Annotated in this window: 56 protein-coding genes (2 of these 56 running past the window's edge); 25 read left to right on the top strand and 31 right to left on the bottom strand. The window is 67.6% G+C overall.

Going from position 1 to position 54,645, the window contains the following annotated elements; all coding sequences use genetic code 11:
- The 5 genes in view from gcvT to gcvPB are tightly spaced (each overlapping or abutting the next) and all read left to right on the top strand, a layout consistent with a single transcriptional unit that may run on beyond the window.
- Window positions 1-226, top strand: partial view of a glycine cleavage system aminomethyltransferase GcvT gene (gene gcvT / locus HNP52_RS17850; RefSeq protein ID WP_184168960.1) — the final stretch only. The gene continues 938 nt to the left of window position 1, outside the view; 226 of the gene's 1,164 nt are visible here — the last part of the coding sequence; the start codon falls outside the window, past its left edge; the stop codon is at window positions 224-226.
- On the top strand, window positions 226-597 hold the full coding sequence (gene gcvH, locus HNP52_RS17845; RefSeq protein ID WP_184168959.1) for a glycine cleavage system protein GcvH: 372 nt from the start codon (window positions 226-228) through the stop codon (window positions 595-597). Before gcvT ends, gcvH begins: the two co-directional genes overlap by 1 nt.
- Window positions 594-1,031, top strand: coding sequence for a hypothetical protein (locus HNP52_RS17840; RefSeq protein ID WP_184168958.1), 438 nt, complete (start codon window positions 594-596; stop codon window positions 1,029-1,031). Before gcvH ends, HNP52_RS17840 begins: the two co-directional genes overlap by 4 nt.
- The gene (gcvPA, locus tag HNP52_RS17835; protein WP_184168957.1) at window positions 1,031-2,389 is read left to right on the top strand and encodes an aminomethyl-transferring glycine dehydrogenase subunit GcvPA; all 1,359 of its coding nucleotides are present in this window, start codon (window positions 1,031-1,033) and stop codon (window positions 2,387-2,389) included. The genes HNP52_RS17840 and gcvPA overlap by 1 nt, the downstream gene beginning before the upstream one ends.
- Complete coding sequence (gcvPB, locus tag HNP52_RS17830; protein WP_184168956.1) at window positions 2,386-3,960, top strand: aminomethyl-transferring glycine dehydrogenase subunit GcvPB; 1,575 nt, start codon at window positions 2,386-2,388, stop codon at window positions 3,958-3,960. Before gcvPA ends, gcvPB begins: the two co-directional genes overlap by 4 nt.
- 138 nt (window positions 3,961-4,098) lie before the next feature.
- Here gcvPB and HNP52_RS17825 read toward each other — a convergent pair whose 3' ends face one another.
- Window positions 4,099-5,010: an oxygenase MpaB family protein gene (locus HNP52_RS17825; RefSeq protein ID WP_184168955.1), complete on the bottom strand. Its 912-nt coding sequence runs from the start codon at window positions 5,008-5,010 to the stop codon at window positions 4,099-4,101.
- 126 nt (window positions 5,011-5,136) lie between these two features.
- Here HNP52_RS17825 and HNP52_RS17820 point away from each other — a divergent pair, with 126 nt between their 5' ends.
- Window positions 5,137-5,463 (top strand): phage tail protein, encoded by a 327-nt coding sequence (locus tag HNP52_RS17820; RefSeq protein ID WP_184168954.1) that lies wholly within the window; start codon window positions 5,137-5,139, stop codon window positions 5,461-5,463.
- A gap of 25 nt (window positions 5,464-5,488) precedes the next feature.
- On the opposite strand, the gene HNP52_RS17815 is transcribed toward HNP52_RS17820, so the two are convergent.
- Entirely contained in the window at window positions 5,489-5,962 is a 474-nt protein-coding gene (locus HNP52_RS17815) for an isoprenylcysteine carboxylmethyltransferase family protein (protein WP_184168953.1), read from the bottom strand.
- 129 nt (window positions 5,963-6,091) lie between these two features.
- On the opposite strand from HNP52_RS17815, the gene HNP52_RS17810 reads away from it, so the two are divergent.
- Together HNP52_RS17810 and HNP52_RS17805 are read left to right on the top strand one after the other, a co-directional pair.
- Window positions 6,092-6,601 carry a CcdC protein domain-containing protein gene (locus HNP52_RS17810; protein WP_184168952.1) on the top strand — a complete coding sequence of 170 codons (510 nt, stop codon included), beginning with the start codon at window positions 6,092-6,094 and terminating at the stop codon, window positions 6,599-6,601.
- On the top strand, window positions 6,598-7,179 hold the full coding sequence (locus HNP52_RS17805; RefSeq protein ID WP_184168951.1) for a DUF938 domain-containing protein: 582 nt from the start codon (window positions 6,598-6,600) through the stop codon (window positions 7,177-7,179). Before HNP52_RS17810 ends, HNP52_RS17805 begins: the two co-directional genes overlap by 4 nt.
- A 42-nt stretch (window positions 7,180-7,221) precedes the next feature.
- Here HNP52_RS17805 and HNP52_RS17800 read toward each other — a convergent pair whose 3' ends face one another.
- Both HNP52_RS17800 and HNP52_RS17795 read right to left on the bottom strand, forming a co-directional pair.
- Window positions 7,222-8,127: a DMT family transporter gene (locus tag HNP52_RS17800; RefSeq protein WP_184168950.1), complete on the bottom strand. Its 906-nt coding sequence runs from the start codon at window positions 8,125-8,127 to the stop codon at window positions 7,222-7,224.
- Between the two features lie 50 nt (window positions 8,128-8,177).
- On the bottom strand, window positions 8,178-8,975 hold the full coding sequence (locus tag HNP52_RS17795) for a hypothetical protein (protein ID WP_184168949.1): 798 nt from the start codon (window positions 8,973-8,975) through the stop codon (window positions 8,178-8,180).
- Window positions 8,976-9,204: 229 nt separating this feature from the next.
- On the opposite strand from HNP52_RS17795, the gene HNP52_RS17790 reads away from it, so the two are divergent.
- Genes HNP52_RS17790 through HNP52_RS17780 form a run of 3 tightly spaced genes read left to right on the top strand, consistent with a single transcriptional unit; the run spans window position 9,205 to window position 12,346 of the window.
- Window positions 9,205-10,740 (top strand): aminoacyl--tRNA ligase-related protein, encoded by a 1,536-nt coding sequence (locus tag HNP52_RS17790; protein ID WP_184168948.1) that lies wholly within the window; start codon window positions 9,205-9,207, stop codon window positions 10,738-10,740.
- A complete protein-coding gene (locus HNP52_RS17785; RefSeq protein ID WP_184168947.1) occupies window positions 10,740-11,342 on the top strand; it encodes a TIGR02466 family protein in 603 nt (200 codons plus the stop codon). The genes HNP52_RS17790 and HNP52_RS17785 overlap by 1 nt, the downstream gene beginning before the upstream one ends.
- Window positions 11,339-12,346: a pectinesterase family protein gene (locus HNP52_RS17780; RefSeq protein ID WP_184168946.1), complete on the top strand. Its 1,008-nt coding sequence runs from the start codon at window positions 11,339-11,341 to the stop codon at window positions 12,344-12,346. The genes HNP52_RS17785 and HNP52_RS17780 overlap by 4 nt, the downstream gene beginning before the upstream one ends.
- A gap of 4 nt (window positions 12,347-12,350) precedes the next feature.
- On the opposite strand, the gene HNP52_RS17775 is transcribed toward HNP52_RS17780, so the two are convergent.
- The 5 genes from HNP52_RS17775 to glpD form a co-directional block, all read right to left on the bottom strand.
- Window positions 12,351-12,764 (bottom strand): TadE/TadG family type IV pilus assembly protein, encoded by a 414-nt coding sequence (locus tag HNP52_RS17775; RefSeq protein WP_184168945.1) that lies wholly within the window; start codon window positions 12,762-12,764, stop codon window positions 12,351-12,353.
- Window positions 12,761-13,261: a TadE/TadG family type IV pilus assembly protein gene (locus tag HNP52_RS17770; protein ID WP_184168944.1), complete on the bottom strand. Its 501-nt coding sequence runs from the start codon at window positions 13,259-13,261 to the stop codon at window positions 12,761-12,763. The genes HNP52_RS17775 and HNP52_RS17770 overlap by 4 nt, the downstream gene beginning before the upstream one ends.
- Complete coding sequence (locus HNP52_RS17765; RefSeq protein ID WP_311768510.1) at window positions 13,258-15,267, bottom strand: pilus assembly protein TadG-related protein; 2,010 nt, start codon at window positions 15,265-15,267, stop codon at window positions 13,258-13,260. The genes HNP52_RS17770 and HNP52_RS17765 overlap by 4 nt, the downstream gene beginning before the upstream one ends.
- A gap of 318 nt (window positions 15,268-15,585) precedes the next feature.
- Window positions 15,586-15,918 carry a PilZ domain-containing protein gene (locus tag HNP52_RS17760; RefSeq protein ID WP_184168943.1) on the bottom strand — a complete coding sequence of 111 codons (333 nt, stop codon included), beginning with the start codon at window positions 15,916-15,918 and terminating at the stop codon, window positions 15,586-15,588.
- 49 nt (window positions 15,919-15,967) lie between these two features.
- On the bottom strand, window positions 15,968-17,416 hold the full coding sequence (glpD, locus tag HNP52_RS17755; protein WP_184168942.1) for a glycerol-3-phosphate dehydrogenase: 1,449 nt from the start codon (window positions 17,414-17,416) through the stop codon (window positions 15,968-15,970).
- A gap of 54 nt (window positions 17,417-17,470) precedes the next feature.
- Between glpD and rnr the strand changes: the two genes are divergently transcribed.
- From rnr to HNP52_RS17740, 3 genes are all read left to right on the top strand, one after another.
- A complete protein-coding gene (gene rnr / locus HNP52_RS17750; RefSeq protein ID WP_184168941.1) occupies window positions 17,471-19,711 on the top strand; it encodes a ribonuclease R in 2,241 nt (746 codons plus the stop codon).
- A gap of 69 nt (window positions 19,712-19,780) precedes the next feature.
- The gene (locus tag HNP52_RS17745; RefSeq protein WP_184168940.1) at window positions 19,781-20,194 is read left to right on the top strand and encodes a hypothetical protein; all 414 of its coding nucleotides are present in this window, start codon (window positions 19,781-19,783) and stop codon (window positions 20,192-20,194) included.
- A 113-nt stretch (window positions 20,195-20,307) separates the two neighbouring features.
- On the top strand, window positions 20,308-20,505 hold the full coding sequence (locus HNP52_RS17740) for a hypothetical protein (RefSeq protein WP_184168939.1): 198 nt from the start codon (window positions 20,308-20,310) through the stop codon (window positions 20,503-20,505).
- On the opposite strand, the gene HNP52_RS17735 is transcribed toward HNP52_RS17740, so the two are convergent.
- On the bottom strand, window positions 20,494-21,663 hold the full coding sequence (locus HNP52_RS17735) for a trans-acting enoyl reductase family protein (protein ID WP_184168938.1): 1,170 nt from the start codon (window positions 21,661-21,663) through the stop codon (window positions 20,494-20,496). The genes HNP52_RS17740 and HNP52_RS17735 overlap by 12 nt on opposite strands.
- A gap of 323 nt (window positions 21,664-21,986) precedes the next feature.
- The gene (locus HNP52_RS17730) at window positions 21,987-22,424 is read right to left on the bottom strand and encodes a MarR family winged helix-turn-helix transcriptional regulator (RefSeq protein WP_184168937.1); all 438 of its coding nucleotides are present in this window, start codon (window positions 22,422-22,424) and stop codon (window positions 21,987-21,989) included.
- A gap of 138 nt (window positions 22,425-22,562) precedes the next feature.
- Between HNP52_RS17730 and HNP52_RS17725 the strand changes: the two genes are divergently transcribed.
- A complete protein-coding gene (locus HNP52_RS17725) occupies window positions 22,563-22,988 on the top strand; it encodes an organic hydroperoxide resistance protein (protein ID WP_184168936.1) in 426 nt (141 codons plus the stop codon).
- Window positions 22,989-23,155: 167 nt separating this feature from the next.
- Entirely contained in the window at window positions 23,156-25,108 is a 1,953-nt protein-coding gene (locus tag HNP52_RS17720; protein ID WP_184168935.1) for an ATP-binding protein, read from the top strand.
- Between the two features lie 7 nt (window positions 25,109-25,115).
- Here HNP52_RS17720 and HNP52_RS17715 read toward each other — a convergent pair whose 3' ends face one another.
- Window positions 25,116-26,897: an ABC transporter transmembrane domain-containing protein gene (locus HNP52_RS17715; protein ID WP_184168934.1), complete on the bottom strand. Its 1,782-nt coding sequence runs from the start codon at window positions 26,895-26,897 to the stop codon at window positions 25,116-25,118.
- 273 nt (window positions 26,898-27,170) lie between these two features.
- On the opposite strand from HNP52_RS17715, the gene HNP52_RS17710 reads away from it, so the two are divergent.
- On the top strand, window positions 27,171-28,403 hold the full coding sequence (locus tag HNP52_RS17710) for a polyhydroxyalkanoate depolymerase (RefSeq protein ID WP_184168933.1): 1,233 nt from the start codon (window positions 27,171-27,173) through the stop codon (window positions 28,401-28,403).
- A 180-nt stretch (window positions 28,404-28,583) separates the two neighbouring features.
- Here the strand turns inward: HNP52_RS17710 and HNP52_RS17705 are convergent, their stop codons facing one another.
- From HNP52_RS17705 to HNP52_RS17675, 7 genes are all read right to left on the bottom strand, one after another.
- Window positions 28,584-28,958: a YkvA family protein gene (locus HNP52_RS17705; RefSeq protein ID WP_184168932.1), complete on the bottom strand. Its 375-nt coding sequence runs from the start codon at window positions 28,956-28,958 to the stop codon at window positions 28,584-28,586.
- Window positions 28,959-28,996: 38 nt separating this feature from the next.
- On the bottom strand, window positions 28,997-29,476 hold the full coding sequence (locus tag HNP52_RS17700) for a pyridoxamine 5'-phosphate oxidase family protein (protein WP_184168931.1): 480 nt from the start codon (window positions 29,474-29,476) through the stop codon (window positions 28,997-28,999).
- Between the two features lie 47 nt (window positions 29,477-29,523).
- A complete protein-coding gene (locus HNP52_RS17695) occupies window positions 29,524-30,474 on the bottom strand; it encodes an ROK family protein (RefSeq protein ID WP_184168930.1) in 951 nt (316 codons plus the stop codon).
- A 537-nt stretch (window positions 30,475-31,011) separates the two neighbouring features.
- A complete protein-coding gene (locus HNP52_RS17690; RefSeq protein WP_184168929.1) occupies window positions 31,012-32,190 on the bottom strand; it encodes an acetyl-CoA C-acyltransferase in 1,179 nt (392 codons plus the stop codon).
- Window positions 32,191-32,211: 21 nt separating this feature from the next.
- Entirely contained in the window at window positions 32,212-32,643 is a 432-nt protein-coding gene (locus HNP52_RS17685; RefSeq protein ID WP_184169284.1) for a MaoC family dehydratase, read from the bottom strand.
- A gap of 204 nt (window positions 32,644-32,847) precedes the next feature.
- Entirely contained in the window at window positions 32,848-34,008 is a 1,161-nt protein-coding gene (locus HNP52_RS17680; protein ID WP_184168928.1) for a mechanosensitive ion channel family protein, read from the bottom strand.
- Entirely contained in the window at window positions 34,005-35,033 is a 1,029-nt protein-coding gene (locus HNP52_RS17675; protein WP_184168927.1) for a DNA topoisomerase IB, read from the bottom strand. The genes HNP52_RS17680 and HNP52_RS17675 overlap by 4 nt, the downstream gene beginning before the upstream one ends.
- 102 nt (window positions 35,034-35,135) lie before the next feature.
- Between HNP52_RS17675 and HNP52_RS17670 the strand changes: the two genes are divergently transcribed.
- The gene (locus HNP52_RS17670; protein ID WP_184168926.1) at window positions 35,136-35,687 is read left to right on the top strand and encodes a type 1 glutamine amidotransferase domain-containing protein; all 552 of its coding nucleotides are present in this window, start codon (window positions 35,136-35,138) and stop codon (window positions 35,685-35,687) included.
- On the opposite strand, the gene HNP52_RS17665 is transcribed toward HNP52_RS17670, so the two are convergent.
- From HNP52_RS17665 to HNP52_RS17655, 3 genes are read right to left on the bottom strand one after another with little or no spacing between them, the layout of a single operon-like run.
- On the bottom strand, window positions 35,638-36,726 hold the full coding sequence (locus HNP52_RS17665) for an acyltransferase (RefSeq protein WP_184168925.1): 1,089 nt from the start codon (window positions 36,724-36,726) through the stop codon (window positions 35,638-35,640). The genes HNP52_RS17670 and HNP52_RS17665 overlap by 50 nt on opposite strands.
- Window positions 36,723-38,075 carry a putative O-glycosylation ligase, exosortase A system-associated gene (locus tag HNP52_RS17660; protein WP_184168924.1) on the bottom strand — a complete coding sequence of 451 codons (1,353 nt, stop codon included), beginning with the start codon at window positions 38,073-38,075 and terminating at the stop codon, window positions 36,723-36,725. Before HNP52_RS17660 ends, HNP52_RS17665 begins: the two co-directional genes overlap by 4 nt.
- Window positions 38,068-38,220, bottom strand: coding sequence for a hypothetical protein (locus HNP52_RS17655; RefSeq protein WP_184168923.1), 153 nt, complete (start codon window positions 38,218-38,220; stop codon window positions 38,068-38,070). Before HNP52_RS17655 ends, HNP52_RS17660 begins: the two co-directional genes overlap by 8 nt.
- A gap of 87 nt (window positions 38,221-38,307) precedes the next feature.
- Here HNP52_RS17655 and HNP52_RS17650 point away from each other — a divergent pair, with 87 nt between their 5' ends.
- Both HNP52_RS17650 and HNP52_RS17645 read left to right on the top strand, forming a co-directional pair.
- Window positions 38,308-39,552 carry a TIGR04063 family PEP-CTERM/XrtA system glycosyltransferase gene (locus HNP52_RS17650; protein ID WP_184168922.1) on the top strand — a complete coding sequence of 415 codons (1,245 nt, stop codon included), beginning with the start codon at window positions 38,308-38,310 and terminating at the stop codon, window positions 39,550-39,552.
- Window positions 39,549-40,568 carry a hypothetical protein gene (locus tag HNP52_RS17645; RefSeq protein WP_184168921.1) on the top strand — a complete coding sequence of 340 codons (1,020 nt, stop codon included), beginning with the start codon at window positions 39,549-39,551 and terminating at the stop codon, window positions 40,566-40,568. The genes HNP52_RS17650 and HNP52_RS17645 overlap by 4 nt, the downstream gene beginning before the upstream one ends.
- Before the next feature lie 110 nt (window positions 40,569-40,678).
- Here HNP52_RS17645 and HNP52_RS17640 read toward each other — a convergent pair whose 3' ends face one another.
- Both HNP52_RS17640 and HNP52_RS17635 read right to left on the bottom strand, forming a co-directional pair.
- Window positions 40,679-40,996, bottom strand: coding sequence for a hypothetical protein (locus HNP52_RS17640; RefSeq protein WP_184168920.1), 318 nt, complete (start codon window positions 40,994-40,996; stop codon window positions 40,679-40,681).
- A complete protein-coding gene (locus tag HNP52_RS17635; protein WP_184168919.1) occupies window positions 40,993-41,193 on the bottom strand; it encodes a hypothetical protein in 201 nt (66 codons plus the stop codon). The genes HNP52_RS17640 and HNP52_RS17635 overlap by 4 nt, the downstream gene beginning before the upstream one ends.
- A 79-nt stretch (window positions 41,194-41,272) precedes the next feature.
- On the opposite strand from HNP52_RS17635, the gene HNP52_RS17630 reads away from it, so the two are divergent.
- Entirely contained in the window at window positions 41,273-41,908 is a 636-nt protein-coding gene (locus tag HNP52_RS17630; protein WP_409372647.1) for a helix-turn-helix transcriptional regulator, read from the top strand.
- A 139-nt stretch (window positions 41,909-42,047) separates the two neighbouring features.
- Here the strand turns inward: HNP52_RS17630 and HNP52_RS17625 are convergent, their stop codons facing one another.
- The gene (locus tag HNP52_RS17625; protein ID WP_184168918.1) at window positions 42,048-42,233 is read right to left on the bottom strand and encodes a hypothetical protein; all 186 of its coding nucleotides are present in this window, start codon (window positions 42,231-42,233) and stop codon (window positions 42,048-42,050) included.
- 159 nt (window positions 42,234-42,392) lie between these two features.
- Between HNP52_RS17625 and HNP52_RS17620 the strand changes: the two genes are divergently transcribed.
- The 3 genes from HNP52_RS17620 to HNP52_RS17610 all read left to right on the top strand — a co-directional run bounded on the left by HNP52_RS17620 (window position 42,393) and on the right by HNP52_RS17610 (window position 45,452).
- A complete protein-coding gene (locus tag HNP52_RS17620) occupies window positions 42,393-42,605 on the top strand; it encodes a hypothetical protein (protein ID WP_184168917.1) in 213 nt (70 codons plus the stop codon).
- 67 nt (window positions 42,606-42,672) lie between these two features.
- On the top strand, window positions 42,673-44,463 hold the full coding sequence (locus HNP52_RS17615; RefSeq protein ID WP_311768509.1) for an SLC13 family permease: 1,791 nt from the start codon (window positions 42,673-42,675) through the stop codon (window positions 44,461-44,463).
- A gap of 14 nt (window positions 44,464-44,477) precedes the next feature.
- A complete protein-coding gene (locus HNP52_RS17610) occupies window positions 44,478-45,452 on the top strand; it encodes a quinone oxidoreductase (protein WP_184168916.1) in 975 nt (324 codons plus the stop codon).
- A gap of 31 nt (window positions 45,453-45,483) precedes the next feature.
- Here the strand turns inward: HNP52_RS17610 and HNP52_RS17605 are convergent, their stop codons facing one another.
- From HNP52_RS17605 to HNP52_RS17590, 4 genes are all read right to left on the bottom strand, one after another.
- Window positions 45,484-46,308 carry a hypothetical protein gene (locus HNP52_RS17605; protein WP_184168915.1) on the bottom strand — a complete coding sequence of 275 codons (825 nt, stop codon included), beginning with the start codon at window positions 46,306-46,308 and terminating at the stop codon, window positions 45,484-45,486.
- Window positions 46,308-47,732 carry an aldehyde dehydrogenase family protein gene (locus HNP52_RS17600; RefSeq protein ID WP_184168914.1) on the bottom strand — a complete coding sequence of 475 codons (1,425 nt, stop codon included), beginning with the start codon at window positions 47,730-47,732 and terminating at the stop codon, window positions 46,308-46,310. Before HNP52_RS17600 ends, HNP52_RS17605 begins: the two co-directional genes overlap by 1 nt.
- 86 nt (window positions 47,733-47,818) lie before the next feature.
- On the bottom strand, window positions 47,819-49,630 hold the full coding sequence (locus tag HNP52_RS17595) for a VWA domain-containing protein (protein ID WP_184168913.1): 1,812 nt from the start codon (window positions 49,628-49,630) through the stop codon (window positions 47,819-47,821).
- Between the two features lie 36 nt (window positions 49,631-49,666).
- Window positions 49,667-51,190, bottom strand: a complete 1,524-nt coding sequence (locus HNP52_RS17590; RefSeq protein ID WP_184168912.1) for a sorbosone dehydrogenase family protein — start codon at window positions 51,188-51,190, stop codon at window positions 49,667-49,669.
- A 190-nt stretch (window positions 51,191-51,380) separates the two neighbouring features.
- On the opposite strand from HNP52_RS17590, the gene HNP52_RS17585 reads away from it, so the two are divergent.
- Window positions 51,381-53,930: a TonB-dependent receptor gene (locus tag HNP52_RS17585; protein ID WP_184168911.1), complete on the top strand. Its 2,550-nt coding sequence runs from the start codon at window positions 51,381-51,383 to the stop codon at window positions 53,928-53,930.
- 46 nt (window positions 53,931-53,976) lie between these two features.
- Here the strand turns inward: HNP52_RS17585 and HNP52_RS17580 are convergent, their stop codons facing one another.
- Both HNP52_RS17580 and HNP52_RS17575 read right to left on the bottom strand, forming a co-directional pair.
- Window positions 53,977-54,189, bottom strand: coding sequence for a hypothetical protein (locus HNP52_RS17580; protein WP_184168910.1), 213 nt, complete (start codon window positions 54,187-54,189; stop codon window positions 53,977-53,979).
- Between the two features lie 28 nt (window positions 54,190-54,217).
- Window positions 54,218-54,645, bottom strand: partial view of a hypothetical protein gene (locus tag HNP52_RS17575; protein WP_184168909.1) — the 3' portion only. Its footprint extends 595 nt past the window's final position; only the last 428 of its 1,023 coding nucleotides appear in the window; its start codon lies off the right edge, out of view; the stop codon is at window positions 54,218-54,220.

Here is a 54,645-nt window from a genome sequence, read left to right as displayed (position 1 = left end):
CCGCGAGGGTGGCCTCGTCCTCGATGCCGATGGCAACGAAGTCGGCAAGGTCACGAGCGGCGGCTTCGCGCCGACCCTCCAGAAGCCGATCGCCATGGCCTATGTGCCCGCCGCATCGGCCGAGCCCGGCACCAAGATCACCCTTGCCCAGCGTGGCAAGATCCATTCGGCGGAGGTCGTGAAGATGCCCTTCGTCGCCCACAAGTACGTCAGAAAGGGAGCCTGATGAGCCGCTATTTCACCGAAGACCATGAGTGGATCGACGTCGACGGCGACACCGCCACGGTCGGCATCACCGAATACGCCCAGAGCCAGCTCGGCGACATCGTGTTCGTCGAAGTGCCGGAAGAGGGCAAGGAAGTCGCCAAGGGCGACGACGCTGCCGTGGTCGAGTCGGTCAAGGCTGCGTCGGACGTCTATGCGCCGGTCTCGGGCACCGTCATCGAGGGCAATGAAGCGCTCGCCGACAACCCCGCGCTGGTGAACGAAGATCCCGAAGGCGAAGGCTGGTTCTTCAAGCTGACCCTCGCCGACACCAGCGAGCTCGACAGCCTGATGAACGACAGCGCCTATCAGGACTACGTCTCGAAGCTGTGAAGGGCGCGATCGCCCTGGCCGGGATCTGGGTCGCTGGGTGCAGCGCCGCCGAGCAACCGCTCGCGCTTACCCAGTTCCTGAGCCAGTGCGATGCGTTCAAGGGCAAGACGGTGCAGGTGGCAGGCTATCTGGGCGAGTGCGCCGGATATGCGTGCCATCTGCTCACCGGCAAGCCGGGGACGGACCGGTTTGTTGCCGTGGAGAGTGGCGGCGTCCTGCGGTCCGAGATCGGCATTGGCGGCGGCAATGACATGTTCGACCGCAAGGCCGCTTCTCTGCAGAACAGCTATGTGGTCGTCACTGGCCGCATCGATGACCATAGTTGCGACGGCAAGGGCGGCACGGATCGTTCGGCCGGCCTTTATCCCACCGATATTCGCGCTTCGACCATGGCCGAGGCGGCACCCGCAAAACTCGTAGTGAGACATAATTGATGCGCTACCTTCCCCTTACCCAGCCCGATCGCGAGGCGATGCTCGGCGTCATCGGCGCCAAGTCGATCGACGATCTCTTTGTCGACGTTCCCGCCAGCGCCGTGCTCGACGGCCCGATCCCCGGCCTGCCGATGCATGCCAGCGAGCTCGCGGTCGAACGCCACATGACCAAGCTGGCGTCGAAGAACCTCGCCGCGGGGGCAGCGCCCTTCTTCCTCGGTGCGGGCGCCTATCGCCACCATGTGCCGGCCTCGGTCGATCACATCATCCAGCGCGGCGAGTTCCTCACCGCCTACACGCCCTATCAACCGGAAATCGCGCAGGGCACGCTGCAGATGATGTTCGAGTTCCAGTCGCAGATCGCGCGGCTGCTCGGCTGCGACGTTGCCAACGCCTCGATGTACGATGGCTCGACCGCGTGCTGGGAAGCCATCACCATGGCCCGCCGCGTCACCAAGCGCGGCAAGGCGATCCTCTCGGGCGGCCTGCACCCGCATTATGTCTCGGTTGCCGAGACCATGGCCAAGTTCACCGGCGACCAGCTGGTCACGGCGCTCCCCACGCTGAGCCCGACCCCGGACACCGATGACCTGATCGCGCAGATCGACGACGACACCTCGTGCGTCGTGGTCCAGTATCCCGACATCCTCGGCCGTATCGCCGACCTCTCGAAGCTTGCCGAAGCCGCGCACGCCAAGAAGGCGCTGCTCGTCGCCGTCGTCACCGAGCCGGTGGCGCTGGGCGCGATCAAGGCGCCGGGCGAGATGGGCGCGGACATCGTGGTGGGCGAGGGCCAGTCGCTCGGCGTCGGCCTGCAGTTCGGCGGCCCCTATGTCGGCCTGTTCGCCTGCTCGGAAAAGCTGGTCCGCCAGATGCCGGGTCGCCTCTGCGGCGAGACCGTCGATGCCGAGGGCAAGCGCGGCTATGTGCTGACGCTCAGCACCCGCGAACAGCATATCCGCCGTGAGAAGGCGACCTCGAACATCTGCACCAGCTCGGTGCTGTGTGCGCTCGCCATGTCGGTCCACATGACCCTGCTCGGCGAGAAGGGCCTGCGCCAGCTCGCCGCGATCAACCACGCCACGGCCTCGGCCGCGGCCGATCGCCTGGCCCAGGTGCCGGGCGTCGAGCTGGTCACCCCGACCTTCTTCAACGAGTTCACGCTGAAGCTCTCGAAGGAAGCACGTCCGGTCGTCCGCACGCTCGCCGACCAGGGCATCCTGGCCGGCGTGTCGCTCGGCCGCCTCTATCCGGGTGCGGATGATCTCGCCAACGGCCTGATCGTCGCGGTCACCGAAACCACCACATCGGAGGACGTCGAGACGCTTGCCTCCGCGCTCCAGGAGGTGCTGGCATGAGCACGATCAACCAGTCCGGCTGGCGCCCCACCACTCCGCAGGCGGGCGAGGCCAGCGATATCTCGACCTTCACCGGCAATCGCGCGCTGATGCTCGAGGAAGCGCTGATCTTCGAGATCGGCTCGTCCGAGACCACCGGCGTCGACTTCGGCGACGTCCCCGCGGCGCCCTCGCGCCTCGGCGGGCTCGAGCGTAGCGCCGAGATCGGCCTGCCCGGCCTGTCCGAGCCCGAGACGGTGCGCCACTACACCCGCCTGTCGCGCCAGAACTACGCGATCGACCTGGGCCTGTTCCCGCTCGGCTCGTGCACGATGAAACACAATCCGCGCCTCAACGAGCGCATGGCGCGCCTGCCGGGCTTCGCCGACATCCACCCGCTCGCGCCCGTCGACACCGTGCAGGGCGCGCTCGAGGTCATCGACCAGCTCGCGCACTGGCTGATCACGCTCACCGGCATGCAGGCCGTGGCGATGAGCCCCAAGGCCGGCGCGCATGGCGAGCTTTGCGGCATCCTCGCGATCCGCTCGGCGCTTGATGCGCAGGGCCAGCAGGACCGCAAGATCCTGCTCGTGCCGACCAGTGCGCACGGCACCAACCCGGCGACGGCGGCGTTCGCCGGCTTCTCGGTCGAGGACATTCCCGCCACCGAGGACGGCCGCGTCGATCTCGAGGCGCTCAAGGCGCGCCTCGGCCCGGACATCGCCGGCGTGATGATCACCAACCCCAATACCTGCGGCCTGTTCGAGCGCGACATGAAGGCGATCTCGGACGCGGTGCATGCGGCGGGCGGCTATGTCTATTGCGACGGCGCCAACTTCAACGCGATCGTCGGCCGGGTCCGCCCGGGCGATCTCGGCGTCGATGCGATGCACATCAACCTGCACAAGACCTTCTCGACCCCGCATGGCGGCGGCGGTCCGGGCTCGGGCCCGGTCGTGCTGTCGGCGGCGCTGGCACCCTATGCGCCGCTGCCCTTCGTCGAGAAGGACGGCGACAAGTTCCACCTCGTCGAGGAGGAAACCGCGGGCGAGCATCATGCCGGCACCTTCGGCCGCATGACCGCGTTCAACGGCCAGATGGGCATGTTCACGCGCGCGCTGACCTATATCCTCAGCCACGGCGCCGACGGCCTGCGCCAGGTCGCCGAGGATTCGGTGCTCAACGCCAACTACATCCTGCGCTCGATGACCGACGTGCTCGACGCGCCCTTCGCCAAGTACGGCCCGTGCATGCACGAGGCGATCTTCAGCGATAAGGGCCTGCCCGAGGGCCTGTCGACGATCGACATCGCCAAGGGCCTGATCGACGAGGGCTATCACCCGATGACGGTGTATTTCCCGCTCGTCGTCCACGGCGCGATGCTGGTGGAGCCGACCGAGACCGAGTCGAAGGCGACGCTCGACCAGTTCATCGGCGCGTTCCGCAGCGTGGCTGCCCGCGCCAAGAATGGCGACCCGACGATCAAGACCGCCCCGCACTTCGCCCCGCGCCGTCGCCTCGACGAGACGCTCGCGGCGCGCAAGCCCGTGCTTGCGTGGAAGGCTCCGGCCCAGGCCGAGGCCGCGGAGTAAGAACCTTCTGGTCCCCCTCCCTGAGAGGGAGGGGCTAGGGGTGGGTCGATGTACGCGATACGGCAATCGAGCGGGCGCTCGGCTGCAGTATCGCCAAGCCTCCACCCACCCCCGACCCCTCCCTTCCAGGAAGGGGAGCTATCGCTTCCACAACCAGTCGGCCGGCAGGCCCAACCGCTCGCTTGCCTTGGCCGGCGGGGAGTCCAGCAGCGGCACCCGCTCGGCCATCCGCGCCACCGCGCGGACCAGCTTCCGCTCGAACCCGCGCAGCCGCCGGTCCTCCAGCCCCAGCCGGTCGATCAGCGGATCGGGCAGCAGCGAGACCGCGGCGCGCAACAGCATCTTCTGGAACGGCCGCGCCACCCAGGGCAGCGCTGGCACCTTGGCCATGATCTCGAGGAACTCGTGGATGATCGGCGACGGCACCAGCCGTGCGTCCATCTTCGCGAACAATGCCGCCATCCGGGCCTCGCTCCTGGGCGCGCCGACCGCGCCATAGAGCCGCGCCACCGCCGCGCCCTCCGCCAGCGCGCTGTCGCGTTCGCGGTAGCTCAGCGGTTCGGCATAGAAATGATAGGCGCGGATGAAGCCATAGGAGGCGGTCGCCTGCACCCAGTCGAGCAGCACCGGATCATTGGCGCGGTAGCTATCGCCCTCGCTGGTGATCCCGGCCACCCGGTCATGCGCGCGCACCACCCCGGCGATCATCGCCTCGGCCCGGCTGCGCGGACCATAGACCGTCATCATCGCCGCAAGGCCCGTGCGGCGCAGCCGGGTGAGCGCATCGGTGCGGAAGCTCGAATGCTGCCACACCCCGTCGCGCACCCCTGGCTCGGCCAGCTCGAGCAGCACCGCCGCGACGCCGCCGATGAACAGGGTGACCGGGTTCTTGAATACCCGCCACGACACCGATTCCGCTGGCACCAGCGCGGGCTCGCCCGCCGGCGCCGAGAAATCGAAGTCCATGCCGGGCGCCGAGCCCATCATCTCGCTCGCCGCCGCGCCGATCCGGCGGAGCAGGGGCTCGGGCAGGGCGAGAGCGTCGATCATATCCCCTCAACGTGCCGGCAGGCGCTTTCGTTCAGGGCGGCACTGCCCCGGAACCGATCAAATGCCGATTGCACCGCGCGCGGGCGCTGAGGCAGGCTGCACGGGAGCTTTTAAGGGGGGAATGCCATGAAGATCGTGCTGCTTGCGTCCGCCATCGCCGCCATCGGTTTCGCCGCGCCTGCCCATGCCCAGCGCGACGCGATAGTGGGCGAGGTGCGGCTGATCGGCTTCGATTTCTGCCCGGACGGCTGGCTCGAGGCCGATGGCCGGCTGCTGCCGATCCAGGGCAATCAGGCGCTGTTTGCGCTGTTCAGCACCAGCTATGGTGGCAACGGCTCGACGACCTTCGCGCTGCCCGACCTGCGCAAAGCGCTCCCGGTGCCGGTGACCGACAAGGAAAAGCGGCTGCGCTACTGTGTCGCGATCCGCGGCGACTTCCCGCGGCGGCCCTAGGGGCTGAAACCGGCCGCCTAGCTGCCTAGATCCAGCGGCGGACGGCGGACTTGTACGCCAGATACCGCTCGCCGAACTTCGCCGATAGGTACAGCTCCTCGCGCTCGATCACTTCGCGCTGGATCACCAGCAGCAGCGGGATCAGCAGCAGCAGCGTGACGAGGCTGTCCAGCCAGATCGCCACGCCGGCATAGGCCAGCGCCATCCCGAAATACATCGGGTTGCGCGACCAGCGATAGACGCCGTCGGTGATCAGCGCGGTGGTGCGCTTCCACGGCTTGGGATCGGTGCCGGCGGCACGGAACAGCCCGACGGCGGAGAGCATGATGCCCACGCCGAGCAGCGTCGCCAATGAGCCGAGCCCGCGCTCGCTTGCGTGGTTGAGCGGCAGGTCGGGGCTGCCCAGCAGCTTGCCGAGCGCCAGCCCCACCACCAATGTCCCGATGAAAGCGGCCGCCGGCGCGAATTTCACGCCAGCGCTATCCTGTTCGACGTCCATGAACCCTCCGGACGCCCTGATGGACTGGCGATCCCGCATGCGCAATCCTCTTGCCTTTGCACCGCAACTCGGCTGGCATAGGAACTGTATTACTTATATAAGTCACGTGCAAGTTTCCGGGGGCAAACCATGCAAGGCCAGCACAATCCGCTGTTCAACCTGATTCCGATCGCCATCGTGCTGCTCGTCCTGGCGCTGCGCATGCGGCGGCTCACCCGCGAGCGCCCGCTCAAGATCGAATGGCTGTGGGTGGTGCCCGCGCTCTACATCGTCATCGCGGGCGTGACCTTCTGGAACCTGCCACCCTCGCCGATGACCTGGGTCGCCGCCTTTGCCGCGCTGCTCGCCGGCGCCGCGCTCGGCTGGCAGCGCGGGCGGATGATGCACATCGCGGTGAACCCGGAGACGCACGAGATCTCGCAAAAGGGCTCGCTCGCCGCGATGGCCTTCATCCTCGTCCTCGTGCTGATCCGCACCGGCGCGCGCAACGCGGAGTCGCTCGGCATTCCCGGCGTCCATTTCGACGTGATGGCGATGACCGACGTGCTGATCGCCTTCGCGCTGGGCATGCTGACCATGCAGCGCGTCGAGATGTTCCTGCGCGCCCGTCGTCTGCTCGAGCAAGCGCGCGCGGCATGAGGCGGCACGCGCCCGCCACCGAGCGCAACCGCGATCCGATCGCCGCGGTGCTCGCCGAGGAACTGCCGGCCAGCGGCATTGTGCTGGAGATCGCCAGCGGGACCGGCGAGCATTGCGCCGTCTTCGCCGAGCGCTTCCCCGGCCTGACCTGGCAGCCGAGCGATCCCGATGCCGACGCGCTGGCCTCGATCGCCGACTGGTGCGCCGAGCTGCACAATGTCGAGCCGCCGCTGGAGATCGATGCGGCGTCCGGCGACTTCCCGTCGGCGGACGCACTGCTCTGCGTCAACATGGTCCATATCAGCCCGTGGCAAGCAACGCTCGGCCTGCTCGCCGGCGCGGGCAGGGTGCTGGCGCAGGGCGCGCCGCTGATCCTCTATGGACCCTATCGTCGCGAGGGCGTGGAGACCGCGCCGTCGAACGAGGCGTTCGAGCTGTGGCTCAAGGACAAGGACCCGCGCTTCGGGCTGCGCTTCGTCGAGGCGGTTAGTGCGGCGGCCGCGGTGGAGGGGCTGGCGCTGGCCCGGCTGGTCGAGATGCCGGCGAACAACCTGATGCTGGTGTATCGGAAGGGATGAGGCGAACAATCCTCCCCCCCCGGGGGAGGATTTAGAGAAACCCTAAACCGGCTCCATCTCCGCACTCGTCACCGCCGGGCCCACCCCGCGCTTGCGCTCGCGCCAGACGATGTACAGCCCGCTGGCGATGATCACCGGGGCGCCGAGCCAGGTCCAGCCGCTCGGCCACATGCCGAAGATAGCCCAGCCATAGAGCGTGCCCCAGATCAGGCTCGAATAGTCCATCGGCACCACCGCGCTGACCGGGGCATGCTTCACCGATCCGGTGAGCGCCAACTGGCCGACGCCGCCGATCAGCCCGATGCCCACCAGGATCGCCCAGGTCATCGGGTCGTGCGGCTTGACCTGGAAGGCATAGGGGATCGCCAGCACCGGCACCGACAGGACCGAGAACCAGAACACCGTCGTCCCCGTCGGCTCGGTCTTGCCGATCTGGCGCAGCAGGATCGCGACGATCGCCACGAACAGCGCGGCGAGCAGGCCGACGGTCGCGCCGAACAGCGGCACATGCGCGCTCCACGGCTGGGTGACGATCAGCACGCCGAGGAAGCCGACCACGACCGCGCCCCAGCGGTGCCAGCCGGTCGGCTCCTTGAGTAGCACCGCGCCCAGGATCGTTGCGAAGATCGGCACGGTGAACTGGAAGGTCACCGCCTCGGCCAGCGGCAGCAGCAGCACCGCGCCGAAGGTGAAGATCATGCCGGTAAGCCCCACCGCGGTGCGCGAGACATGCGCGCCGAAGCGCTCGGTGCGGATCGATGCCAGGCCGGGTCCGGTGGCGATCCAGGCGGTCACCAGCGGCACCGCCCAGAGCTGGCGGTGGAACATCGTCTCGACCAGCCCGGCGCCGCGCGCCTCGGCCAGCTTGATCAGCGCGGACATGGTGGCGAGACAGGCGACCGCGAACAATCGCAGCAGGATGCCCTTGAGGATGTGATCGCCCGCCATTCCCCGGCGCTAGGGAAAGTCGCGCGCGGGGGCAATGTCGGCGGGCGCGTTCAGGGCAGTTTCTGCGAGGCGAGCCAGCCGGTCACCCGGTCGGCCGGGGCGTGGGGCATCTCGACGATGCCTTTCAGCAGGTACAGGCCGATCGCGCATTGCTGCTCCGGCCGCGCCCGCGCCATCCGCGCGGGATCGGTCCAGACCTCCAGGTCGGTCTGGCTCATCCCCGCGTGCCGCATGTTCGTCACCAGCGCGACGGCATCCGCTTCGGAGATGTCGCCCTTCGGGATCTTGCGATCGGCGGGATGGTCGCGCCCGCCGGCGGAGGCGGTGATCCAGGACGCGGCGACTTCGATCAGCCGCTCGGCGGTCTGGGGCGGGTAGCGCGTGCCGGGGCGCAGCGTCCCCATCGCATATTGGCCGCACAGCCGCACATCCTCCTGCTGCATCGTCTCGACCAGCTGGATTTCCATCTGGCGATAGAGGTTGAGGTCGCCGTGCGGCGCCTGCACGAACTCGTCGAGATGGCGCTGGGTGGTCGCCTGCATCCAGATGAAGCTCTCGGCCCGGATCTGCTCGCGCGTCGCGCCTTCGCGCACGCGGCGGGAAAGCAGCGCGGTATAGTCGGCGAATTCCTTGGGATAATTGTCCCGCAGCGCCTCGAAGAAAGGCGCGCCCTTGCGATCCTTCAGGATCGACTCGGCGATGCCCTCGGGCGATTGCGCCTGTTGTTGCAGCTTCGCGCCGAACCATAAGGCGCCGCCGAGGCCCACCGCCGCAACCAGCAGCACGATGATCCCGACGACAAGCCCCGAGCGCGAGAATTCGCGCCCCGCCACATCCCGCTGTTCCATGCCCCGATTCCCCCTGGCGCGCAGTAGAGCGAGCCGGGCCGGTGGAATCAAGCCGGGTGCCGGTGCCGATGGCGCTGGCAATGTAGGATTTGATTTGTCACCACGATGTTGGTCCCGACGGTGCCACGCGCACGTACGGGTGATTCAAGAGATTCAATGAATCTCGCAATCAACGCCGCGAATATCGGCTCGCTTGCGGCGGGCCGGGCAGGGAATTACAGGCACCGCCATGATCAAGCATGCGCTCAACGTCACCCGCGAAGCCAATTTCGCCGAATGGTATCAGACCGTCATCACCGAGGCCGACATGGCCGAGGAGAGCGGCGTGCGCGGGTGCATGGTCATCCGGCCATGGGGCTATGGCGTCTGGGAGCGGATCCAGCGCCTGCTTGACGACCGCATCAAGGGCGCCGGCTATGACAACACCTATTTCCCGGTGTTCATCCCGCTCTCCTATTTCGAGAAGGAAGCCGATCACGTCGAGGGCTTCGCCAAGGAAATGGCGGTGGTCACCCACCACCGGCTGATCGCCGACGGCAAGGGCGGGCTGATGCCCGATCCCACGGCGAAGCTTGAGGAACCGCTGATCGTGCGCCCGACTTCGGAGACGGTGATCGGCGCCGCGTTCAGCCGCTGGGTCCAGTCGTGGCGCGACCTGCCGGTGCAGATCAACCAGTGGGCCAACGTCGTCCGCTGGGAGATGCGCACCCGCATGTTCCTGCGCACCAGCGAGTTCCTCTGGCAGGAAGCGCACGCCGCCTATGCCACTGCCGAGCAGGCGCGGGCGGAAACGCTCAAGGGCCTCGAAATCTACCGCAGCTTCGCCGAGGAGTGCGCGGCGATGCCGGTGATCGCCGGCGAGAAGCCCGAGAATGAGCGCTTCCCGGGCGCCGTCTCGACCTACAGCATCGAAGCGATGATGCAGGACGGCAAGGCGCTGCAGGCCGGCACCAGCCACTTCCTCGGCACCACCTTCTCCTCCGCGCAGGACATCAAGTTCCAGAATTCGGAAGGCCAGCAGGAGCTGGCCCAGACGATCAGCTGGGGCATGTCGACCCGGATGATCGGCGGCATGATCATGACGCACGGCGATGACGACGGCATGCGCGTGCCGCCGCGCCTGGCGCCGTGGCAGGTCGTGATCGTGCCGATGCTGCGCGACAATGACGAAGACGCCGCGCTGATCGAATATTGCCAGGGCGTGCAGCAGGAGCTTGGGAAGCTTCAGGCATTCGGCGAGCCGGTGCGCGCGCTGCTCGACCTCAAGGCGATCAAGGCCGTCACCAAGCGCTGGGGCTGGATCAAGAAGGGCGCGCCGATCGTCGTCGAAGTCGGCGGGCGCGACATGGCCGGGGGCAATGTCTCGGTCACCGTGCGCACCGACCTCTACAAGGAAGACGGCAAGCTCAACTCGCAGATCGTCGCCCGCGATGCGTTCCTGGGTGATGTGGTCGGCACGCTGGAGGGTATACAGAAGACCCTGTTCGATCAGGCCAAGGCGCGTACCGACGCCAATATCGTCCGCGACGTGACCGACTTCGCTGGCCTCGAAAGCTATTTCGAGAATGCCGGCAAGTTCCCGGGCTGGGTCGAGGTCGAATGGTCGAAGCCGACCGGCGCCGAGCTCGACAAGGTGGTCGAGCGGATCAAGGCGCTCAAGCTGACCTTCCGCAACGTGTCGAACGACGCGGCACCGGCCACCGGCACCTGCATCTTCACCGGCGCGCCGGCGGTGGAGCGGATCCTGGTGGCGCGTGCGTACTGATGCGCACGCTGTTCGCTTCGTTGCTCTACCAGGAGCCGCTGGGTGACGACGATCTCCTCGACGCGCTGGAGGATTCCTGCCTTCAGCTCGCCGAGGACGACGGCGCCGGCCGCCGCTGGTGCCGCGAGAACCATTATCGCGGCTATACCAGCTACGCCTCGCTCGACGACCTGCCGATCCGCGACCCCAATTTCGCGGACCTGAAGCGCCTGCTCGACAAGCATGTCGCCAAATTCGCCAAGGCCTGCGCCTTCGATCTCGGCGGCAAGAAGCTCAAGCTCGACAGCCTCTGGGTCAATGTGCTCGACGGCAAGGGCGGGCATGGCGCGCACATCCATCCGCACAGCGTCGTCTCGGGCACGCTCTACGTCTCGCTTCCCAAGGGTTCGCGCGGCCTCAAGCTCGAGGATCCGCGGCTGGCGATGATGATGGCCGCCCCGCCACGGCTCGAGGACGCGCCGGAGGAACTGCAGAGCTTCGTCGAGATCCTTCCCGAGCCCGGCACCGTGCTGCTCTGGGAAAGCTGGCTGCGCCACGAAGTCCCGCCCGGCTCGGGCAAGGAAGTGCGGATCAGCATCAGCTTCAACTATCGCTGGGGATGACCGGCCGGCGCGCCTTTCTCGCCGGCGCGCTGTCGCTGCCGATTGCGGCGCAGGCGCGCGGCGCGGAACAATGGGACGCGGTGGTCGATCCCGCCACCGGCACGCTGGGCGCCGCGCTGGCCGAGGCGGAAAAGGCAGGGCGGCCCTGGCGCATCCTGCTCAAGCCCGGCCTGTTCACCGAGAAGCTGACGGTGCGGGTGCCCGGCCTCACCCTCCAGGGTTCGCCCGGCACGGTAATCGAATATGGCACCGCGTCGGGCACGCCCAAGCCGGGCGGCGGCACCTGGGGCACCGGCGGCTCGGCAACGCTGACCATTGCCGCGCCGGGGGTGGCGCTGCGCGAGCTCATCGTCATCAACAGCTTCGACTATATCGGTGCCCGGCGGGACGGTTCCGGCAACGGAGCCCAGGCAGTGGCGCTGGCCATCGGCCGCGAGGCGGACCGCACCACCGTCGATCGCTGCACGCTGCTCGGCTATCAGGACACTTTCTACGTCCAGGCCCGCAGCCTGGTCACCGGCACGCGGATAACCGGCGGGGTGGACTTCATCTTCGGTGGCGGCGCGGCGTGGTTCGAGCGCTGCGAGATCGTCACCCGCTATGTGCCGGATACCGACAGCTTCGGCTATGTCGCTGCGCCGAGCACCCCGGCGGCGCAGGAATTCGGCCTTGTCTTCTCGGATTGCAGCCTGCTGCGCGAGAACGGCGTGCCCGAGCATTCGACCTGGCTCGGCCGCCCCTGGCGTGCCGGCGGCAACATGGCGCTGACCGGCGAGGCGGTGTTCCTGCGCTGCTTCATGGACGGCCATATCCGCCGCGAGGGCTGGACCTGGATGGGCTACAAGGGACCGGACGGCGAGCCGCGTCGCCTGACCCCGCCCGAAGCGCGGCTCTGGGAATTCGGGACCCGGGGTCCCGGTGCGGCGCCGGCCGGCACGGACCGCAGGTTGCTGACGGTGGCGGAGGCGAAGCGCTTCACCCGGGCGAAGGTGATCGGCTTCTGAGGGTTCAGCCGAGCTTGGGGAAGCAGGCCTTGGCGGTGATCTCGGCGGGGATCGCGGAAATCAGCCCGGCAATGGGCGAGCGGAAGGGAGCGGTGATCGAGACCTGGTTGGACGCGGCATTGCCCTCGCAGGTTACATTGGCCTGGATGGTGAGATTGGTGGCGGTGACGGCGACGCCATATTGCGAGGCCCGGGTGACGGCGTAGCTCTGCTGCTGCTGGAGCGTGGCGCAGGTGCTGCTGACCGACATGCAGCGCACCGTGCTGAAGGCGACCTCGTCCAGCGTCTGCCGGAGCCACAGCATGCGGCTGCCCTCGATGATGCCGAACAACAGGGTGAGGAACACCGGGGCAAGCAGCGCGAACTCGACGGCGCTGGCGCCCCTGGTGGCACGGAGGAGGCGACGGACGGGGTTCATTGCAGCCGCACCGTGGCGGATTCGGAAATGCTGGAGGCGGTCAGCAATCCGCGGGGCAGCACCAGCGGCTGGTAGGCATAGGAGGCGGAGATCTTGAGATAATAGCCGGAGGTGGCACCGGCAGCCATGCCCGAACCCGAGCAGGGCACGCCGCAGCTCGCGGCGGGCACATAGGTCGCGGTGCGGCTCAGGCAGGCACAGCTGCGCGCGCTGTTGGTGCAGACCGCGCTGCCGTTGCAGGTGGTGGTGACCAGCGCCGTGGCGGGGGCGCGGGCGGCGCGGCGGACATAGTCGGGGATCGCCGCATAGCTCACCGTTTCGCGCTGGGCGAAGCTCGATGTCGCCGCGGCGGAGACGGCCTGGCGGAGCGCGCTGCGCTGGATGAGATAGGTGCCGATATCGAGCGCGACGAGCATCACGCCGAGGAAGAAGACGGTGAGCAGCGCGAATTCGATGGTCGCGGCGCCGCGGCGGTTCCTGAGCAGGTGGCGGATCATTGGACCAGCCCGATCGAGCCGGTGCCGTTGCCCGAGCTGCCGCCGCCGGTGATGCTGGTGCAGGCCGATCCCGTCGCCGCGCCGCCGGTCGCCGCGATGCGGTTGGCGATCAGCATGAAGCACTGGCCGGCGGACAAGGTGGTGCTGCCGCCGCTCATCGTCACATCGGAATTGGGCAGGTGGACCGCGCCGACGAACACATTCTGCGCGCCGGCGCCCCAGCTGGTCGCGCTGCTGGTCAGGCTGTCGATCAGCAGGTCGGCGATCGCGCCGCCGTTGGTGCCGGTGGTCGCCGCGATCAGCTTGGTCTTGGCGCCGCCGCCGAGATTGAGCGTGCCGGAGAGGATGAAGGACACATTGATCCCGGCCATGTCGTAGCCCGAGACGCTCACGCCCTCGAGCGTGTTGCCATAGGTGAGGCCGGTCACCGACGAGGTATAAGGCCAGGTGCTGCCGCCGGTGCCATTGGTGAAGTTGCCGGCGATCGTATAGCGGCTGGTGCCGAACAGCACCGAGCCGGCGATGATCATGTTGCCGTTGATCAGGTGGTTGGTGGTCTTGCCGAACACCAGCCGGCTGCCGCCCGAGGTGGTGATGTTGCCATTGGCGCTGAAGGCGCCGTCGCCCATCAGCATCACCGCGCTGCCGGACAGGTTGACCGCGTCGCCCGAGCTGGCCTTGCCCAGTCGGTAGTCGCCCTTGCCGGCGGCGAGCGTCGATCCGCCGCCTACGGTGATACCGGCGCCGACGTCCAGGTCGCCATCGCCCAGCTTCATCCAGCCGCCGCCGCTCAGCGCCACGCTCTGGAAGGCATGGTTGCCGGTGCCCATGCTGAGCGAGGAGCCACCGCCAAGGTTCACCGTGCCGTTGATCGCCACCGCGCCGTTGCCGATCGCATTGGTGCCGTTGAAGCTGATCGAGCCGCTGCCGATCTCGATCGTGCCATTGCCCAGGGTGACGCCGCTCGATCCGCTGGCGAAGCCGCCATTCACCTTCAGGTTTACGTCGCCGAACACGATAGTGGAGCCGCCGCCGATCGAGACGCCGTTGGCCACGGTGATGTTCGATCCGCTGGCGAAGCGGACGTTGAGGCCGCCATCGATGGTCAGCTTGCCGATCGTGTAGTTGCCCGCAGGGATCGTGTAGTTTGCGCTGGTGCCGCTGCGATAGGCCGCGACATTGGCCGAGGGCGTCCAGCCGATCGTCCAGTCGGTGCCGGACGGCGTCACCGGATTGGCCAGGCTGCGCGGCGCGATGAAGCTGCCGATCAGCGCCCGGGCATTGGCCAGGTCGACATTGTCGGCCAGCGGATCGGTGATGTCGGTCGTGTCCTTGATGATCTTGTCGGACGAGGGGACGTTGGTGTTCCACGAGGGATTGGTGAAGCTGTTGCCGTAGCGGATCAGGTCGGCTGACAGCGTGCCGTAATTGTTGATGACCGATCCGGTGCCGGCGATGATGTTCTTCGCGGTGATGCCGGTGCCGCCATTCTCGACCGTGGACACGGCCGCGACCACGCAATCGGGCGTGTTGATCGTGGCACCGCCGCTGGTCGAGATTCCGGTACCGCTCGAGGCGAGCGAGAGGATGCAGGGGGTGCCGATCTGCGCGGCCGAACTGAGGGAGGCATAGGCGGTCGCGCCGACATCATAGGCACCGCGAAGGCCCAGCGCGGTGCCCAGGGCGAAGGGCATCCGGGTGGTGACGGTGACTTTCACGGCCTTGGTGCCGGCGGTCGGCACATCGTTGACCAATGTCGCGGTGACGGTGGCGTCGGCGATGCCGTTGACCAGCACCACGTCCTGCGCGGTGGGGGCGAGAACCGTTTCGCTGTTTGCTGCCTTGTAGGCCAGTGCGGCGGCGAGTGCGCCCATGTCCGCTGCGCGCTGATTGGCAATGCGCTGGTCGTAGCCTCGGTTGAGATCCACCGCGAACGCCGCACTGCCGATCACCGCTACCAGCGAAAGCGCGCCGATCACCGCGACAGTGCCACGACTGTCGCGCACCAGGCGCGCGCATATCGTGCGCAAGGCATATGAGAGATTTGCAGGAATTTCCCGACCCTTGTTCTTTGTGTCGGGCGCTAGGTAGGCGGGGTAAACGATCCATTACGGATGCATGTTGGTATCGGTATCACGGTTGCATGACATGCAACCGCTCGATCGCTGTCCTGCGCAAGCTTGTGTATCTAAATCGCTGTAAATACGTATAAATTATGGGCTGTGTCGTTGCGGGATATCTACATCGCCAGCGGCGAAGGCGAGCCGAAATCCGCCATTCTGGGGACTCTCGAGCCTCTCCAGCTTCGCCCTGCCATCAAAGGGCTAGCGGATCACCAGAGTCAGCTGACGCACCAGGCTGCGTTCGATCGGCGCGTCGAAGCGGCAGCCGATATGCGTGCCGTCGTTCCACACCACCGTCGCGGGCACCGGGGCGCCGTCGCGCAGGTTGAGCCACACCTTGTCGCCCGTGCCGTGCGGGGCTTCGCAGGCGAGGCGGCAGCCATAGACCGACAGGTCGTGCAGCATCGCTTCGACCGGCTTGTTGCCGCGCTTGGTGAGAGTGGCGCGGGTGACGAGAATGCGATGACGCGTAGCGGCCCGCTGCTCGACGAGCGCAGGTGTTACGGCCCGATACTGGGAGAACTTCGTTGCCATTCTCTCTCCGCCCCGGCGTGCACCCTGCCTCGGACGGTTTAAGAAGGGCTTAAGGGCCTTTCAGCACCACCTCGACCTTGGCCGCCAGTTCGGGGCCGGCGTGCAGTCCGAGCTTGCTGCGCCGCCACAGCACGTCTTCAGCGGTGCGCGCCCATTCATGATCGCGCATCCAGCGTATCTCGGTGGCGGTCAGGCCGGCGCCCAGGTCCTCGCCGAGATCGGTCACGTCGCGCAGCATGTCGGCCAGGCAGCAGCCATAGGCATGCGCCATGCGCTCGGCCCGGGCATCGCCGAGGAACGGCCAGCGGGTCTTGGCCTGCGCCACGAACCTGTCGAAATCGGCGATCGTGCCGCCGGGGAAGGGGCGGGCCCGGGTAACCGGCTCGACTTCGGCGCCGAGTGCCGGGCCGATCTTCGCCAGCGCTTCCTCGGCCAGCGCACGGGCGGTGGTGATCTTGCCGCCGAAGATCGAGAGCAGGGGCGGGCCCTTGTCGTCGAGCTCGAGCACATAGTCGCGGGTCACCGCCTGGGCCTTGGCGGCGCCGTCATCGTGCAGCGGTCGCACGCCGGACCAGTGCCAGACGATGTCGGCGGGGGCGATCTGCCGGGTGAAATAGCGGTTCACCGCTTCGCAGAGATAGGTCTTCTCCGCCTCGCTGCACACGGCATCCTCGGGGCGTTCGACCGGGATGTCGGTAGTACCGATCTCAGTGAATTCGCCTTCATAGGGGATGGCGAAGACGATCCGGCCATCCGGCTGCTGGAGGATATAGGCATGGTCGCCGTCGAACAATCTGGGGACGACGATGTGGCTGCCCTTGACCAGCCTGATCTGCGAATGATTAGCAATAGACAGCGTATCGAGCAGGTTTCGCACCCAGGGACCGGCGGCGTTGACCAGCCCGCGCGCTTCCACGGTGCGTCCGTCGGACAGTTCGGCGTGCCAGGTTTCGCCCTTGCGTCGGGCGCTCAGCAGCTCGGTGCGCGGCGCGATCTCGGCGCCATGGGCCGCGGCGTCCACGGCGTTGGCGAGGGTGAGCCGGGCGTCGTCGACGCGGCAGTCCGAATAGACGAAGCCCTTGTGGGTGCCGGCCAGGGGGGCGGTGAAGGCCTGGTCCCTGGAGGTCAGGTCACGGGAGCGGGGCAGGGTGGAATTGCTGCCGATTGCCAGCGCATCGTAGAGGTAGAGGCCGAGGCGGACCATCCACCACGGCCGGAGCGCATGGGCGTGGGGCAGCACGAAGGTGAGCGGGCGGATCAGGTGGGGTGCCGCCTCCAGCAGCCGCTCGCGCTCGTGCAGGGCCTCGCGGACCAGGCGGAACTCATAGGTCTCGAGATAGCGCAGCCCGCCATGGATCAGCTTGGTCGAGGCCGAGCTGGTATGGCTGGCGAGATCGTCCTTCTCGACGAGCAGCACCTTGAGCCCGAGCAGCGAGGCTTCGCGGGCGATCGCGCACCCGTTGATCCCGCCGCCGGCGATGAGCAGGTCATATGTCACGCTGTGAGGTTACGGCGTTGGCAGGCGGCTCGCGAGTCCTTATCTTAGGGGCCAATGGCAAAACCAAAACATAAAGCTGGACTGCCCACGCGGCAGCAGATTCTGGATTTCATCACCAATTCCAACACGCCCGCAGGCAAGCGAGAGATCGCCAAGGCCTTCGGACTGCACGGGCAGGACAAGATCCTGCTCAAGGCGCTGCTCAAGGACATGAGCGACGAGGGACTGATCGACGTCGCCCCGGGCCGCGCCTTCCACAAGATGGGCGGCGTGCCCAAGGTCACCGTGCTGCGAATCACCGACGCGGACGGCGACACTACCTGGGCGGTGCCCGAGCGCTGGGAAGCCGTGGGCGTGCCGGTGCCGCGGCTGCGGGTTCGCGAGCCGCGCGGCAAGCGATCGGCGCTGGCGATCGGCGACCGCATCCTTGCCCGCACCGAAGAGGCCGGCAACGGCCTGATCGCCCATCCGATGAAGAAGCTCGCCCGCGGCGAGGAGCTGATGCTCGGCGTGATCAAGGAAGAGGCCGGGCGGCTCTGGCTGCAGGGCGTCGAGAAGAAGGAGCGGCGCAACTGGATGGTCTCAGACGCCGGCGGCGGCGAAGTCGGCGACCTGGTGCTGGCCGAAAAGACCGGCCGCCCGCCGCGGATCACCGCCAAGGTGGTCGAGATCCTGGGCGACCCCTTCGCCCCGCGCAGCTTCTCGCTGATCGCGATCCACCGGCATGGCATCCCCAACGTCTTCTCCGAGGACCTGCTCGACGAAGCGGAGCGGGTATCGAGGCTTGACCTCGGCAAGCGCGAGGACCTGCGCCATTTGCCGATCGTCGCCATCGACCCGGCGGATGCCCGCGACCATGACGACGCGGTCTGGGCCGCGCCGGACGACGATCCGAAGAACGAAGGCGGCTGGAAGGCCGTGGTCGCGATCGCCGATGTCAGCTTCTATGTCCGTCCCGGCTCGGAGCTGGACCGCGAGGCGCGCAAGCGCGGCAACTCGGTCTATTTCCCCGACCGCGTCGTGCCGATGCTGCCCGAAATCCTGTCGGCCGAGGTCTGCTCGCTCAAGGAAGGCGAGGACCGGGCGGCGCTCGCCTGCCATCTCCAGATCGGCAAGCATGGCGAGCTGAAGAGCTGGCGCTTCACCCGCGCCGTGGTCAGCATCGCGGCGAACATCGCCTATGAGGATGCCCAGGCCGCCATCGACGGCAAGATCGAGCATCCGCTGACCGAGACGGCGCTCAGGCCGCTGTGGAGCTGCTGGCATGCGCTCAACAAGGCGCGGGACAAGCGCGAGCCGCTCGACCTCGACCTGCCGGAGCGCCGCATCGTCCTTGACGAGATGGGACGCATCCTCTCGGTTGCTCCCCGCGAGCGGCTGGATGCCCACAAGCTGATCGAGGATTACATGATCGCCGCGAACGTCGCCGCGGCCAAGGCACTCGAGGCGAAGAAGGCGCCGGTGATGTACCGCATCCACGAGCCGCCGGCCCGGGAGAAGCTTGTCGCGCTGCGCGAATATCTCAAGACCTTCGGCATCGAGTTCGCGCTCGGCCAGGTCATCAAGCCGGCGACGTTCAACCACATCCTGAAACGGGTGGGCGAGAGCGACTTCCGCGAGCAGGTGATGCAGCAGGTGCTGCGCAGCCAGATGCAGGCCTCCTATGGCCCGGCGAACCATGGCCATTTCGGCCTGTCGCTCGGCAGCTATGCCCACTTCACTTCGCCGATCCGCCGCTATGCCGACCTGATCGTCCACCGCTCGCTGGTCCATGCCTATGATCTCGGCCCGGGCGGGCTGACGCAGGAAGAGGCCGCGACCATGGAACGGATCGGCGAGAGCATCTCCAGTCTCGAGCGCCGGGCGATGGAAGCGGAGCGGGAGACGATCGACCGCTATGTCGCCGCCTATCTCGCCAATCATGTCGGCGAAGTGCTGGAGGCGCGGATCACTGGGGTGCAGAGCTTCGGCTTCTTCGCCACCGTCGATGGCGTCGGCGGCGACGGGCTGGTCGCGGCACGGGACCTCGGCACCGAATATTTCCGGTACGACGAAGCCGGGCAGCGGCTGGTCGGCGACGAGAGCGGCGACGAGTTCACCCTCGGCATGCGGCTGCAGCTGCGGCTGGTCGAGGCCAACCCGGTATCGGGCGCGCTGCGCTTCGAGCTGCCGGACGGCGTCGGTTCGGCTGGCCCTTCGGGCTTCCGGCCGGAACGGGCTGGCAAAGGGCGGCCGCGCCCGATTAAGAGGCGGGGCAGACCGGCCAATATTCGCCACAATGGGAAGCGGCGCTGATCTGGGTTCATTGACCATGTGTCCTGTGCCCTTATGCTTCGCCTTCCACATTCCGGGGGATTCGACCCAATGCTGAAGCCGTTCATCCTTGCCCTCGCGCTTACTGCCGCCCCGGCGCTGCCCGCCGCCGCGCAGACCGCGCCGGCTCCGGCTCCCGCGGCCCAGGCCAAGCCGACCGCCGCCGACTTCGCCAAGAACATGCAGGGCGCCGTCGGCCAGACCTTCGAGGGCGGCATCGTCCTCAAGAACATCACTTCCGAGGCCAATACCCTGGTCCTCACCGTCGATGGTCCGGCCGGCTGGCGCACCCAGCTGACCCCCGCCGACATCTCGACCGCGCTGGTCGGCGGCTTCTGCAGCACGGCCCCGCAGTTCTTCGCCACCGGCGTGTCGATGCGGGTCGACTCGCTCGACGGCGGCAAGCTGGCCAAGGGCCCGACCGTCACCACCTGCCCGCCGGCCGCTCCGGCAACGCCGCAGTGATCTCCTCCAGCGTCCCGGTATCCATCGGGGCGCTGGCCGCAGGGGCGCGGCGGCGAATCCGCGCCCATTTCTTCGCCCTCCACGCCGTATCCGCCGAGGAGGCGGTTCCCTTCGTGCCGCAGCGGCCCATCGAGCGCCGCCAGTTCGAACGCATGCAGCGCGCCGGGATCATCCATGCGGCCGGGCAGGGCCGCTACTGGTTCGACCTTGCCGCCTTCCAGAAGGACCAGGACCGCACCCGCGCCATCCTGGTCCCCGTCGTCATCGTCCTCTGCCTGCTCGCCGCGGGGCTGCTGACCCTACTCTACTGAGAAGCCGAGCCCGGCATTGGCCTCCAGCCGCTTGACCAGCGGCTCCGGCATCAGGCCGCCGGCGGTCCAGATCCCGCCCTTGCCCTCGGCAGGCACGTCGCGCAGCAGGCAGAGCGCGCTCTCGGCGATCATCTTGCTCGTCGAGCCATAGCCGGGATCCTTGTCGCCCTTGACCGTTGCCGACAGGCGCTGGCCGTCGGGCATCTCGGCGACGAAGACCAGGTCGTAATAGCCGGTTTCGCGCTCCTCCTTGCTCGGGCCCTCGCCCGGGGCCGGGCCCTTGTCGGCGGCCATCGGGTTGATCTTCGCCAGCGCCTCGGCCGCGGCCTTGCCGATCTCGCCGAGCCCGGGGACGATGGTCATCTCGTCATACTGGAAGTCCGCGCCATAGGGCTGGCCGGCCAGGAAATTCGAACGGTGGACGTTCTTGGTGTTGATCACCGCCATCATGAACGGGGCGACCCAGGCATCGACCGCCTCGTCATGATAGGGGACCATGCCGTTCGGCTGGTGCGGGCCCTGGAAGCCGGGGGTGAGGGCGAAGGGATCGACCATCAGCTTGAGGATCGAGGGATCCTTGGCCGCGGCGGCCATCGACGCCTTGCCGCTGGCGAAGGTGCCGCCGGAGAAAGTGCCCTTCATCGCCCGCACCCGGCCCTTCACCCGCGACGCCGGCTTGCCGAAGCGGGCGATCGCCGCCTGCTGCACGGCCCATACGCCGAGATCGAAGGGGATCGAATCGAAGCCGCAGGAGAAGACGATGCGCGCGCCGCTGGCCTTGGCGGCATCTTCGTACTTGCGGATCATCAGGCCCATCCAGGCGGGCTCGCCGCACAGGTCGACATAGGCGGTGCCGGTCTCGATGCAGGCGGCAAGCAGCGCCTCGCCATAGAGCTGATAGGGGCCGACGGTGGTGATGACCACGGAAGCGCGGGCGACCATCGCCGTGAGGCTGGCGGGATCGTCCGCATTGGCGGTGAGCAGGGGCGTATCCGCCGGCGCGCCGATCTCGTCGCGGACTTCCTGCAGCTTGGTGAGCGAGCGGCCCGCCATCGCCCATTTCACGTCCGGGTAGCGGGCGGCGAGATACTCCGCGACGAGCCGGCCGGTGAAGCCGGTGGCTCCATAGACGATGATATCGAATTCTCGGTTTGCCATTCTTGCGGTTCCTGCTCCTGCTCGCCTTTGGGGCGATTCATTGAATCTCTTGATACTCGCTTTTACGTGCGTGGGAGAGCGGCGAGGTGCCGATTTCCCGTGCGCGGGCTTTTGCGATCAGGACCAGTGAAGCAGAGGAAATCCTACATTGGAAGGGGCGGTATGGTGGTTTGGCGTGGTTTGGCGACCATCCACGCTATTCTCCGTCATGCTGAACTCGTTTCAGCATCCAAGGCGCCGCGAAGGATATCGCTTGAGGCGCGTTGGACCCTGAAACAAGTTCAGGGTGACGATGGGTGTGGGGCAGGCGGGTAGCGCCTCTCTCAGTCCTGCCCCTCGCGCAGCGCGTTCCACAACGACTTCACGTCGCGGTTGAGTCCCATCAACTGCTCGCCCCGCATGCCCGAGCGGGTGAGCAGTTCCTCGGCCAGGCAGCCGCATTCCTCGCGCATTTCGGCGCCGCGCGGTGTCAGGCGGACCTGGACCTGGCGCTCATCCTCGGGATTGCGCTCGCGCCGGACGAAGCCGGCAGCCTCGAGCCGCTTCACCAGCGGGGTGATCGTGCTCGATTCGAGCGCGAGCCGCTCGGCGATCGCGCCGACGGTGCGGCCGTCCTGCTCCCACAGCGCGTGGAGCACCAGATATTGCGGATAGGTGATGCCGAGCCGGTCGAGCATCGGCTTGTAGGCGCGGGTGATCGCCATGCTGGTCGCATAGAGCGAGAAGCAGAGCTGGTCGTCGAGCGGGGCGGCGGCGGGCATGATCGGTCTCCTTGGCCGGGGCCAAATTCGTCAAAATACATATCGCGATAAATATTCTCTGGACAAGGGTCGACTCACGCACTAGCTAAATGTTATCGCGATAACGATTATCGTAGAATGTTTCAAAGGAGACCGAGCATGTCCGTCGACGTCAAGTACAGCACCCGCGCCACTGCCACTGGCGGCCGCGATGGCGAAGCCCGCAGCGAGGATGGCCGCGTTGCCGTGAAGCTCTCGACCCCGAAGGAACTGGGCGGCGCCGGCGGCGAAGGCACCAACCCCGAGCAGCTGTTCGCGGCGGGCTATTCGGCCTGCTTCATCGGCGCGCTGAAGGTTGCCGGCATGCAGCTGAAGATCAAGGTTCCGGCGGAGACGACGGTGACCGCGACGGTGGGCATCGGCCCGCGTTCGGAAGGCGGCTTCGGCATCACCGCCGACCTGGAAGTGAACCTGCCGGGCCTGGATCGCGCCGAGGCCGAAAAGGTGGTCGAGGCAGCGCACCAGATCTGCCCCTATTCGAACGCCACGCGCGGCAACATCAATGTCGGCCTGACCATCGCCTGACCTGACCTTATGAAGCTCCCGGCTGCCGGCCCGTAAAATGCGGAACATCCGCAATTTTCCGGGCTGGCAGTTAACCTGCACAATGATGAAAGATCATAGCTAGTGGTAGATCGCGCATAGCGAATCGCCATGGGGGCGCCGCCGGCCCGGCCGGAGGAAGGGAAGCGATGGCAATCGCAAGGAGCGAGGGTTCCGAGACGACGGGGGGCACGGCGGCCTATCGCTGGGCGACCTGGCTGTTCGGTTTCTCGGTGGCGCAGCCGGTGCTGGTGCTGCTCGGCTGGACCCTTGGCATCCCGATCCTGCGCGGCCTGGGCAATCCCCATTATTCGATCATGCCGCTGGCATCGGTGCTGTTCTTCCTGGTGGCGCTGGGCGGGCTGCTCGCGCATCGCGAGAAGCGCACGGCCGCCCGCATCGTCATCGGGGTGGCGCTGGCGCTGCTGAGCCTGCAGGCATTCCACTACCTTGCCCATTTCGACCTGGGGCTCGAACGGCTGCTGTTCTACCGGCAGGTGATCGAGCTCAATGTGCTCAACAAGGGCGTCCCGGGCACGGGCGCGATCAGCATGCTGATGCTCGATTGCGCCGCGATGCTGCTGATCACCAGCGATGCGCCACTGCCGCGGACCTGGGCGGCGCTGATCGCCAGCACCGGCATCGGCCTGACCGCGCTGACCGCGACAATGATGCTGGTCGAGGCGCCGACCCAGATCTCGCCGAGCTTCATCGGCCGTTCGATCACCACCGCCATTCCCAATTTCGCGCTGGCCACCGCGATCCTGCTCCATGTGCTGCATGGCCGGGAGCGGCGCGAGATCGGCTTCGAATACCGGCTGTTCCGGCGGCTTTCCCCGGCAATCATCGCGCTGCCGGTCTTCCCTTCGCTGCTGGCGCTCGTCCTGGTCCGCGATGGCGGGCTGGGGCTCAACGAAGCGCAGTTCATGGTGGTGGCGTGCAACATCCTGATCGTGTCGCTGCTGCTGATCGTCGGACTGCGCGGCGCGCGCCAGCAGAACGATGTGGTGCGGCTGCGCGGCGAGCAGCTGCGCGCGATCCTGGCCGGGGTTCCCGACGCGGTGGTGGTGATAGACCGCGAAGGGCTGGTGACCGATTTCAGCCAGGCCGCGGCGGCGCTTTGGCTGGTCCCGGCGGGCGCGCAGGGCTGCAACATGGGCAGCTATCTCGGCGAGCGCGAGCGGACCAAGCTGATGGCGCTGGTGGGACGCGAGCAGCCCGAGTTCCTGCTGACCGGCGAAGGCGTGCGCACCAATGGCACGCGCTTTCCGCTCGAGCTGCGCGGAGCGAAGTTCAAGGGGATCGACGGCGGCACCTGCTTCACCCTGTTCGCCCGCGACCTCTCCGAGAAGCTTGCCGCCGAGAAGCATGTCGCCAAGCTTTCGGCGCAGCTTGCCCATGTCTCGCGCCACAATGCGATGGGCGAGCTGGCGGCCGACCTGGCGCATGAGCTCAACCAGCCGCTGACCGCGGCGATCAACTATCTCTCCGCCGTCGGCTATCTGCTCGGCCAGCAGGGCGATGCGGGCAAGGCGCCCGAGATGGTCTCGCAGGCGCGCGGCCAGGTGACCCGGGCAGGCGAGATCATCCGGCGGATGCGCGACTTCGCCCAGCACCGCGAAGTGCGCAAGCATCTGGAGCCGCTGCGGCCGATGATCGACGACGCGATCCAGCTGGTCCGCGCCGGCAGCGATTCACTCGATGTCGAGGTGGAGCTGGCGATCGAACCGGCGGAGGTCGCGGTGTTCGTCGATCGCATCCAGGTGCAGCAGGTGATGGTCAACCTGCTGCGCAACGCGGTGGAGGCGATCCGGTCGGCCGGGCAGGCCGGCGGGCGGATCGTGATCGCGGCGCACCCGATCGCGGGCGACTGGGTGGAAGTGGAATTCCGCGACGATGGCCCCGGCGTGCCGGAGACGATCCTCGACCAGCTCTTCGAGCGCTTCACCTCGACCAAGGCCGGGGCGGGGATGGGCATCGGCCTGTCGATCTCGCGGCGCATCGTCGAGGCGCATGGCGGCACGATGCGCGCGGCCAATGGCGAAGACGGCGGCGCGACCTTCTGCTTCACGCTGCCGGGCGCGCTGCACGCCGCCCACTAGCCTGCGTTCAGGCGGCTTCGTTGAACTGCAGCGCGGCGAGCCGGGCGTAGAGCCCGCCCTGGCCGACGAGCTCGGCATGGGTGCCGGTCTCGACGATCCTGCCTTCGTCCATCACGATGATCCGGCCGGCGGCGCGGACGGTGGCGAGGCGGTGGGCGATCACCAATGTGGTGCGGTTCTCCATCAGCCGCTCGAGCGCGTCCTGGACGAGGCGCTCGCTTTCCGCGTCGAGCGCGGAAGTGGCTTCGTCCAGCAGCAGGATCGGGGCGTCGCGGAGCAGCGCACGGGCAATGGCGATGCGCTGGCGCTGGCCGCCGGAGAGGCGGGCGCCGCCTTCGCCGAGGAAGGTGTCGAGGCCCTCGGGCAGGTCGCGCAGGAAGTCGGCGGCGTTGGCGGCGCTCGCGGCGGCCCAGATCTGCTCGTCCGACGCGTCCCAGGCACCGTAGCGGAGATTGTCGCGCGCCGAGGCGCCGAAGATCACCGTCTCCTGCGGCACCATCGCCATGCGGGCGCGGACATCGGCCGGGTCGGCCGACTTGATCGGCACGCCGTCGATGCGGACTTCGCCGCCCTCGGGATCGTAGAAGCGCTGGAGCAGCTGGAAGAGCGTGGACTTGCCGGCGCCCGAGGGGCCGACCACCGCTACCGTCTCGCCCGGGCGGACGGCGAGCGAGAAGTCGCTGAGCGCCGAGACTTCGGGGCGGGTGGGGTAGCGGAAGGTGACATGGTCGAACGCCAGCGCCCCCTGGGGCGGCTGGGGCAGCGCGACCGGATTGGCCGGGGCGGCGATGTCGGGCTGTTCCTGGAGCAGCTCGGCCAGGCGGCTGGCGGCGCCCGAGGCGCGCAGCAGGTCGCCATAGACTTCGGTCAGGGTGCTGAACGAGCCGGTGACGAGGCCGGCGGTGAGTACAAAGGCCAGGATCGAGCCGCCCGAGGCGCGCCCGGCGGCGACATCGGCGACGGCTGCCCAGACGATCAGCACGATCGCGGAGAACAGCGCGCCGATCACCAGCGCGGTCATCACCGCGCGCAGCCCGAAGCGGCGCTTGCCGGCCTCGAAGGTGCGGGTGACGGCGCCTTCGAAACGCTCGCCCTCGCGCTTCTCCTGGCCGAATGCCTGGACGATGCGCATCGCGCCGAGCGTCTCGGATGCGATCGAGCCGACATCGGCGACCCGGTCCTGGCTGTTGCGCGAGAGCTGGCGGACGCGGCTGCCGAGCCAGACGATCGGCAGGATCGTGATCGGGATGCCGACGATGAGATAGGCGGCGATCTTGGGCGAGAGCGCGAACAGATAGATCACGCCGCCGGCACCGGTGAGCAGGTTCCTGAGCGCCATCGACACGGTGGAGCCGACCACCTGCTCGACGATCGCGGTATCGGCGGTGAGACGCGAGGCGATCTCGGACGGGCGGTTCTCCTCGAACCATTTGGGCGGCAGTCGGAGGAGATTGCGGTGCACGGCGATGCGCAGGTCCGCGACGGTGCGCTCGGCGAGCCAGGAGACGAAGTAGAAGCGGATCGCGGTGAACAGCGCGAGCGCGAGGACGACGAGCAGCAGCCCCTCGAAATAGATGCCGATCCGGCTGGTATCGACCCCGGTCGCGAAGCCATGGTCGATGATCAGCTGGAAGGTGCGCGGGATCAGCAAAGTCGTCACCGACGAGCCGAGCAGGGCGACCATCGCGATCAGCAACTGGAGCGGGTAGCGCCGGGTGAAGCTCCACACCACGAGCAGGTTGGAGAGCTTGCGCTTCTGCGGCGGCGCGGACGGGGCGATTTCGGCCATGGGCGCGGGACTAGCGCACATGGCGGGGCAGGGAAACTGTCCTTTGCCGGAGGGTGGCCGCAGTGAATTAACGCGAATCAGAGGATGGTGGTTTAATCGTGCATGCAGAGAGGGTTAGGCGAAGTGGTTATAGGATTTCGTAATCACGGTATGGGAACTTGTCCTCATTCCGTCGCATTATGATACCGGGCGCCGTTGCACCGCAGCACGGGCCTACTATAACGCTACCATAGCCGCCGCCGTCGAGGGGAGGGGGACGGCGGAAGGGACGCAATGCTGTACGACGCTTATGAGATCCAGCGCTCGCTTCTCGCAGGTGCGAGCGCGCTGGCCAATTTCTCCGCCGGGCTGCTGAACAACCCCGCGAATCCGTTCGCCTATTTTGGTGGCGGACCCGTGATGGCTTCCGCGCTGGAGGTGTTCGCGCATGCCTCCGCGCCGCGCGGAAAGCCGGATTTCGCGCTCGATCATACCGAGATCGATGGCAAGGCCGTGCAGGTCCATGAGGAAGTCGTGCTGCGCAAGCCGTTCGGCCAGCTCAAGCGCTTCGTCCGTGAGGGCGTGGAGGGTGGTCCCAAGCTGCTGATCGTCGCGCCGATGTCCGGCCACTACGCCACGCTGCTGCGCGGCACGGTGGAGCGGATGCTGCCGGTGGCGGACGTCTACATCACCGACTGGCGCGACGCGAAGCTGGTGCCGATGGCCGAGGGCCGTTTCGACCTGCAGGACTATGTCGATTACCTGATCGAGTTCCTCGCCTTCATCGGCAAGGACGGCGATGCGCGGCCGCATGTGCTGGCGGTGTGCCAGCCTTCGGTGCCGGCTTATGCCGCCGTCGCGCTGATGAGCGCCGACAACCACCCGAACCGTCCGGCGACGCTGACCATGATGGGCGGCCCGATCGACACGCGCGAGGCGCCGACCGCGGTCAACACGCTCGCCACCGAGCGTCCGTTCAGCTGGTTCGAGCAGAACGTCATCGCCACCGTGCCGATGAGCTATTCGGGCGCGGGGCGGAAGGTCTATCCGGGCTTCCTGCAGCTCGCGGGCTTCATGACGATGAACCTTGGCAACCACATGATCTCGCACTGGGAGATGTTCAAGCATCTCGTCCAGGGCGATGAGGAGGGTGCCGAAGCGACGATGAAGTTCTACGAGGAATATCGCTCGGTCTGCGACATGACCGCCGAATTCTACCTCCAGACGATCGACCTGGTGTTCCAGGCGCATGCGCTGCCCAAGGGCGAGATGATGCATCGCGGCCGCAAGGTGGACCCGGCGGCGATCAAGGACGTCGGCATCCTCGCGATCGAAGGCGAGAAGGACGATATCTCGGGCATCGGGCAGACCAAGGCCGCGCTGACCATCGCGACGTCGCTGCCGGAATCGCTGAAGCAGTATCACCTCGCCGAGGGCGTGGGCCATTACGGCATCTTCAACGGCTCCAAGTGGCGCAACCGCATCGCGCCGGTGCTCGAGCAGTGGATGGCGACGCACAAGGGCTGAGGCGCTCCAAGTTTGAAAACCGTCATGCTGAACTTGTTTCAGCATCCAACGCGCCTCAGGTGATATCCTGTGCGGAGCGTTGGACCCTGAAACGAGTTCTGGGTGACGGCGGGCGTGAGGAGGCGGGGTCAGGCGCCCTCGCCCGAGATCCCGGCTTTCGCCGGGATGACGGCCATGCCGTCAATTATACTCGCTGGTCGCCACCACGCTCCACACCAGCCAGGCCACGCCTGCCCAGATCGCGATGATGAGCGCCACCCCCGGCCAGCTGACCGGGCGCTGGGTCTCGATCTCGGCGCGGGCGCGGTGTTCGGCGAAGAGGGCGGGCGGGATCAGCCGCTCGAACAGCCAGACGCCTAGCGGGATGACGATCGCATCGTCGACCAGGCCGAGCACCGGGATGAAGTCCGGGATCAGATCGATCGGCGACAGCGCATAGGCGGCGACCAGCACGCCGACCAGCTTGGCGAGCAGCGGCGTGCGCGGATCGCGCACCGCGAACCAGATCGCATGTGCTTCGGTGCGGATGCGGTGGGCGAGCGACGGGCCGGACATGCACCTTGGGTGACTTGCCCGGCGCCGTCGGTCAAGCGCTAGGTCGCGGTGCTGTCTACCACCGCATGGCTGCCTTCCTCGCTGCCCTTGAGCTTGCCACCAAACAGCATCCTGGCGAGGCCGCCCAGCGACATGTCGGCTTCCCACAGCTCGGCGCTGTCGATGTCGAAGCGGAGCAAGGCGAGGTTGGGATCGTCCTTGCCGCCGGGAAACCAGGCCTCGACATGCTTGTTCCACAGCTTGTCGATCTGGGCGAAATCATTGTCGATGCGGATATCGCCATCGAGGCAGGCGAAATAGTCATGCCCCTTGGCGACGAAATGCACCATCGCGCGGCCACCGGGCGCGAGGCGATTGTCCTTCGCCGCGAAGAAGAACAGCGTGTCGACCTGGTCGGCATCGAGTTGCGCGGTGAGCGGGATATGGTGCCGCGGGCTGTCGACAAGGCCGGCCATCACGAAGGGGCTGGACGCCATTTTCGACCAGAGATGCTGCTTGAGTTCGGCGATGTCGGCCATGGGTCTCTCCCGATGCTGTGATGTGCGGGGAGAACGGGTGGCCGGGCTCAGGCGTTCCCATAGGCGGCGGCCGCGCCGATCAGCTCGAGGTCGTTGCGGTTGACCAGCACCACCGGCACTTCGGAGATCTGGCGACGGAAGGCGGCCTTGCCTTCCATCCGGCGGCGAAAGGCGGGGTCCATCAGGTGCGGGTGCAGCGCGCGGCTGATCGCACCGGTGAGGTAGATCCCGTCCCAGGCGCCGAAGGCGAGGGCGAGATCGCCGGCGAAGCTGCCGAGATGCTCGACGAACATGCGCACCACCGCGGCGGCGACGGCATCGCGGGCGGTGTTGCGGGTGACTTCCTCGGGCGAGGCGGGCTTGGCGCCGCCCGACAGCGCCTCATAGGCAAGGCAGAGGCCCGGCGCGGAGATCAGCGTCTCGACATCGAGGGCATGGCCGCGCAGCCGGCAGAACTCGGCGAACTTGCGCTCGTCGGCAGTCTGTGGGGCGAAGGCGATATGGCCGGCCTCGCTCTGCACCGGGACCAGCCGGTTGCCCGTGGTGACGAGCGCGGCGACACCCAGGCCGGTACCGGTGCCGATCACGACGTAGTTGCCGCCGGGCGCGACGGGGCGGGGTGGCGGACCGTGCAGCGCGGTGAAGGCGCTGGCCGGCAGGGTGGTGAGCGCCAGCGCGTTGGCGGCGCATTCGTTGAGCGCGCGGGGCGGCGCGCGCAGCACTGCCTCGACCCCCGAGAGCGAGATGTACCAGCGGCTGCCGGTGAGGTTGATGAGGTCGCCGCGCGCCGCGCCCGCCACCGCGAGGACGCTGGGCAGGCGGGCATCCTGGAGGCCAAGGCCGTTCAGATAGGTGACCAGCGCGCTGGTGAAGGTGGGGTGGTCGCTGGTGGAAAAGCGACGGACGTCGCGCGGCGCGAACCCCGCATCGCCCCCGGTCAGCCCGAAACGCACCGATTGGCGGCCGATATCGGCCACCAACGCCAAGCCTTCGCTCATGGCGTACCCCTCCTTTTGCCGGCCGCGCTTTGCGTGGTCCGAGATCTGTTATCGCTAACACCTGCTACTGAAACAACAAGCGGTCGCGATTGGCAGCGTTGTCAGGGAAGGTGCGCGAAGATGACGGCTGGCGCAAGCGGGTTTGTTACATCGCGCGTTACAGTGCGGGGCGCTGGCAATTCTGACTCTTCTGCCTGCGAAGACGCATCCAGTTCGGGCCAGTCTCGCGGCACGCCAGCGCTGCGCATGTAGGTTTCACTGCGGCGGCAATCCCGCCGCCGCAACGGAAAGGTGAACCTATGTCATTCGCCGATCTGTGCCTGTTTCTGGGCGTCCTGTTCGCATTTGCGACTCTGGTCGTGAAGGCGATCGAGGTGGCTCGAAGGAAATAGGGACACGGGCGGGGCCCGAGCTGACACTCGGGGCCCAAACGTTTGAGCCCCGGTTGCTGACACAACCGGGGCTCACAGAAAGGCGCCTATGTCATCGCCTGCCAGCTACATATCATGGCAGGCATTGCCCTTCAATGAAGGGGGATCACAGCACCTCGAACAGACCGGCCGCGCCCATGCCGCCGCCGATGCACATCGTGACGACGACATATTTGGCGCCCCGGCGCTTGCCTTCGATCAGTGCGTGGCCGGTCATGCGGGCACCCGACATGCCGTACGGGTGGCCGATCGAGATCGCGCCGCCGTTCACGTTGAGCAGTTCGTTCGGGATGCCGAGCTGGTCCTGGCAATAGAGCACCTGCACCGCGAAAGCCTCGTTCAGCTCCCACAGGCCGATATCGTCCATCTTGAGGTTGTAGCGCTCGAGCAGCTTCGGGATCGCATAGACCGGGCCGATGCCCATCTCGTCCGGCTTGGTGCCGGCGACGGCCATGCCGACATAGCGGCCCAGCGGCTGCAGGCCGCGCTTCTCGGCGAGCTTCTCTTCCATCAGCACCGATGCCGAGGAACCGTCCGACAGCTGCGAGGCGTTGCCGGCGGTCACGGTGCCGTTCGGCAGCACCGGGTTGAGCGACTGCAGGCCTTCCAGCGTGGTGTCGGCGCGGTTGCCCTCGTCCTTGGTGAGGGTGACTTCCTTCTGGGAGACTTCCTTGGTCTCCTTGTTGACGACGTTCATCGTCGCGGTGACCGGCACGATCTCATCATCGAACTTGCCCGCGGCCTGGGCGGCGGCGGTGCGCTGCTGCGACTGGAGGGCATAGGCATCGCAGCGATCGCGGCCGATGCCGTAGCGCGCGGCGACCACCTCGGCGGTCTGCAGCATCGGCATGTAGATGTCGCCGTGCATCGCGAGCAGCTCGCGATCCGGCTCGAGGCGCATCGCCGGGGTCTGGACGAGGCTGATCGACTCGACGCCGCCGCCGATGGCGATGTCCATATTGTCGACGATGATCTCCTTGGCGGCGGTCGCGATCGCCATCAGGCCCGAGGCGCACTGGCGATCGACCGACATGCCGGCGACCGAGACCGGCAGGCCGGCGCGGAGAAGGGCGGTGCGGGCGATGTTGCCGGCCTGGCTGCCCTGCTGGAGCGCGGCGCCGAACACGACATCCTGCACTTCGGCCGGGTCGATGCCGGCGCGCTCGACCGCGGCCTTGATCGAATGGGCGCCGAGCGTCGGCGCCGGCAGGGCGTTGAACGCGCCGCGATAGGCGCGGCCGATGCCGGTGCGGGCGGTGGAGACGATGACTGCGGAGCGAGACATGGGTTTTCCTTCTCTTGGACCTTAGACGTAGACGAGCGCGATCCACTCGGCGATCAAAGCGGGCTTCTCCTCGCCTTCGATCTCGAGGGTATATTCCTGGACCTGCTCCCAGACGCCGGGCTTGCGCTCGGTGAACTTGAGCAGCTTGAACCGGCCGCGGACGCGCTTGCCCGAGCGCACCGGCTGCATGAAGCGGACTTTGTTGCCGCCATAGTTGACGCCCATCTTCACGCCCTCGATCGACGGCGTATCGGTGCGGGCGGCGAGCATCGGCATCAGCGAGAGCGAGAGGAAACCATGGGCAATGGTGCCGCCGAACGGCGTCTGCGCGGCGCGGACGGGATCGACATGGATGAACTGGTGGTCGCCGGTCGCTTCGGCGAACTGGTCGATCATCGTCTGGGTGACTTCCACCCAGTCCGAAACGCGCTCGGTGCCGATGCTTTCGGCCATCTGCTGCACGGTGATCGTCGCCAAGGAAGCGGTCCTCTCGCCTGTTCTCGGCACCATCTAGTGGCGGGGTGGGGCCTCCCGCAAGCCTCACCCGACCGGAAATTTGAAAGCCACGACTGACGTAGCGTCCGTCGTGGCTGGATCGCAGGTGCGAGAGGGGTTGCCAGCAAACCCGATATTCTAAACCGGCGTTTTCGAGTCGTTTCAGGCAGCGCCTTCCGGGTGTTCCGGATAGGGCATGATCAGCCGGACGTCCGGCGCCGCGGTGAAGGCGGTCTGGGTCGGGTAGGGGATCGAGATGCCCTCCGCGGCGAACTTGCGCAGGATGGCGAAGATGATCTTGTCGCGCACCGCCTGGGCATGCGGCACGTCGTCGCCCGCCACGTCGAACTCGATCACGAAGTCGATCGAGCTGGCGCCGAACCCTTCGGTGCTGGCACGCGAAAGGGTGCCGCCGGCCTGCTCGACGATCTCCTTGAACATCGCCGGCAGCGCCTCGAGCTTCTCCACCGGGGTCTCATAGGCGACGCCGATCGGCAGCTTGGTGCGCGTGTGGTGGCGCAGCGAGAGGTTCTCGATCAGCTTGTCGAGCAGCTGCTTGTTCGAGAAGACGAGCTCCTCGCCGATGAACGAGCGGATGCGCGTGCTCATCAGGCCGATCGAGACGACGGTGCCGCTGTTGCGATCGAAGCGGATCTTGTCGCCGACGCGGAAGGGGCGGTCGAACAATATGGTCAGCGCGGCGAAGAGGTTGGCGAAGATGCCCTGCGCGGCGAGACCGATGGCGATGCCGCCGACACCCAGGCCGGCGATCAGGCCGGTGACGTTCACGCCGAGATTGCCGAGCACCATCACCGCGGCGATCGCGAACAGGACCACGGTGATCAGGATGCGGATGATGCCGAGCGCGCTGGCGAGGCCGGAGCCGTGATAATTGTCGGCGCTGGTCTTGTGCTCGATCGCGCCGAAGATCAGCTCGCGCAGCCAGATCGCGCACTGGAAGGCGGCCGAGATGGTGAAGAGGAACTCGACCGTGCTCTCGACCATCTGCGGCGGGTTGGCATAGCCGGTGACCAGCCGGATCGAGGCCATCAGGATGAAGAAATTGCCGGTCTTTGCGATCGCCCGGCCGATGATCGCATACCAGTTGGCGACGCCCTCGCCCTTCTTGCACAGGCGCGCGCCCCAGCCCTTGATCGCGTGGAGCAGGAAGAACACCGCGATGGCGACGCCCGCGGCGATCAGGATCTGGAGCCAGTGCGATTGCGCCCAGGTCCAGCTGTCATTGGCGAAGGTCTCGGCCTGAATCTGAAGGTCCTCGCTCTGTGGGAAACCGGCGGCGTTGCGATTGGTCGATGTCGTCATGCAGCTTTCTTGGGTTGGCAGGCGGCAATGCCCTCCAGGAGGGCGATCAGTCCGCGTTCGTAACGATTGAGCCAGCGCGTGGCGCGGGGCAAGTGGAGATCCGCGCGCCAGCAGGCCTGCGCCTCGCGATCCTTGGCGAGATCGATCAGCGCGGGGTGGACATAGGATTTGCGGGCGATGGCGGGGGTGTTGCCCAGCGCCTCGGTCACCGGCTCGAGCATCACCTTGAGGCCGAGATGGCCGTCCGCTTCCGCAAGCGCGCGGAAGGCGAGGACGCTGGCGCCCCAGGTGCGGAAATGCTTGGCAGTGAAATCCTCGTGCGTGGCGTCGCGAATATAGGCGTTGACGTCGGTCGAAGTGACCGGATGCGCTTCGCCAGCATCGTCGAGCCAGCGGAACAGGTGCTGGCCGGGAAGGTCCTGGCAGCGCCTGACGAAGCGGCTGAGCGACCCGTCGGTGATCGTCACCACGCGCAGCTTGCCCGACTTGGCGCGGAACTGGAGGCGGAGCGTCTGGCCCTTCACGACTGCATGGCGCTTGCGCAGCGTGGTGGCGCCGAAGCTCTTGTTGGCCTGGACATATTGCTCGTTGCCGACGCGGATGCTGCCAAGGTCGAGCAGGCGGACCACGGCGGCGACGGCCTTTTCCTTGCACAGGCCGCGCAGCTTCAAGTCGTGCTCGACCTTCGCGCGGAGCCTGGCCAGATGCTCGCCGAAATCGGCGCAGCGGTCATACTTCGCCGCTTCCTGGGCCTCGCGGAAGGCGAGGTGGTAGCGATATTGCTTGCGGCCCTTCTCGTCATAGCCGGTCGCCTGGATGTGGCCGCGCGGATCGGGACAGTACCAGGCGTTTACATAGGCAGGCGGCAGGCCGATCGCGTTGAGCCGGTCGATCTCGTCGCGGTCCTTGATGCGCTGGCCCTCGGCATCCCAATAGCCCCAGCCGTGCCGCACCTTGCGGCGGGTGATGCCGGGCTGCTGGTCATCGACATAGACGATATCGGTACTGGGTAACCCGTCGGGCATGGGGCCTCCTCGCAATGCCCCGGTCAATGCGCGGCTTGTCGCTTCGTTCCGGAACCCGGCGACGAGCGACCGGTTCAGCGGGAGCAACCGAGGAGCCCTGCCATGACCGATCTCTCTCATGTCCGCGTGCTGATGATGGCCACCAACGGCTTCGAGCAGGACGAGCTGATGTTGCCCCGTCAGGCGCTGATCGATGCCGGCGCGCAGGTGACGCTGGCGGCGCTCGATACCGATCCGATCACCGGCGAGAAGGGCGGAGAGAAAGGCCAGAGCATCACACCGGATACCACCGTCGATGAGGTCGATACCGAAAATTACGATGCGCTGGTGCTCCCCGGCGGCGTGGCCAATCCCGACAAGCTGCGGATGAGCGAGCGGGCGGTGGAGATCGTCGGCGAATTCATGGACGACGAGAAGATCGTCGCGGCGATCTGCCACGGACCGTGGCTTCTGGTCGAGGCGGATGTGGTCGAGGGGCGGGAAGTGACCAGCTGGCCCTCGATCCGCACCGACCTGGAAAATGCCGGGGCCGAAGTGATCGATCAGGAAGTGGTGGTCGACGAGAATTTGATCACCAGCCGCAAGCCGGACGACATCCCGGCGTTCAACCGCGCGGTGATTGCTGCGCTGGAGAAGGTGCCGTTCGCAGTCTGAGGCCATTCACCCAGCGCTGGGCCGGCCGCTCGACCAGGTGATAGAGCGCGATCGAGGCGAGAAGGACGAGCAGCAGGAAGCCGCCGACCAGCGGCCAGGGCACGGCGTGTTCATCCTGCACGAACGCCAGCTTGAAGGCGAACCACAGGAGATAGTGGGAGAGGTAGGTCGCGTAGCTGATCTCGCCGAGATAGTGGAGCGGGGCGATCTCAAGCGGGTTGCCGAGCTTCGCCGCGGTGAGTGCGAGGGCGAGCAGCAGCGCCGCGAAGGTGGCAGGTGCCATAAAGGTCTCGGGCAGGCCCAGCGCCCAGCCGCCGGCAAAGGCAAAAGCGAGGGCGAAGCTTCCGAGCGCGGGCAGGCGCCATTGCGCGCGCCAGCGCAGCCAGAGTGCGGCGACGGCCGTACCGCAAGCGAATTCCAGCACGCAGCGGATCATCCCGAGGCTGGGGATCTTCTGGCCGAGCGCGACGGCGCCGCTGCCGGCGAAGAGCAAGTGGAGCAGCGCGAGCAGGACGGCGACGGCGGCGATCACGCCCCAGCTCGGCACGCGCCGCCAGTCCACGGCCAGCGCGAGAAACGGGAAGAGCAGATAGGCGGCGAGCTCGCAGGAGATCGACCAGGCCGGATCGTTCCAGGTGAGATGGTCGGTGAAGCCCCAATTCTGGAGCAGCAGGACATGGAGCGGCAGCTCGTGCCAGGGGAACTGGTCGCTGCCCCGGCCGGTAAGCTGGAGCGCGAGGGCGACCGCCACCGCGAAGCCGAGCATGAACAGGTGGAGGGGCCAGACCCGGGCGACCCGGCGCTGGAGAAAGTCCGGCACCGAGGCGAGCCCGCCGCTGCGGACACGTTCGTTCCAGGTCATCCAGATCACGAAGCCCGAGAGCAGGAAGAAGAAGTCGACGGCGAGATAGCCTCGTCCCAGCAGCGGCGGAAACGGATAGGGCAGGTCCGCCATCGCCGTGCGGATGTGGAAGAGCACCACCATCCAGGCCGCGATACCGCGGATGCTGGTGAGCGCTTTCAGCTCGGGACCCTTCATGCCAGTGCCGGCCTGGCCTTGCGCAGCGGCCGCCAGGCGGACTCTTCGCGCTTGCGGGCCATATAGGTGTCGAGCCCGATCTGGGCGCCGATCAGCATGTAGACGAAGGGCTGGAAGGCGATCGCGATGAAGGTGGCGCCGAGCATGTAGACGATATGCGCGGTCTGGAGCGCCGAAGCCAGTGGGGCGACCCATTCCTGGCCGGGCTCGGGCTTCTTGTAGCGCTGGCGCAGCACTTCCATGCGGAAGATGCCGAGGATGTTGATGAGCAGCCAGATGGCGAGGCCGGGATAGCCTTGCTCACCGAGCATCTCGAAATAGGCGCTGTGATAGGCGCGGGCGCTGTCGACCTCGAGGCTGCGATCGACGGTGGTCTGGCCGGCGCCGTCATTCTCGGTCGCCACCTTCTCGTAGCGGATCTTGTTCTGGCGATAGGCCTCGAACCCGCCGCCCATCGGGTGGGTCTTGGCGTAGTCCATCGTCCATTGCCACACGGCGAGGCGGGTGGAGGCGGAAGCGTCGGCCTTGTAGGTCTTGATCGTACCCATCCGCTCGGTGAACGAGCTGGGCAGGAAAGGCACGGCGGCGAGGCCGAGGCAGCCGAGTGCCGTCAGGTACAGGACCTTGCGCTTGGCATCGCGGATCATCAGCAGCGCGACCAGGCCGATGCAGAGCAGGCCGGTGCGCGTCGAGGTGCCGACCGGGATCAGCAGGCAAGCGAAGATCAGCGCCAGGCAGAAGCTCTTCACCTTCCAGTCGGGCTTGAAGATCGTGCCGAAGCGCATGAACCAGACGATCAGCGGGATGATCGCGATCGCCACGGTCGAGATGGTCGAGCCCTCATAAAGGCCCGAATTGTTGGCGACCATCAGGTTGAGCTCGCCATAGCCGCCGCCCGAGCCGAGCGTCTTGATCCCGCCGACGATGATGATCGACGAGGCGGAGAGGACCATGAACAGGAGCAGGCTCTCGATGCGCAGCTTGGTCCGCAGGGTGAGCGGCAGGAAGGCGGCGAAGGCGAGCGCCTTCCAAACCCAGTCCCACTTATCGAGCGCCTCGACTTTGAAGTCGGCATTCTTCGTCGTGTAGAAGCAATAGGCGAGCAGGATGACGATCAGCAGCTGGCGCGGGGCGACGCGGACGTCCTTCTTGTCGTCCATCGCCAGCCAGCCGAGCACCGACAGACCCACCGCGATCAGCGAGATCGGGATCGAGTTGAGCAGGAGATAGGTCAGCCGCTGCGGCGAGACGATATCGATATAGGCGTAGACCAGCACGAAGATGAACGGCTTGCGGAAGCCCATCCCGAAAAAGGCCAGCAGGAAGGCGACGAAGACGAGATCACGCACCGGGCTTGCCCCATCTGCTGGGCTTGACCTTGGAAGCTTCGTCGGAGGGGCCGGGTTCGTGATCGAGATCGGGACGGCGCAGCAGCAGGAAGGCCGCGAGCAGCATCAGCCCGTGCGAGATCGCGAGCGATAGATTGTCGATCATGGGCCCGTTGCCGCTCCTGCTTACCGGGCCGGTGTAGCGCGATGCGGTTGACGCCGCGTTAAGTGCTCCTGTGGCAAGGGAGCGGGCATGCGGATTCTCCACATCCTCGATCATGGCCTGCCGCTGCACAGTGGCTACACGTTCCGCACCCGGGCGATCCTGAAGGCGCAGATGGCGCGCGGCTGGGAAGTCGCGGCGGTGACCAGCCCGCGCCACGGCAAGTTCGATACCGATGAGGAGACGATCGACGGCATCCGCTTCTACCGGACGCCGCGGGTCAATTCCGGGCCGCCGGTGATCGGCGAGCTGCGCGAGGTCGCGGCCTTTGCGAAGCGGATCGAAGCGGTGGCGCGGCAGTGGCGGCCGGACGTGCTCCATGCCCATTCGCCGGTGCTGGGCGCAATGGCGGCGCAGCGGGTGGCGAACCGGCTCGGCCTGCCGCTGATCTACGAGATCCGCGCCTTCTGGGAAGATGCCGCCGTAGGCAATGGCACCGGCACCGAGGGCAGCTGGAAATACCGGGCGACGCGCTGGCTCGAGACCCGGGCGGTGCGCAAGGCCGATGCGGTCGCGGTGATCTGCGAGGGGCTGAAAGGCGACCTGGTCGCGCGCGGCGGGATCGATGCGGGCAAGATCATGATCTCGCCGAATGGTGTCGACCTGGGCCTGTTCGGCGAGCCTTTGCCCCATGACACCGCGCTTGCGCGGGAGCTGGGGATCGAAGGCGCCGAGACGATCGGCTTCATCGGCAGCTTCTACGATTATGAAGGGCTGGACGGGCTGATCGAGGCGATGCCCGCGCTGGTGGCGCTGCGGCCGAAAATGCACCTGGTGCTGGTCGGCGGCGGGCCGTGCGACGCGGCGCTGATGGCGCAGGCGGCGGCTTCGCCGGTGGCGGACCGTATCCATTTCGTCGGCCGGGTGCCGCACCAGCAGGTTGAGCGCTATTACAGCGTGATCGACGTGCTGGTCTATCCGCGCAAGCATATGCGCCTCACCGACCTGGTGACGCCGCTCAAGCCCCTGGAGGCCATGGCGCAGCGCCGGCTGGTCGCGGCTTCCGATGTGGGTGGGCACCGCGAGCTGATTCGGGACGGCGATACCGGCACCTTGTTCAAGCCTGACGATCCCGCGGCACTGGCCGATTCGGTCGCGAAACTGTTCGGCGCGCGTGAGGGGTGGGATTCACGACGCGAACGGGGCCGGGCCTTTGTCGAGACCGAACGGAGCTGGGCGATCAATGTCGGGCGTTATGACTCCGTTTACCAAAGACTCGCCAAGATCGGGGCCATGGAAGACTCGTGGTCGCACACGTCCGTGGTGAGCGCATGAACCTGCCGCTGGCGCCCCTGATCGCCGCGGTCGCGGGTGGACTCGCTGCGCTTGGCGTGGCGATGATCCCCGTGCCCGCGCTCGAGGCGCTGGTGATGGACTCCGGTCTCCCCTCGATTCTCGCCGCCGCCGAGCCGCCGCTCGGGCTGACCGCGCGCCTTGCCGTGGCGCTGGGCGCGGGCGCGTTCGTCGGCGCCTTCATGTGGCTTTCCGCCTTCATCCTGCTCGGCTCGCGCGGGCTGACCATCGGCGGCGAAGCCGAACCGGTCGACTCGGCCGAAGTGCCGGTCCCGGTGCTGCGCCGCGCCGATGCGCATCCCGATGCGCCGCCGCGCCCGCCGCTGCTCGCCACCCGCGACCTGGGCAAGCCGTTCCTCGAGATCCGCGCCGGCGCGCCCGCCGTGCCTGCCGAGCCCGAGGACGAGCATGTCGATTTCGACGTGATCTTCCCGCCGCGCCCGATGACCGCGCCGGTGCCAGCCCCAGCGCTTGCCGTGGTGCCGGAGCCGGTGGCCGAGGCCGCAGAAGTCTACGAACTTCACACCACGCCGGCCCCCGAACCGGCTCCCGAGCCCGTCGCCGAAGCCGCGCCGCAGCCGCTGGTCGAGCAGGACATGCCGATCGACTTCGACCAGCCGCTCTCGGCCTTCGATCCGCAGGCGATCCCGGCCGTGCCCAAGCCCGCGCCGGTGCCGCTGGCGCCGCTGCGCCGCACGCCGCGCCCGTCGGTGTTCGATGCCAGCGAGCGGTTCGAGATCTTCGAGCTGACTCCGCCGGTGCGCGCGCATGTGCCGCCGCCGCTGCCCGAGGCACCCGAGCCGGCGGCCACGCCGCCGCGCGAGCGGATCGTGCGGCCGGAGACCGACGCCTCGGTCCATGCCCTGCTCGAGCGGCTCGAGCGCGGCGTTGCCGACAAGCGGATCGCGCCGACCTCGCGCGCGGAAGCGAAGCAGCAGGAGCGCGGGCTGGAAGAGGCGCTGGTCACGCTGCGCAACCTGGCGCGGCGGACGGCCTGATTTCTTCCGTCATGCTGAACTTGTTTCAGCATCCAACTCTCCACCAGCGATATCCCCTGAGGCGCGTTGGACCCTGAAACAGGTTCAGGGTGACGGGGATTTGCGGTCCACTACCGCCCTTCCTCCACCGTCAGCACCTCGAGCGACACCGTCACCCGATCCGCCGCGCGGCGGACATGCTCGACTGCGAGATCGGCGACCAGATGCCCGCGCAGGCGCAGTTCCGCCTCGGGCAGGCGGGCGATCCAGGCATCGAGCGCGGGCGAGGGCGGGGCGGCCAGCTTGAGCAGGTGACGCGCGCCGGTGAAGGTGGCGCTGGCCCAGCGGTTCCAGTCCGATTCGACCAGGGTTACCGGGCAGCCCGCGGCTTCCGCCTGCGCCTCCAGCGCGCGGCGGAGCAAGGTTTCCGCATCGGGACCCCGGCTCATTGGCCGATCCCCTGCTGGCGCTGGGCCTGCTGCGCGGCGAGGAACGCCTCGATCCGCGCGCTGATCCGCGGGCCGAGCTCGCGGCCGCGACGCAGGTCATGGACCAGCCGCGGATCGCGCACCGAAAGCCGGCCGAACTTGGTGGGCGGCATGTCCGTCGCCCGGAGGAATTTCTCGATCTTGCGATGCACCGACATGCACTGGTCTCCCATCCGATTCGCTCAAGATCGTTCCTAATTTGTTCTCTATTTCCTACTTGTCTAGGAAAAATCCTAGATGTATTGCGCCACTATGGATCCGGAGGCGCAACGAGCCGCGCTGGAGGCGCTGATCGCGGAGCAGGGGGCGAACCTCTCCGAACTGTCGCGGCTGCTTGGGCGCAACCTGGCCTATCTCCAGCAATATCTGGTGCGCGGCACGCCGCGGCTGCTGGCCGAGGCGGACCGGTCGCTGCTGGCGCGCTATTTCGGGGTGCCCGAGGCGCGGCTGGGAGGGCCGGAGCCGGAGGGAATGGTCGAGGTGGCGCGGCTTGATGTCGGCGCCTCGGCCGGGCCCGGCGGGTTGGTCGATAGCGAGGCGCGGCGGCGGCCGGACCAGTTCAGCCCGGCGCTGCTGCGCGAACTGGGCGTACGGGCCGAAGCGGCTTCGGTGATCCGGGTGAAGGGCGATTCGATGGCGCCGACGCTGGCGGACGGCGACCGTATCCTGGTCGACCGCGACCGGCGGCGGGTGGAAGGGCGCGGCGGGGTGTTCGTGATCCGGCTCGACGGCGAACTGATGGTCAAGCGGCTGCGGGTGAGCGTCGGCGGGATCGAGGTGGTCTCGGACAATCCGGAGTGGGATGACCGGGTGGTACCGGCGCGGGCGGTGGAGATTGTCGGGCGGGTCGCCTGGCTGGGGCGGGCGGTTTAGGGCGCCGTTGCGCAGGATCTGCCTTTTCCCCGGCGAAGGCCGGGGCCCAGTCCTTGAAAGTCACGCGCCTTGGCGCGTCTTCGCCGCGCACTGCTTAGTCTGGGCCCCGGCCTTCGCCGGGGTAAAAGCGGTGCTGACCTTATCTCCCCACGCGCACGCGATCGACGACCCATACCGCGATCAGCAGCGCGAGCCCTACGCCGAGCCCGATCACGAAGCCGAACGACGCCTCGCCCTTCGCGATGCCGGCGAACACGCCGACGAGCAGGCAGAGCGCGAGCAGGAAGCCGCCGGCCATCGGCGTCTTGGAAGGGGTCTTGGTCATGCGGTCCTGTCTGCCACGTCCCGGGCCGGGACGCTACCTGTGCCATGCCGGGGCACGCGGCACGGCGATTCCGGGATGGTTACCGCGAATTGACTCTCGTGTGGCGCGGAAACGGTTGAATCGCAGGAAGTTGGCACGCGTCGTGAGTCTCTCGCGCGCATGGATATGATGCCCTATCTCGGTGATCGCCGCGAAATCGCCGACGCCAATGAACTCATTGCCTGCTTCGGCGAGCTTGCCGGCAGCGAGGCAGCCGCGCGTGCCGACCGCAGCCGCGACCTCGGCAACCACATCCACTTCTGCCGCTGGCGCCAGATCGAGCGGCTGATCGTGCTGATGTCGGTGGGCAGGGCCGTGGGGACGGTGCACTAAGGCCCTTCTAAGCCCCTCCCCCAAGGGGAGGGGCTTTAAAGTGCGGGCACGGACCCGAAACCATCGCGTGGCGTTCTCCCATGCGATGAACACGCCCCAATTGCTTTCCGTCGGCGTGCTCGTCGGCATGATGCTGCTCTTCATCTGGGGGAAATTCCGCTACGACATGGTCGCGGTGATCGCGCTGCTCGCGGCGCTGGCGCTGGGCATCGTCAGCCCGAAACAGGCGTTCACCGGCTTTTCCGACGACATCGTCATCATCGTGGCGAGCGCGCTGGTGCTGTCGGGCGCGGTGCAGCGTTCCGGGGTGATCGAGCGGGCGATGCTGGTGCTGCAGAAGCGGGTCACCCATGTCCGCTCGCAGCTCCTCCTGCTCAGCGCCTCGGTCGGCTTCGCCTCCGCACTGGTCAAGAATATCGGCGCGCTGGCGATGATGATCCCGGTGGCGCTGCAGATAAGCAAGAAGGCGGGGGTGTCGCCGGCGGCCTATCTGATGCCGATGAGCTTCGCCTCGCTGCTCGGCGGGCTGATCACGCTGATCGGCACGTCGCCCAACATCATCGTCAGCCGGGTGCGCGAGGAGATGACCGGGCAGCCCTTCGGCATGTTCGACTATGCGCCGGTGGGGTTGGGGCTGACTTTGGTCGGGCTGGTGTTCCTGCGCTTCGGCTACCGGCTGCTGCCGCGCGACCGGCGGGCGGCGCCGACGCTGGGCGAAGCGATCGACATCCAGGACTATGTGACCGAGGCGGAGATCCCCGCCGGATCGCCGGCGGTGGACGAGACCGTGGCGGCATTCCGCGAGCGGCATGACGGCGAGGTGATGGTCACCGCGATCCTGCGCTCGGGCATCCGCTCGACGCCCTTTCCCGACGCGGTGCTCAAGCCCGAGGACGTGCTGATCCTCGCCGGATCGCCCGACAGCCTGGAGCGAGTGATCGCCAGCGACCGGCTGGAGCTGGAAGGCGCGCACCGCGAGGCGCCCGACGGAGCGAGCAGCGAAGTCGGGGTGATCGAGGCGGTGATCGGTACCGAGAGCCCGCTGATCGGGCGGACCGCCGGGCGGCTGGGACTGCACGAGCGCTTCGGGGTGAACCTGATCGCGGTATCGCGCCGGGGCGACCGGCTGGCGCGGCGACTGGGCGACGTGATGCTCGAGCCGGGCGATGTGATCGTGCTGCAGGGGCCGCTCGACCTGCTGTTCGAGCGGCTGGGCGAGCTGGGCTGCCTGCCGCTGGCGCAGCGCACCCTGCGGCTGGGCAGCGCGCGCAAGGGGCTGCTGCCGATCGCGATCCTGGGCGCGGCGATGCTGGCGACGGCTTTGGGCTATGTGCCGGTGGCGGTGGCGTTCTTCGCGGCCGCGGGGCTGACGATCCTGAGCGGTGCGCTGCCGGTGCGTGAGGCCTATGACCATATCGAATGGCCGATCCTGGTGATGCTCGGCGCGCTGATCCCGGTATCGGATTCGCTGAGAACCACCGGCGCCAGCCAGATCATCGGCGACTGGCTGGGGAATTTCGCCGCGACGCTGCCGCCCTGGGGCGCGGTGGCGCTGATCCTGGCGGCGGCGATGGCGGTGACGCCGTTCCTCAACAATGCCGCGACCGTGCTGGTGATGGCACCGATCGCCGCGACCTTCGCCAGCGAGCTCGGCTACCGGCCCGAGGCGTTCCTGATGGCGACGGCGGTGGGCGCGGGCTGCGATTTCCTCACGCCGATCGGCCACCAGTGCAACACGCTGGTGATGGGCCCGGGCGGATACCGGTTCGGCGATTATGCGCGGCTGGGGGCGCCGCTCTCGGTGATCGTGCTGGTGGTCGGCACGCCGCTGATCCTATGGGTGTGGCCGGTACATTGAGCAGGAGTCGCGTGATGGAGCGTATGGCACGGATCGAACGGACCGGCGGGCCCGAAGTCATCCAGTGGGTGGATGTCGAACTGGCGCCGCTCGCGCTGGGCGAAGTGCGGATGCGCAACACCGCGGTGGGGCTGAACTTCATCGACACCTATTTTCGCTCGGGCCTCTATCCGGTGCCGCTGCCGAGCGGGCTGGGCGGCGAAGCGGCGGGCGTGATCGAGGCAGTGGGCGAGGGCGTGACCGAATTCGCGGTCGGCGACCGGGTGGCGACCTTCGGGCCCGGGCTCGGCGCCTATTCGACGGCGCGCAACGTGCCGGCAGCGAACCTGTTCGCGCTGCCCGACGACATCAGCGACGAGACCGCGGCGGCGGCGCTGCTCAAGGGTGGCACGGTGGAGTTCCTGGTCGAGCGCTGCGCCCGGGTGGAGCCGGGCTGGCATGTGCTGGTCCATGCCGCGGCCGGCGGCGTCGGCCAGATCGCGGTGCGCTGGCTCAAGGCGATCGGCGCGACCGTGCTGGCGACGGTGGGTTCGCAGGAGAAGGTGGCGCTGGCCGAGGCCGCGGGTGCGGACCATGTGCTGGTCTCGCGCGGCGACGGCGTGGCCGAATGGGTGCGCGGGATCACCGGCGGCGCGGGCGTGGAAGTGGTGCTCGACGGTGTCGGCAAGGCGACCTGGGAAGGCTCGCTGGCCAGCGTGCGGCGGCGCGGGCTGGTGGTGAGCTTCGGCAATGCCAGCGGCCCGGTGGAGGGCGTCGCGCTGGGATCGCTGGCGCGGGCCGGCTCGGTCTATGTCACCCGGCCGACGATGTTCGATTATTATGTGACGCCCGAGGAGCGCGCGCTGGGCAGCGCGCGGCTGTTCCAGATGCTGCGCAGCGGCGCGGTGCGGGCGGACATCGGCCAGCGGTTCGCGCTTGAGGATGCCGCCGATGCGCACCGCGCGCTGGAAGCGGGGAAGACGACCGGATCGACGGTGCTGATCCCGTAAGGCTTCCCTCCCCGGGCGGGGGGAAGGCGGGTCAGATGCTGTTCGGGTCGACGCGCTGCTTGATCGGGCGGCGCTCGACGATCTCGGTGGTGGTGCGGGTCTCGCTCTGGCCGCCCCGGGTGATCGTCTGGGTGACAACCCGCGCACGGCGGCGGACGTCGCCGGCGGTGTCGATCGTCACCTTGATCGTGCCCGAGACCTGGTCGGCGGCCCGTGCCTTGCGGGCGGCCTCGAGGCTGAGCTTCTGCCCGTTGAGCTCGGCCAGGGCGACATCGCCCCTGGCCAGATCGTCGCGAAGGCGCGCGGGATCGATCGCCAGCTCGGCGGTGAAGCCCTTGCCGTCGGGCTTGGCCTTGAGCGGCACCGGGCGCTGGGCCTGGGCATCGGCATAGGGGGCGCCCTCGGCGAGCCTGATCTGGCCGATCGCGAAGGCGTCGACGGCGCGCAGCGCGGCCTCGGGGTCGCACTCGATGCGGAAGCTGTTCCAGCCGGCGACCCAGCGGCCACAGGCGGCGCGCGTCAGGTTCGCGCCCTTGAGCCAGCTGGCGATGCGCGTTTCCAGCTCGGCGCGGTTGCGGAGCTGGAGCGGGCCGGACTGCGGCTGGAAGACGCGCAGCGGGAAGGTCCAGTCGGCGGAGCGGCTGCCCGGCGGCAGGCTGTATTCGAGCTCGACGCCCGCCGGCGTGGCCGAGACCACGCGCTCGACCAGCGCATCGCTGTTGCGCGCGCTGCTCATCGAGCCGGCGCTGCGCTGCTGGGTTTCGGTGGTGCGGACGAGCTGGAACTGGTCGCCGGCCTGCTGCGCCATCGCCAGCGACGGCGCGAGCAGAGCGGCGAGGAACAGGGCGGTCCGCATCAGGCGAGCGCGCCCACCACGGCCTTCACTTCCAGGAACTCGGCCAGGCCGAACTTGCCGTGCTCGCGGCCATTGCCCGACTGCTTGTAGCCGCCGAAGGGCAGGTTGGGATCGGGCTGGCCGCCATTCACATAGACCATGCCGGCGCGCAGCCGCGGAGCGACGCGCCTGACCGCCTCGCCGCTGCCGAACACCACCGCGGACAGGCCGTAATCGGTGTCGTTGGCGATGCGGACGGCGTCTTCCTCATCCGCATAGGGGATGATCGTGACGACGGGCCCGAAGATCTCCTCGCGGGCGATCGTCATCTCGTTGGTGACGCCGGAGAACAGGGTCGGGCGGACGAAATAGCCGGTCTCGACGCCGTCCGGGCGGCCGGGGCCGCCGGCCTCGAGCTTCGCGCCTTCCTCCATGCCCTTGGCGATCAGGCCCTGGACCTTCTCCCACTGGGTCTTGTTGACCAGCGGGCCGATATGGCGGCCTTCCTCGGCGGGATTGCCGGTGTGGGTGGCCTTCATCACTTCGGTGGCGGCGGCGGCGACCTGGTCCTGCAGCCCGGCGGGGACGAGCAGGCGGGTCGGCGCGATGCAGCTCTGGCCTGAATTGAGCAGGACGCTGAACAGGGTGGTCTGGACTGCGCGGCCCATATCGGCGCCTTCGAGCATCAGCGAGGGCGACTTGCCGCCCAGTTCCTGATGGACGCGCTTCACCGTCTCGGCGGCATTCTTGGCGACCAGCACGCCGGCGCGGGTGGAGCCGGTGAAGCTCACCATGTCGACGCCCTTGTGGCGGCTGAGCGCGGTGCCGACGCCGGGGCCGTCGCCATTGACCAGGTTGAACACGCCCGCGGGCACGCCGGCGGCGGCAAGCACTTCGGCGAAGATCATCGCGCAACCGGGCGCCTCTTCCGAAGGCTTTAGCACCATGCAACAGCCGGCGGCGAGCGCGGGGGCGACCTTCGAGACGATCTGGTTGAGCGGCCAGTTCCACGGCGTGATCATCGCCACGACGCCGATGGGTTCATGGACGACCAGCGAGTTGCCGATCTGCTCCTCGAACTGGAATTCCTTGAGGGCATTGGCGGCGGACATGAAATGGCCGAGGCCCGAGCCGACCTGCGCGGTCTTGGCCAGGCTGATCGGGGCGCCCATCTCGAGGCTGATCGCCTCGGCCATGTCGCCGGCGCGCTTCTTGTACTCGACCAGGATAGCCTCGATCAGCGCGACGCGTTCCTCGACACTGGTGCGCGAGAAGCTCTCGAACGCCTTGCGCGCCGCAGCCACGGCCTTGTCGACATCGGCTTCGGAGCCGAGGGTGATCTCGGTGACCGCTTCCTCGGTCGCCGGGTTGATGACTTCGTGGCGGGTGCCGCCGACGCTATCGACCCATTCGCCACCGATGAACTGCTTCAGATAGCTGCGCATCACTCTCGCCTCTCCGATTCGAACTTGTGGTATGGAGATGGCGGGGCGGGAGGCCGGTTGCAAGCCGCAACCGGCCCGGCGCCTGTTCAATCCATGCGGCGGAGCCAGATATAGGCGCGGCCGTCATTGTCCGAGAGCGACATGACCATCTTGTCGCCGTTCGGGCGGTAGTTCATCACCAGCCTGGAAGCGACGAGATGCACCTGCTTCTCGTTGATCTCATAGTCTTCGGTCTCGTCGGCGGACTCGAATCCGCTCGCCTTGCGATAGGTGAGCAGCTCCATTCCCTTGGTGAATTCCATCCGGTCGCCGCGATGGATGTCCTCGAAGCCGGTCGCGCCGGTGACTTCCCAGCGGCCGACCACGGCGAGGTGGCGCATCGCCTTGGGCAGTTCGCCGCCATAGCCGGAATAGAAGGCGGCCTGGGCGCGCATGTTGCCGACCAGCTTGGTCTCGTCGTCCATGCCGGGCAGCGATGCCGCCTCGATGCGGCCGGCCAGCCCATCGAGCAGGGCGAAGGCGGCCTTGGGGTTCTCGTTCTTGTGATAGGCGACCGAGGCGTCGCGCACCGCAAGGAACTCGTCGACCAGCAGATGCGCGGACTGGAGCGCCACGCTGGCCTTGCTTGCCGGCGCCAGGGCGGCGGCACGGTCGGTGCCGGGCGTACCGGTCTTGGCGTCCTTCCAGCTCACCGACACGTCGAGCACCGGCGTGCCGGCCGCGAGCTGGGCAGGGGGAAGGTCCTGGCGGTCCGATGCCTTGGCCAGCGTGGCGAAGATGCCGCCGCCATTGGTGCTCAGGAATACGGTGGGCACGCGGACGGTGATCGTGCCCTCGGCGGTTTCCTCCATCACATCGGCGGGGACGCCGAACACGCCCGAGATCCGGTAGCCGGCGGCGGGCTTGAGCGTGAGCGCGAGATCGTGCGCGACTTCGCTGCCCATCGTATCGAGTTGCTTGTCGAACACGCTGGCGACTTCGGCGGCGTCCGCGATGAAGAACAGGTTGCCGCCGCGGGTGCTCGACACCCTGGTGGCAAGCGCGGCATCGAACTGCACGCCGACGCCGATCGTGGTGAGGCCGATGCCCTTGTGCGAGGCTGCCTCGGCCATGCCCATGAAGCTTTCGGCGTCGGAGGCGCCGACATTGGGCTGCTCGTCGGTGAATAGCATCACGCGGGTGTTGCCCTTGAAGCCGGGCGCGTCGGCGATGGCGGTGTCATAGCCGAGGCGCAGGCCCGATTCCATGTTGGTCGCGCCGTCGATGTCGATGGCGCGGATCGCGGCTGCGATGCGATCGCGGTTGCCGGCGAAATCGAGCGGCTTCAGGTGCACATGCGCATCGTTTCCATAGAGGATGATCGACATCCGGTCGCCCGCCCGCATCTGGCCGAGGATCTTGAGCAGGCTCTGGCGAACCAGCTCGATCGGCTCGTTGGTCATCGAGCCGGACTGGTCGACCACCGCGACAAGGTTGAGCGGTTCGCGCTTCCATTGGCTGGCATCGAGGTTGGATGCGAAGCCGACGCCGACGAACAGCTTGTCGTCCGCGCGCAGCGGCAGGGCGGCGGGCATCGATTCGGCGACGATGCAGAAGAGCTGGCGGCAGGCGGTGCTGCTGGGAAGGGTGAGGTCGTGCTCGCCCATCAGCCCCTCGACGGTGAGCCCTCCGGGAAGCGGCAGGCCGGCAGAGGCGGCGGCCGTGCGGAAATGCTTGATGTCCTGCGCGCCGCCCTGGCGCACGCGCATCGAGCCGGTGACGATCAGCACCTCGGCATCCTGGCTCTGGTCCTGCTGATCATCCTGCGGCGGCGGGGTGCTGGTCTGGGCGAAGGCCGGCGAAAGCGGCAGCGCAAGCGCCGCAAGGGCGATGCCCGACACGAGGGACAGAGACTTCATGGCAGTCCTCCCATTTTATTGCGGGAGCAGAATAACCTATCCGGGCTGGATCATGAAGATGCTGCCACCGATGTCGACCAGATAGAGATTGCCGGCCGAATCCTCGCCAAAGGAGGACAGGCTGTTGATCGTTCCGGCATCCGGGGTGAAGTCGAGATTGCGGCGTTCGTAATTGGTGCTGGCGAAGAGCTGGCCCTGGACGAGCGAGGCGGCCGGTACGGTCCAGATATTGCCGCTGACGAAATCGCCGAAGACATAGCTGCCCTGGAGTGACGTGACCGGCCCGCGATAGACATAGCCGCCGATGATCGACGCGCCCTGCTTGGGGCCGGAGCCGTGGGTATATTGGGTGACCGGCGCGGTGAGCCCGGCGGGTGCGGTGCCGCTGAACGGATTGGTGCCCTCCAGGAACTTCCAGCCGAAATTGAGCCCGGGCTGGTTGGGGCGCGCGACGTTGACTTCCTCGATCGCGCCTTCGCCGACATCGCCGATATAGAGCCGGCCATCGGGACCGAAGCTGTTGCGGAACGGGTTGCGCAGGCCGATCGCGAAGACCCACGGATCGCCGCCGCCCGCGATATAGGGATTGCCCGGCGCCGGCATGTAATAGCTGGGCGCGGCCCCCGCATAGGGATCGGGATTGGGCGCGATGCGCAGGATCTTGCCGAGCCGTGAATTGGGGTTCTGGGCGTTGTTCGACGGATCGCCACCGCCGCCGCCATCGCCGATCCCGACATAAAGATTGCCGTCCGGCCCGAAGCCGAGCCAGCCGCCATTGTGATTGTTGTTGGTCGGATGCGGGATGCTGACGATGTCGATCTGTGGCCAGGACGTGCCGTTGCGGGCGATCCGCGAGATCACGATCGTGCCGTCGGTGACCGTGCGGTGGATGAAGAAGGGGCCGTCGGTGGCGGTGCCGGCCTGGGGCTGGACGCCCTGGCCGAGCTGGGGCTGCACCGCCAGGCCGAGCAGGCCGCGCTCGCCATCGGTGGACAGGCCGGTGATCGTGGTGAGCAGCGTCTTGGCGCCGGTGGCCGGATCGAGCAGCCAGATGCCGCCGCCCTTCTCCGTCACGATCACCCGGCTGTCATTGGGAATCGCGGAGACCATGACCGGCTGGGTGAAACCGGTGCCGACCCGCTTCACCGCAATGCCTTCGCGGCTGTTGGTGACGGTGACGGCCAGGTCCCGCGTCGACGAAAGCGTTCCGTCGCTGGCGCGGAGCTGGACCTGGTAGACATTGTCGGCATCCGCATCGGCCGGTGCTTCGAAATTGGGGGCGGCGACGAAGCTCAACGCGCCGGCCGCGGTGATCGCGAAGCGCGCGGCATCCGCGCCACCCGCAATCGTGAAGGTGATCGGATTGCCCTCGGCATCGGTCGCGGCCGCCTGATAGGCGGCGGTGGTGTTCTCCACCACGCTCGCGGTCGCGCCCGAGGTGAAGCTGGGAGCGGTATTGGTCGGAGTCGGCGTGGGCGTTGGCGCAGGACTACCGCCGCCACCTCCGCTGCTGCACGCGGTGACGAGAAGCAGGGCGGAGATGGTCGATAAGCTACGCATGGCCATCACCTTAGAAGCTATTGTTAAACTGGTGAGACGCGATTTCGCTCCGTGCCGCGGAAACGCGACCGTTTCGGGGTGATCGGACAATGTAAGATTTCGTTGCGCCGCAACATGGCTGTCATGATCCCGGGCCATCGGCCCTGATCAGGGGGCAGGGGAACGCTCCCGCAACAACAGGGAGCACATCATGTCCATCCGCTACGCGCTGCTCGCGCTTGCAAGCCCGATTGCCCTGCTCGCCGCCACCGACGCGGCCGCGCAGGAAGCCGCGCAGCCGGAAGCGGCCACGCAGAGCGAGGGCGGCGAGATCGTCGTCACCGCGCAGCTGGTCGAGCAGAAGCCGATGGACGTGCCGTTCGCGCTGACCGCGCTGCAGGGCCAGTTCCTCGACGACCTGGGCATCACCGAGTTCGACCGGCTTGGCCAGTTCATCCCGGGCTTCGACGTGCAGAATCAGTCGCCCAACAACCCCGGCTTCGTGATGCGCGGCATCACCTCGGACTCGGGCGCGGCCTATAACGAGCCGCGCGTCTCGGTTTTCCAGGACGGCGTTTCGATCTCCAAGTCGCGCGGCTCCTATGTCGAGCTGTTCGACATGGAGCGCGTCGAAGTCGCCAAGGGGCCGCAATCGACCCTTTATGGCCGCGGCGCGCTGATCGGCGCGGTCAACCTGGTCCAGGCCAAGGCCGACCCGAAGAACGCCTATGGCTATGTCTATGGGCAATACTCGAACTTCAACGGCTATCGCATCGACCAGACGGTGAACCTGCCGCTGAGCGACGATCTCGCCATCCGCGTCGCCAGCCGGATCAAGGAGCGCGACGGCTTTGTCACCAACCTGCTGGGCGGCGACGATTTCAACGGCATCAAGTCCGAGGCGGTGCGCGGATCGCTGCGCTGGGCGCCCGGCGCGCTCACCTTCGACCTGATCGGCAACTACCAGCACGACAAGGCGACCGGCACCTCGTTCAAGTCGATCGCCTACAATCCCACCAACCCGACCACCGGCGCGGTGATCGGCGATCGCGGGCGCAACAGCGGCGCGGCGCTGGCCAGCCCGTCGAGCTTCGAGCGCGGGCGGCCGCTGGGTCTCGACCGCGACGTGTGGGGCGTGACCGGCATCGCCAATTACGACTTCTCGCCCAACCTCTCGCTCAACGCGATCGGATCGTACCGCGAGTTCGCCGGCATCGAGATCTTCGACGCCGACGGCATCTCGCTGCCGGCGCTGACCGCGGCCGAGGACGCGCAGGGCGACCAGACCATGGGTACGCTGCGCCTGACCTGGAAGAACGACCGGATGACGGCGTTCTTCGGCGGCACCTATTTCCGCGAGAACGGCTTCCAGCGCGCGCCGTCGCAGTTCGACGAGCGCGTCGCCCTGGCCCGCCTGACCAACACGCTGAACGGCGGCGGCGCGATCCCGGGCCGCGCGGCGAGCGATCCGGCGCCGCTGGCGCTGTTCTCGAACACCGCCTTTACCGGCCAGCTGCTCCAGGGTGTGGCGGGTGCGTACGGCGTGGCGCTGCCCACCGCCCAGGTCCAGGCGATCGCGGCGAACCTCAAGTCGGCGCATCAGGAAACCACGACGAACTACGGACGCACCGAGAGCTGGGACCTGTTCGGCGATGTCAGTTTCAACGTCACCGAGCGGCTGGAACTGGGTGCCGGCCTGCGCTGGAGCCATGACGCGAAGACCACCGGCTTCTCCTCGGCAGTGAGCAACGGCCGCTCGATCCTGGGCGGGTTCATCGGTGCGCTCGGCCAGCCGGCGGCGACCCGCACCGCGCTGCTCGGCGCGCTGGCGGTGCCCGGTGCCGCGAACATCCCGACCTCGGCGCTCTATCCGGTGCCGCTGTTCGGGCTGGGGGCGCAGCCGACCGGCACCAACGGCCAGCTCTACAGCGCCGATCACAATGACAGCGGCTTCACCTGGCGCGCGGTCGCCAAGTACGAGCTTTCGCCCGAAGCGAACATCTACGCCAATTATGCGCGGGGCCGCCGTCCCGAGATCCTGGCCGTCGGCGCGCCTTCGGCCCCGGGCGGCGCGGCACGCTTCAACGTGCTGCCGTCCGAGACGGTGGACAGCTATGAGGCGGGCGTGAAGACCGCGCTCGCCAACCGCACGCTCTTCATCGACGGCTCGGTGTTCTATTATCGCTACTCGAACTTCCAGACGACCGAGCAGCAGGGCACGACCTTCGTCACGATCAATGCCGGCCGCGCCGAAAGCTATGGCTTCGAAGGGCAGGTCAACTGGCGCCCGGCCGACTGGGTCAACCTGTTCGGCAGCTATGCCTATAACCACAGCCGCTTCAGCGCCGGCGCGCGCGAGGGCAACCGCTTCCGCCTGTCGCCCGATCACAGCGCCGCGGTGGCGGTGCAGTTCAAGGTGCCGGCCGGCCCGGTGAAGATCGACTTCACCCCGAGCCTGACCTGGCAGTCCAAGGTGTTCTTCGACGACGACAACGACCTGCCGGCGCTGCAGGTGAACAACCTGGTACCCGACCTGGTGCAGGACGAGGTCCAGGGCAGCTATGCGCTGGTCGATGCGCGGCTCGGCTTCGAGACCGACAATGGCCGCTGGCGGATCGAGGGCTTCGTCACCAACGCCTTCAACCAGAAGTACATCAAGGACGCCGGCAACACCGGCGACGCGCTGGGCATGCCGACCTTCATCGCCGGCGAACCGCGCATCTATGGCATCGCCGCGAGCCTGAAGCTGGGCACGCGCTAACGGGTAAAAGGGGGAGCGCCCGGTATTCCGACAGGGAGCCGGGCGCTTATTTCTTCGGGGGCGGCTTTGGCTTGGTGGCGGGCCTGGGCTTGGCTGCGGCCCTGGGCTTGGGGGCGGCCCTGGCCGGTGGGGCGGCGCTGGCCAGCGTTTCCGGTGCGGGCTCGGGCTGTGTCACGGTGGCGGTCCGCGATATTGCCAGTGCTTCCTCCGCCACCGCGTTGGCGATCGCGGCATGGGCATCCATCAGGTCGTCGCTCATAGCCTGTCTCCTGCTGCCTGAGGCCGGCCTAGGCCGGGGCGAAGTGCTCGAGCGTGATCGCGCCCGTGGCATCGAGCTGCAGCCCGACTTCGCCGGGCTGGTCCGGCTCGCGCGCCGCGAAATGCGCCGTGCCGCCATCCTGGGCAAGGCGGGCGCGATCGAGCGAGGCACGGGTCAGGAACGCCTTGGCCTGATCGAGATGCGCATCGACCAGTGCCTGGCCCGCTGTGCCGGTCTCGCCGCGATAGCCGCCATGGACGACAAGCTGCCAGACGCCGCGCGACAGGCGGGGGAAGCCTATCCGGCGGCCCGTGCGGATCCATCCGGCGACCGCCCCGGCAACGGCTTCCGGCGCGACGAAGCCAGCGACCGCCGGGCAGTCGAGCGCATCGAACAGCATCGGCGCCAGCGCGGCGAGCGCGGCGCGGGCATCGTCGGCGCCCAGCGGGGAGCTGC

Origin of the sequence: Sphingomonas kyeonggiensis, from assembly GCF_014204495.1 — a bacterium.
Taxonomy (GTDB): domain Bacteria; phylum Pseudomonadota; class Alphaproteobacteria; order Sphingomonadales; family Sphingomonadaceae; genus Sphingomonas; species Sphingomonas kyeonggiensis_A.
This window is presented reverse-complemented; position numbering and strand designations above follow the sequence as displayed.

Bases quoted from the DNA above. Each gene is read 5' to 3' on its own strand.
- HNP52_RS17775 (WP_184168945.1), bottom strand. From the start codon at position 12,764: ATGAACCCCGTCCGTCGCCTCCTCCGTGCCACCAGGGGCGCCAGCGCC.
- HNP52_RS17795 (WP_184168949.1), bottom strand. From the start codon at position 8,975: ATGGAACAGCGGGATGTGGCGGGGCGCGAATTCTCGCGCTCGGGGCTT.
- HNP52_RS17790 (WP_184168948.1), top strand. From the start codon at position 9,205: ATGATCAAGCATGCGCTCAACGTCACCCGCGAAGCCAATTTCGCCGAA.
- HNP52_RS17815 (WP_184168953.1), bottom strand. From the start codon at position 5,962: ATGGACGTCGAACAGGATAGCGCTGGCGTGAAATTCGCGCCGGCGGCC.
- HNP52_RS17585 (WP_184168911.1), top strand. From the start codon at position 51,381: ATGTCCATCCGCTACGCGCTGCTCGCGCTTGCAAGCCCGATTGCCCTG.
- HNP52_RS17640 (WP_184168920.1), bottom strand. From the start codon at position 40,996: ATGAGCCGGGGTCCCGATGCGGAAACCTTGCTCCGCCGCGCGCTGGAG.
- HNP52_RS17655 (WP_184168923.1), bottom strand. From the start codon at position 38,220: ATGATCGACAATCTATCGCTCGCGATCTCGCACGGGCTGATGCTGCTC.
- HNP52_RS17825 (WP_184168955.1), bottom strand. From the start codon at position 5,010: ATGATCGACGCTCTCGCCCTGCCCGAGCCCCTGCTCCGCCGGATCGGC.
- HNP52_RS17800 (WP_184168950.1), bottom strand. From the start codon at position 8,127: ATGGCGGGCGATCACATCCTCAAGGGCATCCTGCTGCGATTGTTCGCG.
- HNP52_RS17720 (WP_184168935.1), top strand. From the start codon at position 23,156: ATGGCAATCGCAAGGAGCGAGGGTTCCGAGACGACGGGGGGCACGGCG.
- HNP52_RS17610 (WP_184168916.1), top strand. From the start codon at position 44,478: ATGGAGCGTATGGCACGGATCGAACGGACCGGCGGGCCCGAAGTCATC.
- HNP52_RS17715 (WP_184168934.1), bottom strand. From the start codon at position 26,897: ATGGCCGAAATCGCCCCGTCCGCGCCGCCGCAGAAGCGCAAGCTCTCC.
- HNP52_RS17810 (WP_184168952.1), top strand. From the start codon at position 6,092: ATGCAAGGCCAGCACAATCCGCTGTTCAACCTGATTCCGATCGCCATC.
- HNP52_RS17705 (WP_184168932.1), bottom strand. From the start codon at position 28,958: ATGTCCGGCCCGTCGCTCGCCCACCGCATCCGCACCGAAGCACATGCG.
- HNP52_RS17735 (WP_184168938.1), bottom strand. From the start codon at position 21,663: ATGGCAAACCGAGAATTCGATATCATCGTCTATGGAGCCACCGGCTTC.
- gcvH (WP_184168959.1), top strand. From the start codon at position 226: ATGAGCCGCTATTTCACCGAAGACCATGAGTGGATCGACGTCGACGGC.
- HNP52_RS17780 (WP_184168946.1), top strand. From the start codon at position 11,339: ATGACCGGCCGGCGCGCCTTTCTCGCCGGCGCGCTGTCGCTGCCGATT.
- HNP52_RS17630 (WP_409372647.1), top strand. From the start codon at position 41,273: ATGTATTGCGCCACTATGGATCCGGAGGCGCAACGAGCCGCGCTGGAG.
- HNP52_RS17745 (WP_184168940.1), top strand. From the start codon at position 19,781: ATGCTGAAGCCGTTCATCCTTGCCCTCGCGCTTACTGCCGCCCCGGCG.
- HNP52_RS17635 (WP_184168919.1), bottom strand. From the start codon at position 41,193: ATGTCGGTGCATCGCAAGATCGAGAAATTCCTCCGGGCGACGGACATG.
- HNP52_RS17605 (WP_184168915.1), bottom strand. From the start codon at position 46,308: ATGCGGACCGCCCTGTTCCTCGCCGCTCTGCTCGCGCCGTCGCTGGCG.
- HNP52_RS17725 (WP_184168936.1), top strand. From the start codon at position 22,563: ATGTCCGTCGACGTCAAGTACAGCACCCGCGCCACTGCCACTGGCGGC.
- HNP52_RS17590 (WP_184168912.1), bottom strand. From the start codon at position 51,190: ATGCGTAGCTTATCGACCATCTCCGCCCTGCTTCTCGTCACCGCGTGC.
- gcvPA (WP_184168957.1), top strand. From the start codon at position 1,031: ATGCGCTACCTTCCCCTTACCCAGCCCGATCGCGAGGCGATGCTCGGC.
- HNP52_RS17695 (WP_184168930.1), bottom strand. From the start codon at position 30,474: ATGAGCGAAGGCTTGGCGTTGGTGGCCGATATCGGCCGCCAATCGGTG.
- HNP52_RS17710 (WP_184168933.1), top strand. From the start codon at position 27,171: ATGCTGTACGACGCTTATGAGATCCAGCGCTCGCTTCTCGCAGGTGCG.
- HNP52_RS17620 (WP_184168917.1), top strand. From the start codon at position 42,393: ATGGATATGATGCCCTATCTCGGTGATCGCCGCGAAATCGCCGACGCC.
- HNP52_RS17685 (WP_184169284.1), bottom strand. From the start codon at position 32,643: ATGGCCGAAAGCATCGGCACCGAGCGCGTTTCGGACTGGGTGGAAGTC.
- HNP52_RS17690 (WP_184168929.1), bottom strand. From the start codon at position 32,190: ATGTCTCGCTCCGCAGTCATCGTCTCCACCGCCCGCACCGGCATCGGC.
- HNP52_RS17595 (WP_184168913.1), bottom strand. From the start codon at position 49,630: ATGAAGTCTCTGTCCCTCGTGTCGGGCATCGCCCTTGCGGCGCTTGCG.
- HNP52_RS17700 (WP_184168931.1), bottom strand. From the start codon at position 29,476: ATGGCCGACATCGCCGAACTCAAGCAGCATCTCTGGTCGAAAATGGCG.
- HNP52_RS17680 (WP_184168928.1), bottom strand. From the start codon at position 34,008: ATGACGACATCGACCAATCGCAACGCCGCCGGTTTCCCACAGAGCGAG.
- HNP52_RS17785 (WP_184168947.1), top strand. From the start codon at position 10,740: ATGCGCACGCTGTTCGCTTCGTTGCTCTACCAGGAGCCGCTGGGTGAC.
- rnr (WP_184168941.1), top strand. From the start codon at position 17,471: ATGGCAAAACCAAAACATAAAGCTGGACTGCCCACGCGGCAGCAGATT.
- HNP52_RS17665 (WP_184168925.1), bottom strand. From the start codon at position 36,726: ATGAAGGGTCCCGAGCTGAAAGCGCTCACCAGCATCCGCGGTATCGCG.
- HNP52_RS17770 (WP_184168944.1), bottom strand. From the start codon at position 13,261: ATGATCCGCCACCTGCTCAGGAACCGCCGCGGCGCCGCGACCATCGAA.
- HNP52_RS17820 (WP_184168954.1), top strand. From the start codon at position 5,137: ATGAAGATCGTGCTGCTTGCGTCCGCCATCGCCGCCATCGGTTTCGCC.
- HNP52_RS17805 (WP_184168951.1), top strand. From the start codon at position 6,598: ATGAGGCGGCACGCGCCCGCCACCGAGCGCAACCGCGATCCGATCGCC.
- HNP52_RS17600 (WP_184168914.1), bottom strand. From the start codon at position 47,732: ATGCGCAGCTATCTGAAGCAGTTCATCGGTGGCGAATGGGTCGATAGC.
- HNP52_RS17670 (WP_184168926.1), top strand. From the start codon at position 35,136: ATGACCGATCTCTCTCATGTCCGCGTGCTGATGATGGCCACCAACGGC.
- HNP52_RS17675 (WP_184168927.1), bottom strand. From the start codon at position 35,033: ATGCCCGACGGGTTACCCAGTACCGATATCGTCTATGTCGATGACCAG.
- HNP52_RS17650 (WP_184168922.1), top strand. From the start codon at position 38,308: ATGCGGATTCTCCACATCCTCGATCATGGCCTGCCGCTGCACAGTGGC.
- gcvPB (WP_184168956.1), top strand. From the start codon at position 2,386: ATGAGCACGATCAACCAGTCCGGCTGGCGCCCCACCACTCCGCAGGCG.
- HNP52_RS17580 (WP_184168910.1), bottom strand. From the start codon at position 54,189: ATGAGCGACGACCTGATGGATGCCCATGCCGCGATCGCCAACGCGGTG.
- HNP52_RS17645 (WP_184168921.1), top strand. From the start codon at position 39,549: ATGAACCTGCCGCTGGCGCCCCTGATCGCCGCGGTCGCGGGTGGACTC.
- HNP52_RS17760 (WP_184168943.1), bottom strand. From the start codon at position 15,918: ATGGCAACGAAGTTCTCCCAGTATCGGGCCGTAACACCTGCGCTCGTC.
- HNP52_RS17730 (WP_184168937.1), bottom strand. From the start codon at position 22,424: ATGCCCGCCGCCGCCCCGCTCGACGACCAGCTCTGCTTCTCGCTCTAT.
- HNP52_RS17625 (WP_184168918.1), bottom strand. From the start codon at position 42,233: ATGACCAAGACCCCTTCCAAGACGCCGATGGCCGGCGGCTTCCTGCTC.